The sequence below is a fragment of the uncultured Algibacter sp. genome (genome assembly GCF_947495675.1).
Classification (GTDB): Bacteria; Bacteroidota; Bacteroidia; order Flavobacteriales; family Flavobacteriaceae; genus Algibacter_B.
In genome coordinates this window covers 57,672-115,342 of the sequence record NZ_CANLZX010000003.1, presented here as the reverse complement: position 1 = coordinate 115,342, position 57,671 = coordinate 57,672, and the positions used below count along the sequence as shown (strand labels likewise).

The following is a 57,671-nucleotide window of genomic DNA, read 5'->3' as shown; positions in this document are numbered from 1 at the left end:
TTACGCTGATGCTGCTGCAGATATTGAGTTTAAATTCCCATTTGGTTTTAAAGAGCTAGAAGGGATTCACTCAAGAACCGATTTCGATTTAAAAGCACATGAAGAGCATTCTGGAAAGAAATTACAATATTTTGACCATGAAGAAAATGCAAGCTATACACCGTATGTTTTAGAAACATCTATTGGTTTAGATCGTATGTTTTTAGCAGTTTTTTCAAACTCTTTACAAGAAGAAGAACTTGAGAACGGAACAACAAGAACCGTTTTAAAATTACCAAGTGTACTGGCTCCAGTTAAAGCAGCTATTTTGCCATTAGTTAAAAAAGATGGATTACCTGAAATTGCGAAACAGATAGTTGAAGAGTTAAAGTGGGATTTTAATGTTATTTATGATGAAAAGGATGCCGTAGGGCGTCGTTATAGAAGACAGGATGCTAACGGAACACCTTTCTGTATTACTGTAGATCATGACTCAAAAGAAGATGGTACAGTAACTATTCGTCATAGAGATTCTATGGAGCAAGAGCGTGTTAAAATTGAAGATTTACGTAATATAATTAAGCAAGAAGTCGATGTGCGTTCTTGGTTGATGAAGATGTAATAATAATTTCCTGCATAAACAGGAATCTTACCATATAAAAAAACCAAGCATTTAGCTTGGTTTTTAGTTTTTTATAGAATTTATATTAAAAACGGTAACCAACAGTTATACCAACTTTTCCAATAATTTCATAATCATATCGGTCGTTATTAAAAAGGTTTCTTCCAAGACCTAAACTTAATTCGCCAACAAATCCGCTACTAGTAACCCATTTTCCTCCCAAACCAATACCTAAAGCAAAATCGGTAATAGATTCTTTGGTTGTTGTATTGGAGCCAATTAGGTAATTGTATTCTTTTGTGGAATTCAGCATTCCAAATCCTTCTAAAAAAAAGCCTGCAGCATATTTTTTACCAAAATAAAAACGATAATAAGGAGAAATGTAATAATTAACATCGTCGTTAATGTCGTCGTCAAACGGCAGAAATACGTTTACACCAAATGCAGATTCTTCGTTAATTGTGCGCTCGTAAGTGAGATCGAAAGCACCAAGCACCAAATACAGTCCGTTGATTTTTACTTCATTAAAGTTTTTAGAGACATCTTTGTTTTCTGTTTTTTCTTGAGAAAACATAGATGCTGAGAATAACGTAGTAACTAGTAATACTAAATAAATTTTTTTCATTGATTTTTGATTAATAAGTTGAAAGGAATATTCGTCAATAAGTGTGCCGAGGATAAGTATTTGATTAATATATTTTAATTTTATTATATGTGCACCTGTCTGTCAATCTGTTGGTCTAGTGAAATAAGGGATTCTGTGCGTTGAACACCCTTTATTGTTTGTATTTTTTCATGAAGTAAACGCATAAGGTGTGCATTGTCTTTGCTTAAAAGTTTAATAAAAAGGCTATAGTTTCCGGTAGTGTAATGGCATTCTAAAACTTCTGGCACACGTTTTAAGGAACTAACAACATCGTCTGTATTAGCAGCTTTGTCTAAGTATATTCCAACAAATGCTAATGTTTTATAGCCTAAAACTTCATGATTAATAATAAATTTAGAGCCAGAAATAAGTTTCGTTTTTTCGAGTTTACGTAAGCGTTGATGTATAGCTGCTCCAGAAATACCAACATTTCTAGCTATTTCTAAAATAGGTGTTCTGGCATCTTTTGTTAAAGCACGTAGTATTTTTTTATCAATACCATCAATAGTTATGGTTTTTGCTTTTTGTTTCATGTTATTTTAAACTAAAACATAAAAGTAACTATTAGTTTTTTAATTGAAACCATAATTTGTATTTAGGGTTATTTATGTAAGCTCAAACTAACTAAGGTAAATACTAATTATTTAAAGGGTTGTACCCCAAATAAGGCACTTCTTTTTCATGAAAAACAATACCGAATTCCTTTAATTCTTTTAAAATAGGTTCATAAACCTCTTTGGAGATAGGAATTTGAACACCAGGTGTTTTTATAGTCCCATTTAATATGGCAAGTGTAGCTATAGCAACAGGTAAACCAACAGTTTTTGCCATGGCTGTATAGGTTTGGTCTTCGCCAAGAACAACCAAATTGGCATCTATTTGATGTTTTTTGCCATTCAATTCGTAACCAAATTTATGGTACATAACTATCATGTCTTTATCGGTTTTAGAGAGTGTCCAGCTATCCATTAATATTTTTTGTAGAATTTGTGCTGGCGATGCTTTCTTGAGTCCTACAGGTTTATTAGGGTTAAAAATATCCAGTTCTACAAGTTTATCCCAAACTACATCGTCTTGATCAATTTTTAGTTGATGTCTTAGTTTTAATTCAACAGAATCCGATGGACTGTAAGGTAAAAATGCATTAATAAAATCACGATAGCTCATGTTTTCACTATCATCGATAATGTAGCTGTCATCAGTCATACCTAAAGTCACGAAAATGTTCCAAGCACGACTAAAACCTACACGACGCATTGTACCACGGTAAAGTGTTTTAATGTTTTCTAATCCATATACATTTTGATATTTTAAAGAGTCTCTGTTTGCATAGACTTCAAAACGACCAAAATTATCAATTTCTAAAAATTCAGTACGCCTAAATAAACGGTTGTATGGAATGTATTTATAAGCACCTTCTTGTAGAAATTTTGCAGCACCACCTTGTCCAGCAACTACAACATTTCTGGGGTTCCAAGTAAATTTGTAGTTCCAGAGATTATTATCACTCTCAGGAGCCACTAAACCTCCTGTAAAAGATTCAAACAAAATAATATTACCTCCTTTATCTCTAATTTTATCTAAAACTTGCATAGCACTCATGTGGTCTATACCTGGGTCTACACCTATTTCATTCATTAAAATGAGGTTGTTAGCAATAACATCATCATTTAAGGCTTGCATTTCAGGGCTAACATATGATGCTGTTACCATATGTTTTTTGTGTGTAATACAATCTTTGGCAACTTCAATATGAAATCGTGCAGGAAGCATAGACACCACAATATCTGCTTTTTTTATAGCATTGGTTCTTGATACTACATCAAAAACATCTAAAATTATAGCCTTAGCATTTTTATGGTTACCAATTAAGTTATTGGTATGTTCAATATTTAAATCGCCTACAGTTAAAAATAAATTTTCTGAAATAGATTTTTCTAAAAGATATTTTAATAAATATGAAGTAGATTTTCCAGAACCAATGATTAAAATATTTCGCATATTGATTTATGTTAAGTAATTTTGTAATAACTAGTAAAATGCTGAAAACACATTCAATTTTACGAAATTATTAAATATTAAAAGTATTTATTGAGAATAATTTATATAAAAATGAATAAAACAATTTTAATTACGGCTTCTTTGTTAGGGGTTTTAAGTGTTATTTTTGGCGCTTTTGGTGCTCATGCTTTAAAGGAATTAATTCCTTTTGAATCTCAACAAACTTTTGAAACCGGTGTACGTTATCAAATGTATCATGCGCTTTTACTATTATTTGTTGCTAGTAGTTCAGTAATAAAACCAAAAACAAAAAAAATAATATATTATTTAGTTTTAGTTGGGGTTGTTCTTTTTTCGGGTTCAATTTATGGCTTAGCTGCAAATGAGTTATCTAGCTTTAATTTTAAAACGATTGGTTTTATAACTCCAATTGGTGGTTTGTCGTTAATATTAGCATGGATTTTTATGTTTGTCGATGTCTTGAAGATTTCATCTAAAAATATAAGCAATAAGCGTGTACTTTAAATATTTGTTTTAATTTAGTATAATAATCAATTTTACATAATTTATGGGAAATTACGGTCAATTTACGAAAACGATTTCGTTAGAAAAATATGGTATCAAAAATGCAATAGTAAATTATCAATTATCACCAGATGAACTTCATGATATTACGATAGCAAAAGGACTAGGTACCGAGGCATCTTCTGGTGCTTTAGCAGTTAATACAGGTGAATTTACAGGACGTTCTCCTAAAGATAGGTTTATAGTTAAAGATGATATTACAAAAGATCGTGTTTGGTGGGGAAATGTAAATATTCCTTTTGAACCTGAAAACTTTGATAAATTATATAATAAGGTAGTTGATTATTTATCTGAGAAAGAACTTTATGTTAGAGATAGTTATGCTTGTGCAGATAAAAATTATAAGCTTAATATTCGTGTAATTAATGAATATCCGTGGAGTAACCAGTTTGCGTATAACATGTTTTTGCGCCCAACAGAAGATGAGCTAGAAGACTTTAAACCAGAGTGGGTTATAGTTAATGCTCCAAGTTTTATGGCTGTTGCCGATGAAGATGGAACCAGACAACATAACTTTGCTATTTTAAATTTCACTAAAAAGATAGCATTAATTGGCGGCACAGGTTATACTGGCGAAATTAAAAAAGGTATTTTTTCTGCCTTAAACTTTATACTTCCAGTTTTTAAAAATACCATGCCTATGCATTGTAGTGCTAATGTTGGTAAAGATGGAGATACAGCCATATTCTTTGGCTTGTCTGGAACAGGAAAAACAACACTTTCAACAGATCCAAATAGAAGTTTAATAGGTGATGATGAGCATGGATGGACAAACGAAAACACGGTGTTTAATTTTGAGGGTGGTTGTTATGCTAAAGTGATTAACCTATCAAGAGATAACGAACCCGAAATATATGATGCTATTAAAAAAGGTGCCATTCTTGAAAATGTTATTTTAAATGATAAAGGTGAGGTGGATTTTGAAGACACATCCATTACTCAAAATACAAGAGTAAGTTACCCAATAGATCATATAGAAAACATTCAAACACCATCTATTGGTAAAAACCCTAAAAACATTTTCTTTTTAACAGCCGATGCTTTTGGTGTTATTCCACCTATTTCAAAGTTAACTCCTAGCCAAGCGGCTTATCATTTTATATCTGGTTATACAGCAAAAGTTGCAGGAACAGAAGCAGGCGTTAAAGAGCCTATGCCTTCTTTCTCGGCTTGTTTTGGTGCACCTTTTATGCCTTTGCATCCTTCTAAATATGCAGAAATGTTAAGTAAAAAAATGATTGATGCAGGAGTAAATGTATGGCTGGTAAATACAGGTTGGACAGGAGGTCCTTATGGTGTTGGTACTAGAATGAAACTTAAGTATACGCGAGCTATGATTAATGCTGTTTTAGATGGCCACTTAGGGCTTTATAATTATGACGACTATCATATTCATTCTGTATTTGGTGTTGCACAACCTAGATCGTGTCCTGGTGTGCCAACAAGCGTATTAAGTCCAAGAGCAACATGGAATGATGATGAAGCTTATTATAAAATGGCTTTTAAATTAACTAATGCGTTTAGAGAAAATTTTAAAAAGTATGAAGCCCATTGTAGTGAGGAAATAAGACGTGGTGGGCCACAACGCTATGGTTTTTAAAGCAAATAGATTTAGTTCTCTTAATAAAGCAGCACCTATTAATGGTTAATATATTAAATGTAAAAAGGGATGATTTTTTAAATCATCCCTTTTTTTATATCATTAAACAAAGCCTTATTTTCCTTTGTTAGCTTTTTCAATATATTTTTGTAAAGCCATAGTCATTGAAGGTGTTTCAGGTGTTGGTGCAGCAATATCTACACGTAATCCTTTTTCTTCAACAGCTTTAATAGTGGTATTTCCAAAAACAGCTATTCTAGTTTCATTTTGTTTAAAATCTGGAAAGTTTTGAAATAACGATTCAATTCCCGAAGGGCTAAAAAACACTAAAACATCGTAAGAAACATTAGCTAAGTCAGATAAATCGCTAACTACTGTTTTATAAAATGTAGCTTGTTTCCAGTTTACACCTAATGCATCAAGTGTTTCTGGTACTGCAGGTTTTACTTTATCTGTATTTGGTAATAAGAATTTTTCGTCTTTATACTTTTTAATTAAAGGTGATAATTCTGTAAACGTACGTTTGCCAACATAAATTTTACGTTTTCTATACACCACATATTTTTGAAGATAGTAAGCTACTGCTTCAGACTGGCAGAAGTATTTCATTGAGTCTGGAACTTTAAATCGCATTTCTTCGGCAATTCTAAAAAAGTGATCTACAGCGTTTCTACTTGTTAAAATAATAGCAGTATAATCACTTAAATCAATTTTTTGGTGTCTAATTTCTTTAGCAGACACGCCTTCAACATGAATAAATGGTCTAAAATCGATTTTTACACGTTGCTTTTCTTGTAAATCGAAGTAGGGCGAGTTCTCTATTTTAGGTTCTGGTTGAGATACTAAAATGGTTTTCACTTTCATAAGCGCAAGTCGTTTATACTTTTAATCTGAAATAAACACCTTATATAAAATGACATAGGGTGCGATTTCGAGAGCGCAAAGATACAAAATAAAATAAAATAAGTTGTGTTTTATTAAACTTTGATGTGTTTTAAATGAACTAATTAAACCAATAATGTTAATAATTAATAATACGGAAATTATACCGTAAATTAAAGGTAATGTGGGCTGGAAGCTATAAAGTAATAACGCATTTACAGGAAGTAATAAAAGCCCTAAATAATTTTTAAAACTAATTTTTTGAAAAACATATTGGTCTATAAGCTTATCTATTTCAAAAAGGCTACCAATTAAGCGCTCAGTAAGTACTTTAATTAGTATAAAAACACCTATGCTAAAGGTTAATTTAAACATAGTATTTCCTGAAATATTTTGGACACTTGCATAATGTTTAAATACAATAAAACAGAATACAGATACTGATAAAATTAAATTAGTAAATAATAAAGCATCAAACTTGTCGAAAAATTTCTGATCTCTAGAATAAATCTTAAGATACTTATCGTTTGCTAGTACCATAATAAAATCATCAAAGCGTCTTGGCGCAGTTAATTTAGCTAGGGCTACTATTACTAATCCTAGAACTAATAAGATGGTAAATATTTCGTTTGAAACTATGTGACGAAGCATGGCATAAAATTATTATAATTTTTAACATTTGGGTGTATTATTAGGAAATATTTAAAATAATTAAACACTGATTAATGTACATTTGCAAAAAATAAAAAGGATTTCAATAAAAAAGAATATGCTTGATTCTGTTGTAATTATACCAACATATAATGAGATTGAAAATATTGAGTCTATAATAAGGGCTGTATTTTCTCAATCTGACGAAATCCATATTCTTATTGTAGATGATAATTCGCCAGATTTAACTGCTTTAAAAGTTAAAGCACTTCAAGAAGAATTTCCAAAAAAATTATTTTTAGAATTAAGAGAAGAAAAATCTGGGTTAGGTACAGCATATATTCATGGTTTTAAATGGTGTTTAGCTAAAAGCTATAATTATATTTTTGAAATGGATGCCGATTTCTCTCATGACCCAAAAGATATTATAAAACTTTACAACGCCTGTCATATAGAAGGTGCAGATATGGCCATAGGTTCAAGATATAAAACGGGTGTAAATGTTGTAAATTGGCCCATGAATAGAGTGCTAATGTCTTATTGGGCATCTAAATACGTCCGATTAATAACAGGTATGAAAATTCATGATACTACTGCTGGTTTTGTATGTTATAAAAGGCGAGTACTTGAAGCGATTGATTTAGATGCTGTAAAGTTTATAGGTTATGCATTTCAAATAGAAATGAAATTTAAAACCTATATTAAAAAATTTAAAATTGTTGAAGTTCCGGTTATATTTACTGATAGAACAAAAGGTGAGTCTAAATTGAGTTCTGGAATAATTTCTGAGGCTATCTTTGGAGTTATTTCAATGAAGTTGAAAAGTTTATTTAAGAAATAAATACCATGAAAAATAAAATTACACTTATAAAAAATGCAAAAATAGTTAATGAAGGAACTATTTTTAGTGGTGATGTGTTAATTGAAGGTGAATATATTAAACAAATAGCCGATTCAATTAGTCCTAAATCTGCCGATGTGTTAGTTTATGATGCCGAAGGTAAATATCTTTTACCAGGAGCCATAGATGATCAAGTGCATTTTAGAGAGCCTGGTTTAACTCATAAAGCAAATATTGAAACCGAATCTAGAGCTGCTATTGCTGGTGGTATTACTTCTTTTATTGAGATGCCAAATACCAACCCGCAAACTACAACTATTGAGAAATTAGAAGAAAAGTTTGAAATAGCCGCAAAAACATCATCTGCAAACTATTCATTTATGTTTGGTGGTACTAATGATAATTTGGATGAAATTTTAAAACTTGAAGCAAATCAGGTTGCAGGATTAAAATTATTTTTAGGTTCTTCTACTGGAAATATGCTGGTTGATGACCCAGAAGTTTTAGAGAAAATATTTGAAAGTACTGATATGGTTATTTCGGTACACTGCGAAGATGAAGCAACGATAAAAGAAAATTTAAAAGCGCATATTGAGGAATTTGGAGATGATATTCCAATTAAATATCACCCTATTATTAGAAGTGAAGAGGCTTGTTATATATCATCATCAAAAGCCATTGAATTAGCAAAGAAAACAGGCGCTAGATTACATGTTTTTCATCTTTCTACTGGAAAAGAAACAAATTTGTTTACAAATAAAATTCCTTTAGCAGAAAAGAAAATTACTGCCGAGGTTTGTATACACCATTTATGGTTTTCTGATGAAGATTATGATAAAAAAGGCACATTAATCAAATGGAATCCTGCCGTTAAAACTAAGGATGATAGAGATCAATTATGGAAAGCTTTATTGGATGATAGAATTGATGTGATTGCAACAGATCATGCACCTCATACTAAAGAAGAAAAGAATAACGTTTATACAAGTGCACCGTCTGGAGGACCTCTGGTACAACATGCGCTACCAGCTATTTTAGAAATGCATCATAAGGGTAAAATTCCTTTAGAGAAAATAGTAGAAAAAATGTGTCATAATCCTGCCATTTTGTTTCAAGTAGAAAAACGTGGCTATATTAAAGAAGGGTATTTTGCAGATTTGGTATTAGTTGATTTAAATAACCCTTGGACAGTAACAAAAGATAATATCTTGTATAAATGTGGTTGGTCTCCTTTTGAAGGCGCTACTTTCAAATCAAGAATAACACATACATTTTTAAATGGTACATTAGTATATCATAACGCTAAATTCACGAATGTAAAGGCAGCAAAACGATTAACTTTTAATAGATGATTTTAAAACGATTTATTTTATGTGTTGGTATATTTTTTATTGCTGTAGCGTGTAATAAATTAAAAGGCCCCAAAAAGCCTAAGAATTTAATTTCTAAGGATAAAATGGTCAATATATTAATAGATGCTAAACTTATTACATCGGCGAATTCAAAAAATAAAACCATTATGCGCGATAGTGGTCTTGATATGAATACGTATGTTTATAAAAAGTATAATATTGATAGTTTACAATTTGCTTTAAGTAACGATTATTACTCGTTTTATATTGAAGACTACGAAGAGATATATACAAAACTAGCCGATAGTTTAGTCGCTCTTAAAGAAGAGCTTAAAACTATTGAAGCTGCAGAATGGAAAGAAAAAACCAAAAGAGAAGCAGATTCTTTAGCAAACCTATTAATTGAAAATAAAGAAAACGAAGAAAATAAAGATTCTTTGTTGGTAAAAGAGACTAATACAATTGATACTTTGCAAAAAGGTGATAAGCTTTATGAAGAAAGTATAAAAGAACTTGAAGGATTATTGGAACCTATTTCTGATAGTGTTTCCCAATAGAACTTATAGTGTCATCTACAGCTTTGAATTTGTAATTTAAAGCTGTTTTTATTTTATCGCTACTGTAATGTGTTTTGGTGGCTAAAGATTTGGCTATATGCTTTGTTAACTGTCTTCTCTTTCCTGTTAATTTGTGTTTTAGCCAATCTAATTTCCAACCAATATTTAATAATTTACTGCTTGCTAGTTTATTAGGAGGGTTCGTTTTTACTGCTTTAGCTAATGCTTGAAGAAAATCTTTGTAAGTCCAATTTTCAGCTACCAAAATAAAGCGTTGGTTAATTATGTTACTATCCATTAATTGCATCATAATTGTGACAACATCATCAACAGATACTAAGCCTACAGTTCCAGATGTATAATATTTTAAGCCATTTTTAGCTTTTTTAAATAAACTCCCAGTACCGTAATGCCAAATTCCTGCACCCAAAATAACACCAGGATTTACAACAACTGCATCTAGTCCTTCTTGTGTACCTCTCCAAACCTCAATTTCTGCTCCATATTTAGTTATGGCGTAAACACTATTATCTTCTTCAGGGTTCCAATTGGTGTCTTCAGTAATAGATTCATTATTTAAAGTTTTGCCTAAAGTAGCAATTGAGCTTACATAACAAAGTTTTTTAATGGAATTAGAAATACTTAAATTAACAATATTGGCTGTGCCTTCAATATTAGTTTTTCGTAAAAGCTGATATTTATCTGGCTCAAAAGAAACAAATGCAGCGCAATGGTAAACTTTTGTTATACCAATAAAAGCATCAGAAAGTGAAGGAATATCTAAAATATCAGACTTTACCCATTCAATAGTATTAAACAAAGTGTTATAATCATTACTGTAGCTAGAAAAAACACTCTTAGTGTTTTCAAGTTTACGTTCAGTTCTGTAAATGGCTCTAACCTTTTTATTTTCAGAAACAAGTCTGTAAAGTAAATGCGCTCCAACTAAACCTGTGCCTCCTGTTACTAAAATCATGCAACTAAATTAAAGAATTATTCATAATCCATAAGTAATTATACCTGTATTTTTATATTTGCATAGTTTTGTAAAAATTTAAGAAAAATGATAAAGAACTTTGTTGAAGAATTAACTTGGAGAGGCATGATACATACAGTTATGCCAGGTGCTGAAGAACATTTAATGGAAAGTATGCGAAGTGCTTATGTTGGGTTTGATCCAACTGCAGATTCTTTACACATAGGAAACCTAGTGCCTATTATGCTTTTGGCGCATTATCAAAGATGTGGACATAAGCCGGTAGCTTTAGTTGGTGGTGCAACAGGTATGATTGGAGACCCATCAGGAAAATCAAATGAGCGTAATTTATTAGATGAAAAAACACTTCGTCATAATCAAGAATCTATAAAAACACAATTAGCACATTTTTTAGATTTTGAAAGTAACGAAGAAAACGCTGCCGAACTTGTGAATAATTACGACTGGATGAAAGACTTTTCGTTTTTAGAATTTATACGCGATGTTGGTAAACATATTACTGTAAACTACATGATGGCTAAAGATTCTGTTAAAAATAGAATTTCTTCTGATGCATCAGAAGGTATGAGTTTTACAGAGTTTACGTATCAAATGGTTCAAGGTTACGATTTTCTTCATCTTTATAGAGAAAGAGATTGCTCCATACAAATGGGAGGTAGTGATCAATGGGGAAATATTACTACAGGAACCGAATTAATTAGAAGAGTTGCTGGCGGAAAAGGCTTTGCTATTACATGTCCATTAATTACAAAATCTGATGGATCAAAATTCGGTAAATCGGAAGGTGGAAATGTTTGGTTAGATGCAAATAGAACATCTCCATATAAATTTTACCAATATTGGCTAAATTCAAGTGATGAAGATGCAGAAAAGTATATCAAGATTTTTACTTTTTTAAATGAAGAAGAAATTAATAATCTTATTTTAGAACACAAAGAAGCACCACATTTAAGAGTATTACAAAAGCGTTTGGCTGAAGAAATTACAGTTATGGTACACTCTAAAGAAGATTTAGATAATGCCATTAAAGCAAGTAATATATTATTTGGAAAATCTACAAGTGAAGATTTAAAAGGCTTAGACGAAAAAACATTTTTAGATGTTTTTGATGGAGTACCCCAAACGCAAATAGCTAAATCTGAAATAGAAAACGGATTAGATATTATAGCTGCTCTAGCTGAAAAAGGAGGGTTTTTAAAATCTAATGGAGAAGCAAGAAGAGCGCTTAAAGAAAACTCAATTTCTGTAAATAAAGAAAAAGTTAAGGAAGATTATAGTATTACAAATAAAGATCTTATAAATAATAAATTTGTGCTCTTACAAAGAGGCAAAAAGAACTATTTTGTATTGCAAATAGTATAAAAAATGATAAAGCCTGAGTTTTTACTCAGGCTTTAAATTTAACCAATTAACTAAAAACTAATTTTTCTTTTTCTTAGCTGTATACTTAGTCGTTGCTTTTTTCAAAAACTTACATTCGTTTTTAAATTTTTATTTAGTGGGTTGTAAATATTTATGGTGTTTACAAAACCATTAGGTTGCATCCTCGAATATCAGAATTATCAAAACGCCCTATAACTTCAAAAGTACCATCACTTTTTACACTACCTAAATCTTGAGTAGCAATAAAAGAACAAGAATTTATATTTGCTAAATCAATAATATTTAAGCCACCTGTTTTACCTGTATTAAGAATTGTTAATGCGTCTTCAGTATCACGAGATAAAACAGACATCCAGGGCGGACAATCAAATAGACCGTTTCCTTTTGAATACGCTTGACTTAAAAGTTCCGTCATACCATATTCACTATGTATTTGGTTTACACCAAAACCTTTTTTTAGTGTATTATGGAGCTCTGTTCTTATTAACTCTTTTCTTCGGCCTTTCATACCGCCAGTTTCCATAATAATAGTATTTTTTAAATTGAATTGATGGTTTTCAACTAAATCTAATAAAGCAAAAGAAACGCCAATTAATAAAACTTTTTTTCCTTCGGAATCTAGTTTTATTAATGTGTCTTTTAATTCTGAAAGATTATTTAAATAAAACCCGCTTTCAGAATATTTAGAGGTTTTAATCATGTTATCTACCATATATATTAAAGAAGAGCCTTCACGTTCTAAATAAGAGGGTAACAACCCCAAAATCACATAATCTTCAATGTTACCATAAAATTTTTCAAACCCTTTGGTAAAACTTTTTTTATAAATATTTAAATCGGTAACATGATGTTTGCTTGTTTCTTTTCCAGAAGTGCCAGAACTTGTAAATGTTCTTTTTATGGTAGTATTAGAGCTTAAAATTTCTCGAGTTTTAAAAAACTGAATAGGTAAAAACGGAATATCTCTTAAAGTGTTTACTTCACTAGGGTGTTTGTATAATAAATCGCAAAAAGACCTATAAACTCTATTGTTTTTAAATTGAAATTTAAACACTTTAAGTGCTAAGTGTTCAAATTCATTGTTATTTTGTATGTTAAAAATTTCATGTTCGGAAATCATGTTACAAAAGTATGTAAAATAAAAAAGCGTTGCTAGAAACAACGCTTTCAAAACATATTTTTAATTATAAATTTACCTAATAATAAGTTTTCTAGATTCACTTACATTGTTTTCGGTAATTTTTAAAATATAAACACCTTTTCTTAAACTTGAAATATTTAATTCTTTACTGTATAAAATGGTGTTAAATACTTGTTTTCCTAATACATCAAAAATTTCAATTTGCTTAACTAAACTAAGTTTTGATGCGATATTAATTATAGGTCTTTCACTATTAACAGGATTAGGATAAATAGATAATCCTTCAATATTTGTTTTCGTAGAGGGATTGTTAGCATAACTTTGAGCAACCATAAATTGGTTTGTAAAGCATGTTAAAGTAACTAATAATAATAAAAAGTAAATTTTTTTCATACACTACGATTTGGTTCTATAAAGTTAATAAAATACATCAAAAGTAATGCCAAAAGAGTGTTAAATATAAAAGTAGTTTGTCGAAAGTTTAAATGATAATCATGGGTTTGTTATCTTAACGTTATTAATTATACTATGGTAATATAATTGTGTTAATAGTTTTATCTTTACTTTTATAAACATATCTAAAATAATGAAAAAAAAGGATATTAAAATATTATTGGTAGATGATGAGCCGGATATATTAGAAATTATTGGTTATAATTTATCTAGTGAAGGATATCAAGTAATTACAGCTGAAAACGGACAAGAAGGTGTTAAGAAAGCTAAAAAAGAACAACCACATTTAATTATATTAGATGTTATGATGCCAGAAATGGATGGTATTGAAGCTTGTGAAGTTTTAAGAAAAAATCCAGATTTAAAAAATACAATTATAACATTTTTAACTGCTAGAGGAGAAGATTATTCTCAAGTTGCTGGTTTTGATGCTGGAGCAGACGATTACATAACAAAGCCAATAAAACCAAAAGTTTTAGTAAGTAAAGTAAAAGCGCTTTTAAGGCGTTTTAAAGAAGAAGATGTAGCAGATACACTAAAAGTTGGTAGTCTTGTTATAAATAGAGATGAGTACAAAATTGTATCAAAAGGAAAAGAAATTATACTACCTAGAAAAGAATTTGAATTATTATCTTTACTAGCATCTAAACCAGGCAAAGTTTTTAAAAGAGATGAAATTCTTGATAATGTTTGGGGTAATGAAGTTATTGTTGGAGGTAGAACAATTGATGTTCATATTAGAAAACTTCGTGAAAAATTAGGTGATAAAAGCTTTAAAACTATTAAAGGCGTAGGCTATAAGTTTGTGGATTAATGCAGGCAAAATTTAAAAAATCATATCGGTTTGCTGTGCGTACAGCATCTTTTATTACATTATACACAACACTCTTAATGAGTGTTTTTTTGTATTACTATCATGTTTTAGAATGGTATTACCCTTTATTGTTTTCTATAAGTATTTTTATATTTTCTTTTATTATTATTCAATTTAGTGTAGAACGATTTATTTATAAACGTGTAAAGCGTATTTATGATGACTTAACACTTTTAGAGTCTGTTAACTTAACAAAAGGTGCTATTACTACAGATATGCAAACCTTAACTCAAGAAATAGATAAGTTTGCTAACGATAAGAAAATAGAAATTGAAACGCTTAAAGTAAGAGAAGCATACAGGAAAGATTTTATAGGTAATGTGTCTCATGAACTAAAGACACCATTATTTACAGTTCAAGGTTATATTCTAACATTGTTGGATGGTGCTATGAACGATAAGAACTTAAGAGAAAAATATCTGTTAAGAGCAAGTAAAGGGATTGAACGATTGGGTTATATTATTAAAGATTTAGATATGATTACCAAATTAGAAGTAGGTGATTTAAGTTTAAATTTCGAGGTTTTTAATATTGTTGAATTAGTAGAAAGTGTATTTGATATGTTGGAAATGAAAGCCAATAAGAGGAAAATAACACTTGTTTTTGATACAGACTACCCTAATCCCATACTGGTAAAAGCAGATAAGGAGCGTATACAACAAGTATTGGTTAATTTAATTGTTAACTCAATAAAGTATGGCAGCGAAAAAGGAACTACAGAAGTTAGTATTGAAAACCTTATAAAAAATAAAGTAATTGTTCGAGTTACAGATAATGGAGAAGGTATAGCCAAAGAACATATTCCGCGTTTATTTGAGCGTTTTTATCGTGTAGATAAAAGTGGTTCTAGAAAAGAAGGAGGATCTGGTCTTGGACTTTCTATAGTAAAGCATATTATTGAAGCACATCAAGAAAAAATATATGTTGAAAGCGAATATGCTGTTGGTAGCGAATTTTCTTTTACACTAGAAAAGGTCGAATAATTCTTTAAAATTAATTTCAAAATCAAAAGATTTTAAGCCTTTGTAGTTTTCTAAGTTTTCAAGTTTATTTAAATTAAATTCCTTTTGGGTGCAACTGGGAACTAGGTTCATTTCAGAAAATCTTTTAGCTAAATATTCTTGTTCAAACTGTCCAGGTGTAGGTATAAAAAAAGCTTTTTTATTTAGTTTAGCCAAATCCATAACAGTAGTATATCCAGATCTAGATAAGAGTAAAGCACTTTCATTAATTGTTTTTTCAAGTTGCTTAGAGGTCATAAAATTATAAACAGTTATGTTTCCTAAAACTTGTATAGATTGTTCTTTTTCCATTACACCTTTCACAAAAACAACTTTACCAGTATATGCTTTTAATTCAGAAAATAATTTTGTTTCAAGCAAGGTGCGTTGTGGTTCTGGTCCAGAAAGTAAAACCATTAAATCATTTTTAATTTCAATTCTTAATTTAGTAAATCTACTTAAAGGACCAATGTATTTTACAGGTAAATCAAAATTAGTGACATGCCCTAATTTTCCGCTTAAATTTAGTTTTTCATCAATATCTGGAACCCAGCATATGTCAAACTTCTTTATAATATTTTGATGCAATTTTGTACTTAGCCAAGTTGTATTACCACTTAAAACATTAAGTTGGTGTGTAATGAAAACCGAAGGCACTTTTTTATGTCTAACCCCTAATCTATTGTCTGAAATAATTCCGGCAAAATCGTTATGCTCTAATATAGAAGCAATAACTTTTTTTTCAGCTTTAATCGCTTTTAAAAGTTTTGGTGAATCTTTTAATAGTTTTAATTTAAATAGTTTACCATTTTTACTGTAAGTAACATTGTAAGAAGGTAATTCTATAGTAGTAAGGTTAGGAAACTCTTTTTTAAGTAAAGCTAAAGCAATACCATCACTTGCAATTATGGGTACAAAACTTTCTGCAATTAACGCATTAATTATTGGTATGCAACGAGTGGCATGTCCAAGTCCCCAATTTAAAGGTGCAACTAAAATTCTTTTTTTCATCAATACATATTAGGGCGTGCCCCAAGGGTCGGGCTTTCCGCTATATCTTTTTTTTGCATTTAATAGAAAAAAAAGATGTTACATTATTCCCTCACACACTTTTTTGCTAAATTCAAAGGTAAGAATATAATGCCTCGAGGATATTTCCTTAATTTTACCAAAAATAAAGTAATAATAAGAAATCGTTAATAAACTTTGGGAAGCAAAAATAAACTCAGAAGATTTAAAGAAAACGAAACATTTTCAAATGTCGTTCAACCATCAAGAGATGAGTTGGTAAACTCTAATTTCAACTTAAAAGGGAATTGGAGAAAAGAAGTTTTTCATAATAATAACCCTTTAGTATTAGAGTTAGGGTGTGGTAAAGGTGAGTATTCCGTTGCGTTGGCTCAAAAATATCCAGATAAAAATTTTATTGGTATAGACATTAAAGGCGCTCGTTTTTGGAGAGGTGCCAAAACGGCCATAGAAGAAAACATACCAAATGTCGCTTTTCTTCGTACACAAATTGAATTGATAGATCACGCCTTTGCAGAAAACGAAGTAGATGAAATCTGGATAACATTTCCAGATCCTCAAATAAAATATAAGCGTACAAAACACCGTATGACTAATGCTACGTTTTTAGAGCGTTATAAAAAAATATTAAAACCAGAAGGTGTTGTAAACTTAAAAACAGATAGTGAGTTTATGCATGGTTATACTTTAGGTTTATTGCATGGAGAAGGACACGAAGTACTCTATGCTAACCATAATGTTTATAAGCAAGAAGGGAGTCCAGAAGAAGTAACTAGTATTCAAACCTTTTATGAATCGCAATATTTAGAACAAAACAAACCAATTACTTATATTAGATTTAAAATTAAATAAGTTTGAACATCACCTTTATATTCTTTCTAGGTTTATTTTTTGCAATGATTGGGGTTATTCCACCAGGGTTGTTAAACATGACAGCAGCAAAAATAAGCTTAAAAGAAGGGCATGTTAGGGGGATTGTGTTTTCTGCTGGTGTTTGTGTTATAGTGTTAACACAAACCTATTTAGCAAGTATTTTTGCAAGATATTTAAGCAAACATCATGAAGTTATAGGGGTATTAAGAAGTGTGGCATTAGTTATTTTTATTTTAATAACTATTTACTTTCTATTTGTAGCTAAATCTGAACCTAAACAGCAAAAAGAGCCCAAAAGGAGAAGTAAACATAGTAGGTTTTTTCAAGGTATGTTTTTATCTGCAATAAATGTTTTTCCAATACCATATCAAGCATATATGACTATTACTTTGGCATCTTTCGGGTGGATGACATTCGAAAAAACCAGTATAATGGCTTACGTTATTGGGGCTACAACAGGCACATTTGTAACACTTTATATGTATATTTTCTTTTTTGATAAAATAAAAGGAAAAGCCTTTACATCTCAAAAGAATATGAACCGAATAATTGGAGGAATTACGGGTGTTATTTCAATAGTGACATTAATAAATATTATTCAAGATTTCTAAAAATAAATACACATCATTGAAAATTCGTTGTCGAATTAAATGTTTTGTACTTATTGTAAACAATAAAACATTAGATAATATACATGAAACCAGAGACTCTTAATTTTTTTGATAAAGTTTATGAAGTCGCAAAGCTTATACCTTTTGGTAGGGTAACAAGTTATGGAGCAATAGCTAGGTACTTAGGCGCCGCCAGAAGCGCAAGAATGGTAGGTTATGCCATGAATGGTTCACATGGTAAAAATGTGCCAGCACATAGAGTTGTAAACCGAAAAGGATTACTTACTGGGAAGCATCATTTTGATGGTACAAACCTCATGCAACAATTATTAGAAAGTGAGGGTGTAGTAGTTATTGAAAACCAAATTCAGAATTTTGACAACATATTTTGGGATCCGTTAAATGAATTGTAATACAGGTATTATTACATAAGAACTAACAAACAAAAATTCAATAGTAAAATCAAATATATACATAGTTAAAACTTCTAATCTCAGGCTTCTGTCTTCAAGCTTTATTACTTATCTTTGCTCTTAGAATGATTCTTAATTAGTTAAATTAACAATCTTATATAAGTGTATTAAACTATACTAAAAAAAACAAATCTCGATATTTGAATCGGGATCTTTTGAAACATATTTCAAATAAAATATGAAACTAGATAAAAAAGACATACTTAAAGCTCTTGAAAGTATTACTGTGCCTGGTGAAGGACAAAATATGGTAGAGAGTGGGGCAGTTAAAAATGTAATTACTTTTGGAGATGAGGTTATTGTTGATATTACCATACAAAATCCAAGTTTACAGGCTAAAAAACGAACTGAGGTCGATATTCTTAAAACCATTCATGAAAAGGTTTATGAGAAAGCTAAAATTACTGTAAACGTAAAAGTTGAGGCTCCAGAAAAACCAAAAGCTAATGTTATTAAAGGAAAACCTATTCCAGGTATCCAAAATATAGTTGCAGTTGCCTCAGGTAAAGGCGGTGTGGGAAAATCTACAGTTACAGCAAATTTAGCGGTAACTTTAGCTAAAATGGGATTTAAAGTAGGTGTTTTAGATGCCGATATTTATGGGCCATCTATTCCTATAATGTTCGATGTAGCTAACGAAAAACCTTTAGCCGTAAATATTGAAGGAAAATCAAAAATGAAGCCTGTTGAAAATTATGGTGTTAAAGTGCTATCAATCGGATTTTTTACACAACCAGATCAAGCAGTAGTTTGGAGAGGACCAATGGCTGCAAAAGCTTTAAACCAAATGATTTTTGATGCACATTGGGGAGAACTTGATTTTTTACTTCTAGATTTACCTCCAGGAACAGGCGATATTCATTTAAGTATCATGCAATCTTTACCAATTACAGGAGCTGTTGTAGTTAGTACACCACAAAACGTAGCTTTAGCCGATGCTAAAAAAGGAGTTGCTATGTTTCAGCAAGAAAGTATTAACGTTCCAGTATTAGGAATTATAGAAAATATGGCATATTTTACACCTGCTGAATTACCAAATAATAAGTATTTTATTTTTGGAGAAGCTGGTGCTAAAAATTTAGCTGAAGATTTAAATGTGCCATTTTTAGGTGAATTACCATTGGTACAAAGTATAAGAGAAGCAGGAGATGTTGGTCGTCCAGCAGCATTGCAAACAGCAACGCCATTAGAACAAGCTTTCGAGAAATTAACTCAAAATGTAGTACAAGAAGTGGTGAGACGAAATGATAATTTGCCACCAACGGAAGCCATTAAAATTACAACCATGGCTGGTTGTGCCGCAGTTAAAAAATAAAATATGACTTCAGAAGAGCTAAAAGCAAATGTTGAAAAAGCCTTAGAGGAAATTCGTCCATTTTTACAAAGTGATGGTGGCGATATTTCATTATTATCAATTGAGAATGATAACCTTGTGAAAGTACAGCTTCAAGGAGCGTGTGTAGGTTGTAGTGTTAATCAAATGACGCTAAAATCAGGTGTAGAAATGACTATTAAAAAGTATGCACCTCAAATAGAACAAGTTATTAATATTGAAGCTTAAAGTAATTCTACTAAACTTTCAATTAAACTATAAATCTAATGCATAAGGAATCCTTAAAATTATATAATTTTAAGGATTCCTTATTTTTCTATATAGTATATCAAATTCACAGACAAAAAGTATTAAAATAAGTAAGCTTACGTTAAATTTGTGGCACGAATTATGACACGCATTTAGCATAAGTATAAAATTAAGTAATGGAAGACGTAAATATAAAAATAACAGATAGAGACGGTGTAACTCACGATATTGTAGCGCCAACAGATATGGCCATGAATCTTATGGAAGTTGTGAGGTCTTACGAGCTAGCGCCCGAAGGTACTATTGGTGTATGTGGAGGTATGGCTATGTGTGCTTCATGCCAATGCTATGTATTAAGTGAAACAGAATTACCAGAAATGAGTGATGATGAAGAAGCTATGCTATCTGAAGCTTTTGATGTTAAAGATAATAGTCGTTTAGGTTGTCAAATACAAATAACCCCACAAATGGAAGGCTTAGAGGTTGAATTGGCACCAGAAAGTTAGTATTTGTTTTTGAATGTTCTAATAATTTAATCTCAAATATATTGAGAATTATTAAGGGCTTTTTAAATAGACTAAGAAAGAATAGTTAAGTATAAATTCCTTTTAAATTTAACAGCAATAAATATTTGTAGATAATGTTATAAGTGTCTTTAAATCAAATGTTTATGAAACCAAATTTCCTGGGTTTACTTACTAATTACCACCATACCAAAAATATTTTTTTTATTTCTCCATTTTTAAACTTCACCCAACATAAAGCAGAAAATCCCTCTTTAAAATAAACTTCGCTAATTTTTCTAAAAGCATTATAATTAATCCAATTTACATTTGTATGTGGTATAATTATCCAATCTTTTTTATTAGGAATATAAAATTTGCAATCTTTAAAATTGTCTAAATAATTTTGGTTAATATAAAACCCAGCAATGCTATTTGTATTTAAAGTTTTTAATTTAATATCTTGATTAGTAAAAGGCAAAAAAAGTTGAGCTTTAAAATATACTTGTTGTGAGATGTCTTTAGGTTTTAATTCAAGTTTCTCTAAGTAAGGTTTACAAGCCTCAGAGTAGAGTAGAGGCAGTTGTTTTTCTTTTAATTTATGGAGTTTTTCTATTAAAGAATCTTTTCTATTTGGACCAATAAAATGTTCTATTTCAGAATTTCCGATTGTCTCATCAAATAAGTAAAACTTATAAATGATTTCTAAATGAATAGGTTTGTTGTTTCTTAAAAGTAAACAATCTAATTCTCCTAAAGTAGTTTTACCTTTTTGAATTTGAATATTTTCACTTAAAATAGTTATGTCCTTTTGTTGACTTAACTCAAAAGATACAAGTCGCTCAACATACTTTCCTAGTCGTAAATTATCATTAATATCAATTTCAATGCTATTAGGTGTAGAGATAACTTCAAATTGTTGCAAATTAAAAACATCATTATTTTTCCATAAACAAGGTGTTAGTGTAAAACCTATATATCTTTTTTGCAGCATCAATTCTTATGCAGTTTTATAATCTGCCAATTTTACAGGGCCTTCAAGTAAAATTCTAACAATCTGTAATGTACCATCATCAGTAGTTGCAATTTGCCATTTAATAAGTGAAATGGTACCATTCTCAATTTCTATGCCTGTAATACTTCTAGGATGTACACAACTACCATCGTTAAAAAAAGCAATATCTCCTGGCTCAGGAAAACGTGGTCTGTGAGTATGACCAACAATAGTCATTAAATTATTGTTTTCGGTAATCCATTTTTTTGTTCTTCGTTCTACTTTTATAAGTTCTTTATAGTTTTTTGCTGGACTTGTAGGGTCTGCAATTCCCATAACATTTAATGGTTTCCATAGTAATCTAACCATTAATCTACTCCATTTCCAAAATAAAAAATTCCACCAATCGGCTTGGTGCCCATGGGTTAAAAATAATTCTTGTCCAGTCATACAATGTTTTAAAACAATGCCTTCATGGTATTTAATGTCTTTAAACAACTCTACATCTTCACCAATTTTTGGATCAAAATATGTAGATAAATGCTTCTTTACATAATCAGGATTTCTATAAACCATATCATGATTTCCCCATATCATGTGTAAGCGATTGCTTTTGTGAAATTTTTTCAAAAGCATATATACATTTTTATGAGCGTTTAAAATTGACTCAAACGAGAGGTTTTCCCAAAGCTCATCTCCATCTCCAATTTCGCAATACTGAAAACCTTCGGTGTAATAATGTTTTAAGGCATGAAAATAAATATTTCTATTGTTTGCAAAATCATCAGCAAAACTATTGTCGCCTCTATGACAATCGCTAAACAAAATAAACTTACTATCATCGTCAAAATCAATGATTTTTGCAGTTTTATAGGCGTTATCTAATCTTTTTTTGGATGAAAACATTTAGTAAATGTAAAAAAGTGTTTTTATTCAAAACGCTTTTTTTTTAAATTAATTTTCGAGTTTTTTAATAGCCAAAGGTAAAAGTCTATCTACAAATTTGGCATAAGCTAATTCTGAAGGATGAAGCCCATCACTAGCAACAAGATTAGGGTTTGTTAAACCTTGTCTTGTTATATCTGTTATATATACAAAGCTAATATTGTTTTGTAAGCAATAATTTTGAGCAAAATTATTGTAACGATCTAAGTCTTGTGATATACTTGTGCGGCCTTTTCCAAAAGGCGTAAAAGCATAATCGGGAATAGAAATAACAATAACATTATTTTTTTTTGAATTCGCTTTTTTAATAGCCGTATTTACTAATTGCGGAAACTCAGATTGGTAAATAGAAAAGGGTTTTCCTTGGTATTGATTGTTTACACCAATTAATAAGGTTACTAAATTATAATCTTCAGTTAGTTCATTGGTACTTATGGCGTCAATTAAGTTTGTAGTAGTCCAACCGGTTTTAGCAATTACTTGGAGTTCTATGTCTTCTAAAAATTCAATTCTGGGTATTAAACGGCTTTTTAATTGTTCTGGAAAACGGCAAGTTTGGCAAACACTTTGGCCAATGGTATAGCTATCACCTAAAGCTAGAAGTTTGATTGATTTTATTTCAGGATTATTATATTCTAGCTCGTTTTCTTCCTCTTCAATAATAATTTCTAAAACTTTTTCAGGTATAATTTCATCTGGGTTTTTAGTGCAGGCAAATAGCATAAACACAACCAAACTTAAGCATAGCCTAGTAGATATAAATTTCATTTTTTTATTTTAAAGATACGATTTTGCCTTTTAAAACTAAAACTGTTAATATTCTAACTATAAAATATATGTTGTTAAGTCTACAGAAAAAGTTTAATTGTCTTTATACAAACAAAAAAAGCCCCTTAAAGGAGCTTTTTTAATTTTTAATTAGTTTTCTTATTTTTTGTACAATGGATCTAAGCCAATAGTACCTACTAAGCGATTTAAATACTCTGGTGATTTTACACTCTCGTATAATTTTTTAGTAGTATCTAAACGTGCATTTATTTGTAAATCATCTACTAAAATATCATTGTTTGGATTGTTTATAAATGATTCCAAATAGTCAATTTGAGCATTATAGTAAGCAATATCTTTTTGTTGTTTTAATGCTAATCTTTCTTTGTACCAATCAGAATTAACTACATAATCTCTATCAAAATATTTTCTTAATTCTGGATCGCTAATATCTTTTCCTTCATAATTCCCATAAGCCATAATGTTTAATAGGATTTTTAATGGAGGGATAGCAGCTTCAATACTTCCGTCTTCAAAATAGTTTAAAGCCACTTTTTGTTGAGCTTCAACTATGTTATTAATACCATCAACAAAATCTTCTAAATTTTGTAATTCTGGTTTTAACATACGTTTGTTAAAAACCGCAGTAGGCTCATCAAATATTCTATTTAAACAAAGTAAAGAGAATTTTTTAGTAATTCTGTATCCTAAACGACTTGCTAAAACTTTTTCGCCTTTATGCTCAAAGTCTTCAAGTTTTTCTAAAGATCCGTTTACAATTAAATTTTTAGGGTCTCTATCTTCTGGCGCCATTCTAGCCCAAATCTCTGGAATTAATAGACTAACATCATGGTCTATTTTGTTTTCTGCACCAACATAACCTGCTGCAGTACTAAACCCGTTAGATTCTGTTAAGATGTGAGATAATAAGGCGTTGTTTAAATCTGTTGTAGGAGTCAGCATGTTAAACGGAGCCTTAGTTAAAGCACCTTCTGAACCTGCACCTGTAGTTGATGGTGATTTACCTGTTAAGCTACAAATAAAATCCATGAATAATTCTGGTGTTTCTTGGTAGTGAATTGGACTGTAAACAGCTAAAGGTCTAATACCAGCTTCTCTGTCTGCAGGATTATTTCTTCTACCAGGTAACACAGCATTTACAGTATGAATTACTGGATCTTCAGGTTTAATTCTTCTACATAAACGCACTCCCATATCAGAGATATAAGTAGCTTCGGTTTCATTGTAAAATTTATTTGGCTCTAAATAACGAGGATTTTTGGTTGGCTCGCCATCTACAATTCTAGGGTGAGATGGTAAAACAAACTGTATATCATCATCACCAGAATCAATTATTTCTTTTATAAAATCTTGTACTGGTTGTGTATATTTATCGTAATTGATAGTATCTTCATAAATAGCAATTGCATCTTTCTTAGTTAACATTTCGTAGTTAGTTAAGAATCGCCCATCAGAAATAATATCTAATTCTGCAAGCTTATCATATCCTCTAACAATCGCTTCATCTGGTCTCTGGAATAAATGTGCTTCGCAATTTGCTAATACTTTTACACTTTTGTTAGTGTATTCTGGATTTAAATTTTTGAAACGTTCTTTTGGAAGTGTAATTGAAGCTGTAATATCATCTTCAGTTTGAATTTTTTCACAAGCCGAAAAGTCTGAACGTAACTTATTAAGCATCCAGTTTCCTTCTTGATTAAACCCGATACGAACATAACTACCAACAACAGGTGTGTTATTATAAATTAAAGATGTGCCTTTTGCTCCATTAATAAATTCTACAGACATCATGTCTTTCCAGTTAAGGTTAGCACCATGTGCTTGTCTGAATAATCGTTTTACAAATAATACTAAAGAACGAATATGAACAGGGATATTATTTAACCATTCGTTAAATTCATCTGAGTTTTCATCATTAGGAGTTAATAATTTTACAACAGAACCTAAAGTTCTTTTTTCACTTAATAATGATCTTGATTTTGGTCTGTTAGGGTCTTTAACTTTCCATCTAGTAGAATAATTAAATTCAATAACTTCGTCTGCTTTCTTAAAATCTTCATCAATGTTATGAATGTTAAATGGACTATATGTAATAGCATTTTGCATTGATTTAGAAATCTCTGATTTACCACCACCAGAAACTGTACAAGGTTTATGGCAAAATACACCTTCAGGATAAGTTTCTACAATACGCCATAAGTTTATAGACTTGTGTTTTTCTAATCTTAGTTTGTTACCAGATGGGTGTATATAAGTTTTAAATGGAGATAAAGTAAGTTTTTGTTCTTCACCTTTATAATCCCATGTAATGCTATTGGTAGCTGTATTAAAATAAGACGATTCTGGTATGTAAACTATGTTTGGGTATTTTTTATCGATTGCATAATTTTCTGGTTTAACCTCTATTCTATCACCAATAAGGTTTTTAACGTCTTCAATTGTGTGATTAAGCCCATAATATTCTGCATAATCGTTACCGTTTACAGTTTCACCCATTACACGTCTAGCATATGCTATTGCCCCACCAGCGTGTTCTTCTTCGGCTAAACCAAAGAGGTTTGCAGAATAACTAATTTGAGTTTTTATTTCTTTTTTAGAATAACCATAGTAGTTGTCTGCAATTAATGTAACAACTACACCGCTTTCATCTCTACAAGTAATTTTAAATGCACCACCTTCATTATAAAGTTCATTTTCATCTTTCCAACACATACCATCTTTTTTCTGGCGGTCTGTGGCATCTTTATAATTAGGAAGCCCTACATCTTTCTTTTTAAGCTTTAATAATTGAGGAGCAAGAACAATACAACCTGTATGGCCTGTCCAATGTTCTGGATCTAAGGCAGCATCATTATGAGCTAAATTAGGGTTTCCAGCATTTCCGAAAATAGATTCAACAAAATCTAAATTACTTACTAAGGTACCAGGAGCAAAAAAGCGAACTTCTAATGATTTTTTTGAATTTACACCTTTTACTTCTGGACACACAGTTGGTCTAAGAAGCATAGAGACCATAGTTGTAGCCTTCTCTTCTTGATTCGAAGTAAACGGAAGTGTGTTTAAGTCGTTAGATGGGTTAAAAGCAGCATTTAAAAAATGCGCTAAAACGACTCTAGGGACTTCTTTTTTATCTAAAGGAACAGGAAGTGGCCCTTCAACAATATGAAAAGTGCCTTTAGTTGTTCTTTTATCATGTAAAGGATTGTTTAAAATACCTTGTTTAAGACGGTTAGTGGTTACTAAATCGCTTTTAAATAAGTTACCATCTGGTGGCAAACTAGCTTCTCTAGCTTGGCCCTTTTTAGAAAGTATTAATGTGTTATTTGGTAATTTAAACGATTTATCAATGGATACGTCTTTTAAATAAGTATCAATAAAATTCTGGATTCTTGAGTCTGCTGGCGATAAATGATTAGCTAAAAGTCTTGATTTTTCTCTAAGACTCATTATTAATGGTCTTGTTGTTTTTTCAAATTCTGGGTCACAAAACTTTTCAGTACTATCTTCTTTATCCTTAAATATAGGTTGCCCAATTGACGCAAGCTGTAAGTTGATGAATTGAACAATGTCTTTTCTTGATTCTTCCATGGTTTTCTAAATTGATTATCAGTTGTGTTTTACACAAAAATACATTACAAATTTACAGATGAGAATATGTAAAAAACCTGTCAAATGTCAGTCTTTTAATTATTTTTAAAGAAAACGTTTGCGTAAAAACCACTTATTTATAAGTATTTAAGTCTGTTATATCTAGTCCCGTAATAAGTAAATGGGTGTCATCAGTAACATCAATAAAAGGTAATATATTTTCTTAATTATTTATTGGTATGGCACCAAACTGCCAATTCATTGCCAGAAGGGTCAATAAAATGAAACCTGCTGCCACCAGGAAAAGAGAAAGTGTCTATAGAAATTATACCTTTAGCTTCTATTATAGATTTTTTAATCAAATCAAGATTTTCATGATACAGAACAACCAAAGCGCCATTAATAATTTGATTATCTGTTTTTTCAAACCCACCTTCAAGACCGCTTTCAGAAAAAGCAATATATGTATCTCCGTAATCTGTAAAAACCCAACCAAAACAATTTGAATAAAATTGCTTTGTTTTTTCAAGATTATGAGCTTTAAGCTCTACGTAGTTTATGGGTGTACTATTCATACTATTTAAAAGCGTTTAAGCCAGTAATATCTAAACCGGTTATTAGTAAATGAATATCATGAGTTCCTTCGTAAGTTACCACGCTTTCAAGATTCATCATATGTCTCATAATAGAATATTCTCCACTAATACCCATACCACCAAGCATTTGTCTAGCATTGCGAGCAATTTTTAATGCCATGTCCACATTATTGCGTTTTGCCATAGATATCTGTGCTGAAGTTGCAGTACCATTTTCGCGCATTACACCAAGTCTCCAAGCTAAAAGTTGCGCTTTTGTAATTTCGGTAATCATTTCAGCAAGCTTTTTTTGTTGCAATTGAAATTGACCAATAGGTTTTCCAAATTGCATACGTTCTTTACTATATCGTAAAGCTGTATCATAGCAATCCATAGCAGCGCCAATAGCACCCCAGGCAATACCAAAACGTGCAGAATCTAAACAGCCAAGCGGTGCGCCAAGACCAGATTTGTTTGGTAATAAATTTTCTTTGGGTATTTTTACATTATCAAAAATAAGTTCGCCGGTAGCCGATGCTCGTAACGACCATTTGTTATGTGTTTCAGGGGTTGTAAACCCTTCCATACCTCGTTCTACAATTAACCCATGAATACGCCCGCTTTCATCTTTAGCCCATACAACTGCAATTTTACAAAAAGGCGCATTGCTAATCCACATTTTTGCGCCATTTAAAAGATAATGGTCTCCCATGTCTTTAAAATTTGTAGTCATTCCTCCAGGATTACTGCCATGGTTTGGTTCTGTTAGGCCAAAAGACCCCATCCATTCGCCACTAGCTAGTTTAGGTAAATATTTTTTACGTTGAGTTTCGTTGCCATATTTCCAAATAGGATACATAACTAATGATGATTGTACTGAAGCTGTAGAGCGTACACCAGAATCGCCACGTTCTATTTCTTGCATTATTAAACCATAACTAATTTGATCTAAGCCAGCGCCGCCATATTCCATTGGTATATAGGGGCCAAAAGCACCAATGTCTGCTAGACCTTTTATAATCTGTTTTGGAAATTCTGCCTTTTGGGCATATTCTTCAATTATAGGTGAGACGTCTCGTTTTACCCATTCTCGAGCAGCATTTCTAACTAATTTATGTTCCTCGGTTAGTAACTCATCTAAGTTGTAATAGTCTGGTGCTTCAAATAAATCTGGTCGCATAAAGAATGAATTGAAAAGTGAATTAGACAAAATAATTAATAAATAGACAGTTTTATTGCCAAATCATCATTTTTGTCCTTCAAATTTAAATAATCTTTATTGAATTGATTACATTTTTAAGTAGAAATCTTTGGTTAAATTAACGTAATCCTTGGTGTATTGGTGTCTTTCTGTTTCAATAATTAAAGAGTGCATATTTATTTCGCTTTCGCGGAAAGAGAATTCTAAGAGTGCACGTTTAATTTCAGATGTTGGGTTGCCTTTTACATGTAAAATTCTATTAGGGAATAAGTTGAATTTTGAAGCTGTTTGAATAAAAGTTGATGATTCTTTAAACGGAATTACTACTGAAAATATACCATCATTTGATAGTAATTTAGAAACACTTTCAAGCAAGTGATTAAATGGCATAGCGTCTTGAAATCTAGCCAAGTCGCGTTGTGTATTATCTGTTTTATAATCTTCTGTATAAAAAGGCGGATTGCAAATAATTAAATCATAAGTATCATCTAATTCTTCAACAAATTCATTTAATGAAGCATGGTAGCAAAACAATCTGTCTCCCCAAGGTGATTGTTCAAAATTTTCAACACATTGTTCGTATGTTTTGTCATCAATTTCAATAGCATCAATAAGTTCTGCATGGCAGCGTTGTGCTAGCATTAGCGATAAAACTCCGGTTCCAGCTCCAATATCTAAAATTGAAAAAGGACTATTTTTAAGGGAAGCCCACGCACCTAATAAAACAGCATCGGTGCCAATTTTCATGGCACATTGGTCTTGGTTTATGGTAAATTCTTTAAACTTAAAGGGTTTTGTAGACACAATTATTCTTCTAAATATAAATCAATTAACCCTTCAGGGGTTTCCACAATAATGGTTTTATTGTCTCTATCAACTTTTACAATAAATTCATCATTCATAGGAATTAAAATTTCAATACCATCTCGATCAATTTCAAAAAGGGACTGTGCTGTAGAGTCATTAATGGCTTTTATGACACCAACCTCTCCAAAGTTTTTATCTTCAATGATAAAGCCTATTACCTCATGAAAGTAAAATTTGTTGCCCTCAAGCTTAGGTAGTAAATCTAGAGGTAAGTATAAATTACTTTTCATAATAGCATCGGCATCTGCTTCGGTATCAACATCTTCAAACTTGATACGTAACAATTCAGATTTGTGTAATTGGGAGTGTTCTATAAAAAAGGGTAAAAGATTGTTTCTTAGTTCTACAAAAATAGCATCTAAGTTTTCGTAAATTTCTGGCTGGTCGGTATCTAGTTTAGCTAAAACCTCGCCTTTAAAACTATATTTTTTTACAATTTTTCCTAAGTAAAAACAATCTTCTTTTTTCATAGAAAAGCCATTTGTTATTTCCGCGAAGGTGGAAATTTTAATTATTTAAATATAATGAGATTCCCATTTTCATGGGAATTATTTAATCAAATTTTTTTTACAAGTTTCATTAAATAAAAAACTCCGATATTTCTATCGGAGTTTAAAAGTATAAAAAATTTTGTTTTTTATTCTTCTTCGTTTGAAGTTTCAGCTTCAGCAGCAGGAGCTTCTTCAGTTGCTTCCTCTTCTACAACAGGAGCAGCAGCAGCAATTCTTGCTTCGTTAACCGCTTTTTCAGCAGCTAAAGCATCAGCTTTTGCTTTTGCTTCAACATCAGATAAACCGTCAGCTTTTGCTTGAATTTTAGCTTCTTTTTCTTCTAACCAAGCAGTAAATTTAGCTTCTGCTTGCTCTTCAGTTAAAGCACCTTTTCTAACACCACCTGCAAGATGATTTTTTAATAAAGCACCTTTGTAAGACAATAAAGTCTTAGCAGTATCAGTTGGTTGTGCACCATTCTGTAACCATTGTACAGCACCATCAACATTTAATTCTACAGTTGCTGGGTTTGTGTTTGGGTTGTAAGCACCTAATTTTTCTAGGTATTTACCATCTCTTTTTGAACGTGCATCAGCTGCTACGATCCAGTAATAAGGTTTTCCTTTTTTACCGTGTCTTTGTAATCTAATTTTTACTGGCATAATAATTAATTATTTGAGGTTCTCGACCTCTGTTATTAATAAGGGCGCAAAGATACTATATTTTTTTAAAAAACAGAGTTTTATTTAAAAACGAACTTAAAATAATAAGCAAACGGGTTCTGGAACTTTTAAGTCGCTTAAAAATGTGAGTTTTCCTGAAGTTTTGTCAACACTAAATACAGCTATATTTTCAGTTTTCATATTAGCTACTAGTAGAAACTTACCTGTTGGGTCTAAAGTGAAATTACGTGGCCAATCACCATGAACAGATATGCTTTGTGTTTTGTTGAGTTTTCCGTTTTTGGTATTACGCTCAAAAACAGCAATAGTATTTTCTCCTCGATTAGAGCCGTAAACAAAACGTTCGTCTTTAGAAAGGTGAATGTCTGCGCATTTGTTAAATGCAGTAAAATCTGGATCTAGAGTGTTGTCTTCGTCAATTTGTTTAAACCCTTTTTTTGTTCTTTTAATTGAGGTAATAGTGGCTCCATATTCGTTAATTACATAAATAAACTTACCATCTTTTGTTAGTTTAAAATGACGTGGACCAGGATTTCCTTTAGTTTTTATAATAGCTTCAGAGTTTAATTTATAGTCATGTCCATCAAGTATGTATTGATACATCGCATTTCTTCCTAAATCTGCCGTAAATAATTCATCATTAAAAAACAAAGAAGAATGTGCATGCGATTTTGTTTCAGTACTATTTTGATTAAAAACTTGAGTGGCCTCTGCTAAACTTCCATCTTTGTTTATTGGATAGATTGCTATGGTGCCTCCTCCATAGTTTGATACTGAAATTTTTGTACCATCTGTATTTATAGAGATATGGCAAGGGCCTTTGCCATTACTACTAACACGGGTTAATAATACTAAACTTCCATCCTCTTTTATTTTGTAGGAAGAAATGAACCCGCTTTCACTACCGTTTGTAGAATATAAAAATTTTTTATCTGGAGCATAGGTTAAAAATGAAGGATTATCAATTGGAATGGCGAGTTGGAGGTCGCTTAATTGTCCTGTTGAGGTGTTAAAATTTACTTTGTAAATCCCCTTACTATTTCCTTTGGTATAGGTGCCTATATACAGTTGTGATATTTGCGAATAGCTGTTAAAACAAAATATAAATGCTATTAGGTAGATGAATGATTTCATGTGATTGTTAATTATTAAAAAATCTAATTTATGATAAATTATCTTATAGAGGTTTGAAATGTTTATGAGCCCTATATTTTTTTTGTTTACAACTGTTTATAACTTCATTTTAAAAAAGTGAGTTTTCTATGTATTTTTATATGCTCGTTATTTTCGAATAACGATTAAATATTTCGCCAAATAAACATCATATATGTATTTAATTTTCGATACCGAAACTACCGGATTACCAAAGCGTTGGGATGCACCAATAACGGATACTGATAATTGGCCACGGTGTATTCAAATAGCATGGCAACTACACGATAGTATGGGTAACTGTATTGAAAGTCAGGATTATTTGGTGCAGCCAGAAGGGTTTAATATACCTTATGATGCCGAAAAAATTCATGGTATTTCTACAGAGTTGGCTCAAGAGCAAGGTGTGCCTTTAGCAGAAGTTTTAGAAAAATTTAATGAAGCCTTAGGTAAAACTAAGTTTGTTGTTGGGCAAAATGTAAAGTTCGATTTAAACATAATGGGTGCCGAATTTGTGCGTGGCGATGTAGAGAACCCGTTACAAGAATTACCTGTTTTAGATACATGTACAGAACATACAGCTAGTTTATGTGAGATTCCTGGTGGACGTTATGGTAAATTTAAGTTGCCAACCTTAACGGAGTTACATGAGTTTTTGTTTAATGTGCCTTTTTCTGAGGCGCATAATGCAACTGCCGATGTGGAAGCAACTACACGTTGTTTTTTAGAGCTAATACGTTTAGGTGAATATACTAAAGAGCAACTTGATGTTCAGCCAGATTATTTCGAGGATTTTAAAAAGAAAAATCCCGAAACTATTCAGTTAATTGGTTTAAAACACATAAATTTAAAAAAAGAAAGTGCTAAAATTGCAGCACGTTTACAAAAAGCAGAATCAAGCGTTTCTTCTGCAGATATAAAACAAAATGCATCTAATTTAGCAGATGTTGATTTTGTTCACCTGCATAATCATTCACAGTTCTCGGTTTTGCAATCTACCATGGGAGTTGCAGATATTGTTGCTGCCGCTGGTGAGTATAACATGTCTGCAGTAGCCTTAACAGATCATGCAAACATGATGGGGGCATTTCACTTTGTTAATGCAGTTAATAAGTTTAACGGTGGTGTAAAAGCAAAAATTGCCGAAGCAAAAGAAAAAGGTGAGACTACCAATGCTAAGTTAATAAAACCAATTATAGGTTGCGAGTTTTTTGTGTGTGAAAATCATTTAGATAAAACCAGAAAAGATAATGGTTATCAAATCGTATTACTTGCAAAAAACAAAAATGGGTATCATAATTTAGCAAAACTGTCATCGCATGCCTTTGTAGATGGATTTTATTATCTACCAAGAATTGATAAAAAATTAATCCAGCAGTATAAAGAAGATTTAATTGTACTAACTGGTAATTTATATGGTGAAGTTCCGAGTAAGGTTTTAAATGTTGGAGAAAATCAAGCGGAAGAAGCTTTACTTTGGTGGAAAGAAGAATTTGGAGACGATTTGTATGTTGAATTAATGCGCCATAATCAAGAGGATGAAAATCGTGTAAACCCCACTTTAATTAAACTCGCAAAAAAGCACGATGTAAAGTTAGTAGCATCAAATAATACGTACTATAGAAAGCAGGAAGATGCTAACGCACACGATATTTTATTATGTGTGAAAGACGGTGAAAAGCAAGCGACGCCTATAGGAAGAGGTCGTGGCTATCGATACGGGTTACCAAATCAAGAGTATTATTTTAAGTCTGCCGAGGCCATGAAAAAGTTGTTTCAGGATGTTCCCGAAGCAATTATTAATGTGCAAGAAGTTGTAGATAAAATAGAAGCATATCAACTAGCTCGTGATGTGTTATTACCAGCGTTTGATATTCCAGATGAATTTAAACATGACGAAGATATAGCCGATGGAGGAAAACGAGGTGAAAATGCGTATTTAAGGCACTTAGTTTATGAAGGTGCAAAAAAACGCTACGGTGAAAAACTATCAGAAGAGGTAACAGAACGACTCGATTTTGAATTAAGTGTTATTGAAAATACAGGGTATCCTGGATATTTTTTAATTGTAGAAGATTTTATTCGAGAAGCAAGAAATATGGATGTTTCGGTAGGTCCGGGGCGTGGTTCTGCTGCGGGATCTGTGGCAGCATATTGTTTGTGGATTACTAATATAGACCCTTTAAAATACGACTTGCTTTTTGAGCGTTTCTTAAATCCAGATCGTATTAGTATGCCAGATATTGATATAGATTTTGATGATGAAGGTCGAAGTCGTGTTATGGATTATGTAATCGAAAAATATGGAAGCAACCAAGTTGCTCAAATTATTACTTATGGTACAATGGCTGCTAAATCGTCAATTCGAGATACAGCACGTGTGTTAGATTTACCTTTATTTGATGCCGATAGAATTGCAAAATTAATTCCTACAATGTCTAAACTCGGAAAGATTTTTGGGTTAGATGAAAAGGAATTAGGAAAGAAATTTAGAGCCGAAGATTTAGAAAAAGTCAATGAACTTTTAAATATAGCTGATGGGTCAGATTTACAAGCCGAAACCGTAAACCTAGCCAGAACGCTTGAAGGCTCCGTTAGAAATACAGGAATTCATGCTTGTGGTGTAATTATAACACCAGATGACATTACCAAGTTTGTGCCAGTTTCTTTAGCCAAAGATTCTGATTTGTATGTCACACAGTTTGATAACTCGGTGGTAGAAGATGCAGGGCTTCTTAAAATGGATTTTTTAGGATTAAAGACGCTTACGTTAATTAAAGACACCGTTAAAATTGTAAAAGCAAAACATGATATTTTATTAGATCCTGAGAGTTTTCCTCTAGATGATGAAGAAACGTATGCTTTATTCCAACGTGGAGAAACCGTCGGGGTATTTCAATATGAATCTCCTGGAATGCAAAAACACTTACGTGATTTAAAACCCACAGTTTTTGAAGATTTAATTGCTATGAATGCCTTGTATAGACCTGGACCAATGGAATATATACCAAGTTTTGTTCGGAGAAAACATGGTGATGAAGATATCGAGTACGATTTACCAGCCATGGAAGAGTACTTAAAAGAAACTTACGGTATTACAGTTTATCAAGAGCAAGTGATGTTGTTGTCCCAAAGTCTTGCAGGATTCACCAAAGGTGAGGCCGATGTACTTCGTAAGGCGATGGGTAAAAAGCAAATTGCTGTTCTCGATAAAATGAAGCCTAAATTTATAAAGCAAGCAAGTGAAAAAGGACATGATGCTAAAATTTTAGAGAAAGTTTGGAAAGACTGGGAAGCCTTTGCTAGTTATGCTTTTAATAAATCACATTCCACATGTTATGCATGGATTGCTTACCAAACCGCATACTTAAAAGCACATTATCCTGCAGAATATATGGCAGCGGTTTTATCGAATAATATGAACGATATTAAGCAAGTTACCTTCTTTATGGAAGAATGTAAACGCATGAAATTAGACGTTTTAGGGCCAGATATTAACGAGTCGTTTTACAAGTTTTCGGTAAATAAAGATAATGCGGTACGTTTTGGGATGGGGGCTATAAAAGGTGTTGGACATGGAGCTGTTATGACCATTGTTGAAAATCGAAAAGAAGATGGGCATTATAAATCTATTTTTGATTTTGCAAAACGTATTGATTTGCGAGCTGCTAACAAAAAAGCGTTTGAAAATCTAGCATTAGCTGGAGGTTTTGATGGTTTGGGAGATACGCATCGCGCACAATATTTCCATGATGATGGCGACGGAATTACCTTTTTAGAGAAGGCAATTAAATTTGCCCAAAAGCATAAAGAAAATGAGAATTCTGCTCAGATAGATATGTTTGGAGAACAGAGTAGTGTACAGTTTTCTGAACCCGAAGTGCCCCCGTGTGAAGAGTGGGGCACAATGGAGAAATTAAGTAAAGAACGCGAAGTTGTTGGAGTTTATATTTCTGGTCATCCTTTAGATGATTTTAAAACCGAAATGAAAACGTTTTGTAATGCTACCGTTGGCATGTTTAATACTTTAGAGCCTTATGTTAATCGCGAATTAGTTTTTGGAGGCGTGGTAACCGATGTGCAGCATCGAGTAAGTAAACAAGGTAAAGGTTGGGCGCTTTTTACAATTGAAGATTATACAGATAGTTACGAGTTTAGAATATTTGGAGAGGAGTATTTAAAATTTAGACACTTCTTGCTTAAAAATAGTTTTGTGTTTGTAAAATCGTTTGTTAGAGAAGGTTGGGTAAATAAAGATACTGGAAAGAAAAGTGATCCTAGATTGCAGTTTAATAGTTTTCAGTTATTGCATGATGTTATGGAAAATTATGCAAAAAAATTGTCTATTCAAGTTGATATTAAAGATTTAGACGAGCAAAAAATAACCGCTTTAAAAGAATTAATACATATGCATCCAGGTAATCAGGCTTTAAATTTCTTGGTTTATGATATGAAGGAGAAAATAAAATTAAGCATGTCTAGTAGAAGGCAAAAAGTAAAAGTATGCCAAGAGCTTTTAAGTGAGTTGGAAGCTCAAGATGTAAGATTTAAACTAAATTAAAGTTGCTCATTGCGCAAAGGATAGAAGTGATATCCTTTTTATGGAGTTTAAGGGTTGGTTTATATATTTTTTATATAAAATAACTTGTTTTGCAAGGTTTTAAATTAGTTGCCAAGGTGCTTCACAAAAAGATAAAGCGGATAGCCTATTTTATGCGCCAAAAAAATTAGGATAAACCTAGCTAATATCATCATAGGCAAAACAAATTGTTGGTTTGTAAGCTTTCGAGTTTTTTTTGACTAAATTTGTGTTGTTAAAACGAATTAAGAACATATTAAAATATAAATATTATGGCATTAGAGATAACAGATGCAACGTTTGAAGAAACGGTATTAAAGAGTGATAAACCTGTTTTGGTTGATTTTTGGGCTGCTTGGTGTGGACCTTGTAGAATGGTTGGGCCAATTATTGAGCAAATAAGTGATGAATATGATGGTAAAGCTGTTGTAGGAAAGGTTGATGTTGATGCTAACCAAGAATTTGCTGCTAAATACGGTGTGCGTAACATACCTACAGTTTTAGTTTTTCAAAACGGAGAGGTAGTTGGACGTCAAGTTGGTGTAGCTCCCAAAAATGCTTACACAGATGCTATTGATGGGCTTTTGTAGTAGATATAAAAAAAGAAAATTGAAAAGGTTTGCCGTAATGGTGAACCTTTTTTTATTTTAGATGCAAATTAAAATTTGAGAAGCAAAAACTATAATGCTCTCAACTATATAAAAATAATTAAATCACCGAAAAATTTAAAATAATATGAGTGAATATAAAAAAATTCAAGACGCTATTGATAGTAAGTTAATTGAACAACGTAAAGTGTTTTTATGGGGTCAAGTTGATGATGATTCTGCAAAACATGTTATAGATAGATTAATGTATTTAGATGCTTTAGGAACTTTTGATATTACACTTTATATTAACAGTCCTGGTGGTTATGTAACCTCTGGATTTGCTATATATGATTGTATTAAATCGTTAAATAGTCAAGTATCTACAGTTTGTACTGGCTTTGCAGCTTCTATGGGGTCATTAATATTATCTGCAGGTACAAAAGGAAAGCGATTTATAAAGCCACACGCTCGTGTTATGATACACCAACCAAGTGGCGGTGCGAGAGGGCAGGCAAGTGATATTGAAATTACTGCTAAAGAGATTATAATTACTAAAGAGTTAAGCGCACAAATATTAGCAGATAATTGCGGACAAACATTTGAAAAAGTGATGAAAGATTTTAACCGCGACCATTGGATGGGTGCACAGGATTCTGTGGCCTATGGTATAGTAGATGCTGTTATCTAGTATAGCATTTATAGAAGTCTGTTAGCCTATTATTTTTAAAAGAATGAATTTACAAAACGAACTTAATAAAGCAGGAGGTTTTAAAAATCTTGAGCTACTTGCTAAGCAAGTAGTTGAAGGTTTTATAGCTGGTATGCATAAAAGTCCGTTTCATGGTTTTTCTGCTGAATTTGCAGAACATAAAATTTATAATCAAGGCGAAAGTACAAGACATATAGATTGGAAGCTATTTGCTAAAACCGATAAGCTTTACACAAAGCGATACGATGATGAAACGAATTTGAGATGTCATATAATTTTGGATAATAGTAGTTCCATGCATTACCCAAAATTAGATACGTTTTCAATTAATAGCTTAAATAAAGTTGCTTTTTCTGCATTAGCTGCAGTAGCTTTAATGCATATTTTAAAAAAACAGCGTGATGCTGTGGGATTAAGTATTTATAGTGATAACTATGATTATTATGCCCCAGAAAAGGGGAGTGAGCGCCATCATCAAATGTTATTAAATCATCTAAGTGAAGCTGTAATTTCAAAATCACATAATAAACAAACAGAGACTTATAAATATTTGCATGAAATAGCAGAAAAGGTTCATAGACGATCTTTAATATTTTTATTTACAGATATGTTTCAAACATCTGAAGATGATGTTAAGCTATTTGAGGCCTTAAGACATTTAAAATACAATAAGCATGAAGTCATTTTATTTCATGTATTTGATAAAAAAAAGGAGTTAAATTTTGAGTTTGATAATAAACCAAAAAGGTTTATAGATGTTGAAACAGGTGAGTATATTAATTTATATGCAGATACTGTCAAGGATAGTTACAATAAAACTGTTAATACGTACTTTGAAGCTTTGCGTTTAAAATGCGCACAATACAAAATAAAATATGTTGAAGCAGACATAAATAAAAATTTCGATAACATCCTCACAACCTACATGATAGAGCGCCAAAAATTTATTTGATGAAAAATTTCTTTAAAAAAGACAAAAAAAGATTTGAGATATAAAAAAAGGCGTGTATATTTGCAACCGCAATAATGCAACGGTCTGGTAGTTCAGTTGGTTAGAATGTCGCCCTGTCACGGCGAAGGTCGCGGGTTCGAGTCCCGTCCAGACCGCAAAAAATTGCAAAAGAAAGCTCTGAGAAATTAGGGCTTTTTTTGGTAATTATAACGATGTTGTGTTGATCACGCCAAAAGCGTGATGTAGTTTACCAATTTAGTTGGTATTCCAATGGAAAGCTTTCCTTTTTTCTGTGAAGAAGATAGGGATGCTTTTTTGTTTTAGATGCTTTTTTACTTCATAAAAGTTTAAATATTAAACGTTAAATCTTTGAATTATAAAGTCTAGTTATTATAGCATTTTAGCCATTTCTGTAAAATCGAAATTTTCTAATATTAATGTTTTGTAGGAATATCGTACCTTAACAAGAATTAATTTTAAGATTATATATAAATGTTGTAGTGTATAATTAATGTATAATGGCACTTACTTTATAGTACTAAATTAAATTTATTCATAGAAATAAAGGTTATATGAATCTGTATATTACTATTCTTCTGGAGTTTTTACTTATATCTTCAAGTATTATCTTATTGTTTAAGTATAGAGCTAAAATAGGTTTAGCACCACTTTACATACTTTTAGGTTCTGTACAATATTTACAAGCAAATGCTGGGAGTTCTTTTAAATTTGAATTATTTGATAATTATGATATTTATCCAGGTTCTATAATATTATTTAGTGCGGTATTATTTGCCATATTGTTAATTTACATTAAAGAAGGTGTGGCAAGTGCAAGAGCTCTAATTATTGGAATTATAGTATCAAATATTGTTATGACATTGATGTTTGAAATTATATATATTCAAACGCAAATAGGTCATGTTATTAGTAATTCCCCATCAGGCTCTGATGGTTATTTTAATCAAAATTTTAAGTATTTTTTACTTGGTACAAGTATATTACTAGTAGATTTTTTATTTATTATTATTCTTTATCAATATTTATTATCTAAAATTAAAAAAATATCTTTTTTTTTAGTTCTATTTATTTCACTTTTTACAGTATTGATATTTGATGCTTTTGTTTTTAATTTCTTTTTGTATTATGGTACAGAAGTGTTTAAAACATCATTAATTAGTCATCTTTTTGGTAAAACTATAGCGGCATTTGTATATGCTATAATACTCTATATGTATTTAAAATATATTGATAAAGAAAAATCAAAATCAACAACATTTATCGCTAATCAAGATAGAGATGTATTATCAATTATAAAATATAAACAACGATATTTAAATCTAAAAATTGAAAAAGAACAGGTTGAGTATAAGTTAACAGGCCAATTAAGACGAAATTTAAATCAAATTTCCGATGGGTTTATATCTTTAGATAGTAATTGGTGTTATATATACGTTAATAATAGAGCTGCGGAATTTATTGGAAAATCACCTGATGATTTAATAGGTAAGAATATTTGGGAAGTGTTTCCAGAAGGTGTTAATCTTCCTATTTATAAAGAATATCATAGAGCTTTTGAAATACAAGAAACTGTTTATTTTGAAGATTATTACAAACCTCTAGATAAATGGTTTGAAAACCGAGTTTACCCATCTAAAGAAGGATTAACTATTTATTTTACAGATATAACAGAAAGTAAAAAAGGTGCTATTAAAAGCCAGTTGTTGCTTTCATTAATTGAAACTAGTGATAATTTTGTTGGATTAGCAACATTAGAAGGTAAGCCTCTTTATTTAAATTCAAGTGGTAGGCAGTTAGTAGGTATAAAAGAAGAAGAATTAACAGGTTCTATTACAGATTTTTTTCCTGAAAAATATAAAGATAAAGTAATAAAGGAGCAAATGCCGAGAATTTATAAAGATATAAAATGGAAGGGTGAAATTGAATTTAATCATTTTGAGTCTGGTAAATTATTACCTGTAGAAATGTCTGGTTTTTTAATTCGAGATAACAATTCAAATGAGCCAATGGCATTAGGGGTTGTGGCTTCTGATATTTCTGAACGTAAGAAAGCGGAATTGGAACTTAAAAAATACAGAAATAACCTTGAAGAACTTGTAAAATTAAGAACAGCAGAGTTAGAAAAAGAAAAAGTAAAAGCACAATCTGCAGATTTAATGAAGTCTGCTTTTTTAGCAAGCATGTCTCATGAGCTAAGAACACCAATGAATTCTATAATTGGATTTACAGGAATATTATTAAAAGAGTTTGCAGGACCATTAAACAAAGAACAAAAAAAACAATTAGGAATGGTTAAAAATAGTAGCCAACACCTTTTAGGATTAATTAATGATATACTAGATTTTTCTAAAATTGAAGCTGGAAAATTAAAAGTGTCCTTGCATCCATTTAATTACTTAATAACTTTAGAAAAAACTATAGATTTTTTAATGCCTCAAGCAGTTAAAAAAGGACTTGTTGTTAATTCTGAAATAACCGAATTTGATATAACTTTAAATAGTGATGAAAGAAGAGTAGAGCAAATATTAATCAATTTAATATCAAACGCAATTAAATTTTCTAGCGAAGGAATCATATTGGTAAAAGTTGATGTAACAGATAATTTTGTAGTAACTCAAGTAATTGATCAAGGTATAGGTATTAGAAAAAAAGATATTGATAAATTATTTGAACCATTTATTCAAATAGATGTTGGGTTAAATGAAAACCAAGAAGGTACTGGACTTGGCTTAACTATTAGTAAAAATTTAGTTGAAAAGTTAGGTGGTGAAATTAAAGTGGAAAGTATAATTGGGAAAGGAACTAATTTTACATTTACACTTCCTAAATAAATTGCAAAGATTAAATGATACTTGTATTGACAGTAAACTTGTTTAAATTTAAAGTATATTATTATATTTTTAAAGCTACACAAACCTTGCTGTTTCATAAAGAAAAAGATAATGAGTAAAAAAACTATTTTAATAGTAGATGATACTTTTGAAAACTTATACCTGTTAAGAGTTATACTCGAAGAAGCGGGTTACATAGTTATTGAAGCAAAAAATGGTAGTGATGGATTAAAAGAACTGTACAAAAACAATAAAGTAGAATTAATTATTTCAGACATATTAATGCCAATTATGGATGGCTATCTATTTTGTCAAGCATGTAAAAAAGAGAAATTATTTGCTGATATTCCTTTTGTTTTTTACACATCTACTTATACAGAAGAATTAGATGAAGATTTCGCTTTAAAACTAGGAGCCACAAAATTTTTAAGAAAACCAATAGAGCACGATAAATTACTTTATACTGTAAATAATATATTTGGTAATTTAGAAAAAAACAAAACACAAATTGAAAACTCAAAAATTTCTCAGGATGAAGTTTTAAAGCTTTACAGCGAACGTTTAATAAATAAATTAGAGCAAAAAAGTTTAGATTTAGGTAATGAAGTTGCAGAACGTAAGAAAGCAGAGCAATTATTAATTCAAAAAAATGAAATATTAGATTTAATAGCTGTTAATACGCCTTTAAAAAAAATATTTAAAAAGTTACTTTTAAATTATGAAGCAGTTCATCCTAATTATTTTGGTTCTATTAGTATTCTTGAAGAAGACGGAATTCACCTTAATCTAGTATCCGCACCGTCAATGCCTAAGCCTTATAATTTAGCTTTAAAGCGTTTTGCAATTGGTAAAAATGTAGGGTCTTGTGGTACTGCGGCATTTACCAAAAAACCAGTTATTGTCTCGGATATAAGTAATCATGATTCTTGGAAGGATTATAAGGCTTTGGCTTCAGATTTTAATTTAAAATCATGTTGGTCAATACCAATTTTATCTAAAAACAATACTGTTTTAGGTACTTTTGCAATTTATAGTAAATCGGTAAGCAAACCAACTTTAGAAGAGATTAGGGAGCTTAATTTTGCTGTTAGTTTAGCTAACATCACCATAGAAAGATTTAGGGCAATTGAAGAAATAAAAAAAGAAAAAGAGTTTTCTTCAGGACTTTTAAAATCTATGCATGAAGGCTTATATGCTATAAATTTAGAGTCTGAAATAATTAGTGTAAACCCATCATTTTGTAAAATGACAGGTTTTACAGAAAAAGAATTACTTGGTTTAAAACGCCCTTACCCATTTTCACCTCCAGAGTTAAAAGAAAAAAATGATGAACGTTTTAAGTTATTAACTCAAAACAAAAATAAATCTAATTACGAAAACACTTATATGCATAAAAGTGGTAAGCGTTTTCCGGTACAGGTTATAGTATCAAGTATACTCGATGAAAAAGGAGCAAAAATTGCAAATTTTGCAACCATACAGGATATTACCGAGCGTAAAGCAGCCGAAATAGAATTAAAATTAGAAAAAGAATTTTCTGAAACACTAATTACTTCATTAAATGAAGGATTATCTGTAGTAGATACAAATGGGATTCATATAAAAGTTAATTCTGCTTTATGTGAAATGACAGGTTTTACAGAAAAAGAATTAGTAGGTATTAAGGCTCCTTTTCCTTATTGGCCACCAGAAGAGTATGATTCAATTTATAAAGCTTTTAATGATCCTTTAAATAGTTTAGATAAAAATAGACGAGCTATATTAATGAGGAAAAACGGAGAGCGTTTCCCTGTAATGCTATCAAGTTCCATTATAAGAAACAATAAGGGTAAAGTTTTAGCATATTTTACTATAATTACAGATATTACGTATAGAGTACAAACAGAAAGTTTTTTAAAAAAAAGTGTTAAAATATCAGAACAACGTAAAAATATTATCATTGAATTAGCTAACCTCATTGGAGAGGATTTTTATTCATCTTTAAAAAAAATAGCGACAACATCGGCTAATGCACTAAATGTTGCTTTGGTGACTATTTGGGAATTTAAAAATGATAATACTGAATTGTTAAGTAGAATTCATTTTAATAAACTAAATAATGAATTTGAAACAGAAAAGGTATTAGTTAAAAAAGATGAATTTCCAGAATATTTTGATGCATTAAAAAATGAAACCAGTTTAAATATTTCAGATGTATTAGTTAATCCAATAACTAAAGCATTTTCTGAAAAGAAATATACAGCTGCTAAAATATTAGCAAGAATAGATGTTTTGGTATATGGTAGAAATGGTAATTATGGTGTAATTAGTTTTGAATGTATAACTCCAAATAGGGTTTTTACATCAGAAGAAGAAAGCTTTGCAACATCAATAGCTAGTATTGTGGCTTTAATGGTAGAAAGTAAAGAGCGTACATTGGCAGAGGTTAATATGAAAGAAACGAATGAATTACTTGTAAAAGCCAATACAGAATTAACAGAATTACGAAACCAATTAGAACGAGAAAATGTTTACTTAAGAAACGAATTAGACTTAGTTTTTAACTATGAAGAAATGGTTTATGGTAGTGAAGAATTTAGTGATGTTTTAACCGAGGTAGAAAAAGTTGCACCAACAAATGCTACGGTATTGTTATTAGGCGAATCTGGCACAGGAAAAGAACTTTTAGCAAGGGCAATACATAATAATAGTCTTAGAAATAGTAAGCCGTTAATTAAGGTGAATTGTTCAGCTATACCTAGAGAACTTATAGAAAGTGAATTGTTTGGGCATAAAAAAGGGTCGTTTACAGGTGCTTTTAGCGACAAAGTTGGGAAATTTGAATTAGCTGATGGTGGTACTTTATTTTTAGATGAAATTGGCGAACTACCATTAGATATGCAACCTAAAATTTTAAGATTTTTACAAGAAGGAGAAATAGAGGTAGTAGGAGGAACAGGATTAAAAAAACTAAATGTAAGAGTCATTGCTGCAACTAATAGAAATCTTATAGAGGAAATTGAAAAAAAACAATTTAGAGAAGATTTATATTTTCGTCTTAATGTATTCCCTATTATTGTGCCTTCGTTAAGAAAAAGAAGAGATGATATTCCCTTATTAGTAGAGCATTTTGTCGATAAGTTTAACAAAGCATATGACAAGAATATTAAATATATCTCTGATGATTCTATGATGCAACTTAAATCTTATGATTGGCCAGGAAATATAAGGGAGTTAGAGAATTTAATTGAAAGATCTGCTATTTTATCTAATGATGAAACCCTGTTAATTCCGGGGTTTGAATCTGAAATTCAAAAATCTAAACTAGCGATTAATGATAAAAATTTAACGCTTGCAACAATACAGCGCAATCACATTTATCAAGTTCTTGAAAAATGCAATTGGAAAATTAGCGGGCCAAATGGAGCATCTACCATGCTTGATTTAAAACCTAGTACTCTAAGGGATAAAATGAAAAAACTAGGTATTAGTAAACCGTAAATTAATAACGGTATACCGTTATTATTAAAAACAGGAAGAAAAATACACGGCATACCGTGTTTTTTCTTCCTGTTTTGTTTTTGCTTGAATTCATAATACGCTTATAGTAAGTATTTTAAGTTGTTATTTAATATTGCGGCACGCCAATTGTCATATAATTCTTCAAATAGTTAGAATGAAGAAGGAGATTATATTTGATAATGTTAAATTTTGGTTAGACCAACATATTATCTATTGCAGTTTTAATAGCAAATTTGATAAAAGAATTCTTGAAATAGAAATTGAACAACTCTTTGTAGAGGTTATAACTGCATTTTCACTTGATAATTACAAACCTATATTAATTGATTTAACTAATTTAAGTTATTCTAAAGCTTATAGTTTATACAAGTTTATATCACGTAATACTAATATAAAAGCGCATGTAATTTCAAAGTCTTTTTTGGTTAGATCATTAAATGTAAAATTGTTATTTAAACTATATAGTATTGGAGATGATGGTGTTATTCCTATTCAAATAAGCACTAATTATAATAGAGCTATAGCGTATAGTCAAAAACAATATTCAGAATTCAATTCAATTTAATTTAAACATGTATGAATGAAGGGGTGATAATTTATGAAAATGCCATGTTTTGGACAGATAGTTCTGGGATACTTTATTGTAAATTTAATAATAAGGATTCTAAATCTACACTAGATTATAAAACAGCAAAGCGCTATATAGATGCTATAATTAATTTGTGTAACGGTAAAGCTATGCCATTTTTAATAGATGTTAGAGACGCTAAGGGTACCTTTTCGATTGCAGCTGCCAAATTAATAGCAAAAAACATTGAACTAGTGAAACTTAGAATTTCTGAGGCATTTGTAATTAATAGTATTGGTATTACATTATTAATTACTAGTTATAAAAGAATATTTAATCCTATTACACCATTTGCAGTTTTTAGGGAATTAGATACCGCTAAAGCTTATAGTTTAGATACAAAAGACAAGTTTTATGGAAGCATTCAAGTATAATATATTAGACAGTCTAGAAGGTGACTTAAAAGATGTTGTAAGTGATAATTCTATAATTACAATTACAGATTCATTAGGTAGAATCAAATATGCTAATAAAGAATTTTGCGAAATATTAGAATGTGAAGCTAATAGCTTAATTGGAGAAACCCATAAGTTATTTAAATCACATCTTCATACAGATAAGAAGTATAAAGATTTGTGGAGTACTATTAGAATGAATAATAAATGGCATGGTGTTTTAAGTGGTAAATCTACTAGTGGAAATCAATTTTGGTTAGATACTACAATTATACCTGTAACTAACAAGCTAGAAAATACTACAACCCACATAGCAATATATAAAGACATAACAGAATCGCATATACAAACAACACAATTAACAGAACGTAATATTGAATACTCAAGGTATAAATCAATTTATCAATCTAATAATGTGGGTGTTATAGTTGTTACAGATAACCAAGGGAGTATTATAGAGTGGAACAAAGCAGCAGAATTAGCTTTTGGGTATTTAAAAAAAGAAATTTTAGGGTATCCGTTATCTGTTTTAATATCTTATAGGTCTAAAAAAAGAAATATTAAAGAATTAGTAAGGGCAATAGATAAAATTAAATATAAGAACAAAACTGGTACAATAGAAATGTATTGTGTTCGTAAAAATGAAAAAGAATTCCCTGTTGAATTTACTTTAAATACAATAAATACAGAAAATAATAATATCTATTGTGCCACGATAATTGATATAACAAAACGTAAAAAGTTAGAAGATAAATTAAAACAACAAACGAATGCTTTAGAAATATATTTAAATCGTGTTAAGCATGATATTGTTGCACCTTTTGCATCAGCAGAGGGATTACTTGAACTTTTAAAAGATGAAGAAGTAAGCGAAAGAGTTAATACTTTATCAGATATGTTGATTAAAACAATACAAGTTGGTAAAACTCTGGTTAACAATTTAAATCATGAACCAATAATTGCAAACAGGACAAATGCATTGCAAATTATTGATTTTAATATTATAATCAATCAAGTTTTAGAGTTGCTTTCTGGATCAAAAAACTTTGAGTTATTTAAAATTAATAAAGACATTATTAATTATCATCACTATAATTCTAACCCAGAATGGATAATGTCCATATTCCAAAACCTAATTCAAAATGCTTTAAAATATTCTAAAGAACTATCTAATGGATATACTCCAAAAATAGATATATCTGTTAAATCTTTACAAAAACAGGTGATTATAAAAGTTATTGATAATGGGGCAGGAATAAGTGAAAATTGTATTGATAATGTTTTTAATTTGAACTACCGAGCTTCTAAAGATGATGCGCCAGGAGATGGATTGGGATTATATATTGTAAAAAATATTGTAGAAAATTTAGAAGGAACCATTAGTGTTAAAAGCGAAATAAATAAAGGAGCTAGTTTTGAAATTATATTACCAAACCTAAATTAAAAGCCACCAAATTATGAAAGTAAATATTATGTTAATCGATAACAATGTAATTGACTTATTTGTTAGTCAAAAAAATATCGAAAAATTAGAAATTGATTCAAGTATAAAAACTTTTAATAATGGATTTTCTGCTATTAGTTTTTTAGAAAAAATTAATACAGAAAACAATCAACAATCTATGTTTATTCCAGATTTTATTTTATTGGATATAAATATGCCTAAAATGAATGGGTTTCAATTTTTGAGTGCATTCAAAAAACTAGATATATCAAAAGAAAGAAACATCAAGATTTTTATGTTATCTGCATCAAACAATATAAAATTTATTGAGAATGCTAAAAGCGAAAGATTTTGTAGCGGTTATATAGAAAAGCCTATAAATGTCAAAAAATTAAATAACATGTTTAAAAGTTTTAAACCCTTTTTAAAAGAGTTTGATTATCATGATAATGATGTCAATATTGTGTAATCAATAAAACATTTTACAACTTCTTTTAATATAAAAGAGACTTTAAATAGTTGTTGATTAAAAGTATTAAGTAATTAATAGCGAGGGGGTTTGGTGAGACTTACTCCTTTTTTAAGCATTCTGTTTTCATCTTTGAAAATTAGAGTGCTTTTTTTATTTAATAAGGTTGGAAAAAAAATAAAAAAGTTTGCTATGTAATCTTTAAAACTCGCGTTTGCCAAACTCACTATCAATAAATTTAGACTTGTTTTTTACCGAATTAAAGTTGTAAGATAGGTTTATAGAAATCATATCCACCTCATACACATAATTAGTGGTGGTATAAAATTGATTTGGTCTAGACGTTGTAATACGCTGCTCATTAGTTTTAAGCATGCCCATATCAATATTTTGCCATTGCATTGTAGCTGTTAAACGATCATCAAGAAATGTTTTTCTAAAGGTTAAATTAGGCGAATAAAATCTTGAATCTTCTCCCATTGCTGTATTTCTATCGGATAGATAATTAAATGTAAACTGTAGAGAAGCATTGTTCCAAAATGAATAAGTTGAATTTAAATTTAAAGAGTAAATAGTGGATTTACTATCAATATTGTAGGTTCTTGAAATACCATCTCTATGATTAAAATTTAAAACACCATCAATGGCATAATTATAAACATTAGCTCCAATTATATTAGACCAGTTTTTTGTTGGTTTAATAGTAGCCCCAACTTCTAAACCAATAGCATTACTTTTACCAACATTAGAATAAACACGGTTAATTATACTATCAATTACAACGCCTGTAGATTCATAGGCTAATGTGTTTACACGATTAATAACATTGTTTACATGCCTAAAATATGCGGTTGCATATATTGAGTTACCGCCCTTAATTTTTTTTGTAACCCCTATTTCAGCTAAGTCAATAAATTCTGGCAATAAAGTATTGTCTCCTTGTTCAAACACTTCAGAATGCTCACGTTCTGCAAAGCTATTCATTTTTAATGTTGTTGTGCGTTCAACCCTTTTGCTATAAGCTGCTTTAATATTTGTTTTATTATTTAAAGCATATTGAATAGATGCTGAAGGGAATAATTTTACAAAATCATATGTATAAATATTAGGGTTAGTTTCGCTTTTTAGGGCTTCTGTATACGTTCTGTCCATAGATTCTAGTCGTACTCCTGCAGCATAATCCCATTTGCTTTTTTTGCCAGTTAATTGTACATAACCAGAGTGAATAATACGTTCTAATTCAATATCACTTGAGAATTCTGTTACTAAATTTCCGTCACGCTCATAAACAAATTCACCTGTATGGTCTATGTCACGATATTGGTATCCCGTTTCAATAGTGCCAAATGTAAATGGTTTCCATTTGTAATCTATATTAAAGCGTGTTCCATAAAGCGGATTATCATTGGTGTTATATTCTTTTTGGTAAATAATACTATTATCAGGATGCCCTAAGTTGTCATTTTCAGTTGGCCCACCTAAAAAAGTATATTCATATAGAATAGATGTCGATAATTTTGAGTTGTCATTAAATACATGAGCATAATCAAAACTACCTAAAGCAAAATCGCCTTTTCGTACCCTTAAATTATGGTTATAATATTCAAATGTATATAACCTATTATCACTACCAATTGGAGATACAGCATGGTTATCATAATATACAATATCTGCAAGTCTCTCTTTTGTGTGCTTTCCGGCGAAAAAGCCTAAAGAGAATTCATCTTTTTTATTAGGTGTGAAATCAATATTAAAACGGCCATTATAACTTATATCATCAAAACTACGTTCACCATCAGATGGTAAGAAGGTAGTTTTGTTTTCGGCTTCATTTATAATAAACATTTCGCCTTCTCGACGTCCTGTTTTATCATTACGTTGGTAGCTAGCACCTAAAGAGATGTTCCATTTGTCGTTTCGTTTATTTACCGTAGCATCAATACCATATCGCTGTGCTGCAACTTTTGTATCATAAGGTTCGATAGATGGGAAACCACCACGAATATTTACTTGTGCAAATGTGCCGTTGGTAGCTCCTTTTTTTGTTTTTATATTTAATATGCCACCTTTCCCTTCTGGGTCGTATTTTGCTGATGGAGCCGTAATAAGTTCAACTGTTTCTAAAGCATTTGCTGGTAATTGTGCTAAAATAGCACTAGCATCTCCTTGCGTTGGTTTGCCATTAATTAAAACAGTAAAGCCTTTACTTCCTCTAACACTTATTTTACCTTGACCATCAACTGTGACAGACGGTAAATTTTTAATAACATCAACAGCATTGCCGCCTTCGCTATTTTGGTATTTTTTAGTATCGAATACTTGACGATCAATTTTATGTACTACCGCAGAGCGATCTGCTTTAACAAGAACTTCGTTTAGTTGGCTTCCTAAGTTTAGTTTTAAAGTACCCAAATAAATGGTTTGTCCTTTTTTATTAATCTCAATTGTTTTTGTTTTTAAAGTTGTATACCCCATAAAAGAGGCTTCTAAATAGTAGGTTCCTGTTTTAATGTCATCTAAATTAAAAACACCGTCTTTATTTGTAACAACACCAGTTACTAATTTTCCGCCTGAATTATATAAAGCGGTAGTTGCGAATTCTATAGGCTCATTACTATCACTATCAATAACTTTTCCTGTAATTTGGCTATGGGTTAATTGGGTTCCTGCAAAAAGGAATAATAAAATTATAATTAAATATTTCATTAAATAGTTTGATTTAGTTTGTGAAATTAATGCTTAAATTACAGTAAGCAAAAGTAAATTTATTAATACTAATCTACCTTAAAAAGGCTAAAAATAAAAAAAAGGATAGGTTAAAAAATAAATAATAAATGCTAATAGTTATTTTGTAAATTGCGTAGATATAAAAAAAACAAGTGTTATTAAAATGGTTACTTTAAAACAATTAGCAAAAGAATTAAACGTTTCAATCTCAACAGTTTCAAAAGCATTAAATAATAGTGTAGAAATTGGTGAAGATACAGCCCGTCGTGTTAAAGAGCTTGCAGAATTGTATAATTATAAACCTAACAAAGTAGCACTAAGTTTAAAAAATAATAAAACTAAAACGATTGGAGTTATTATACCAAATATTCTAAATAGGTTTTTAGCAAAAGTTTTATTTGGAATTGAAAGAGAAGCCACAAAACAAGGGTATAATATAATTACATATATATCTAATGAATCTTTAGATAAGGAAAAAGCAAGCTTGCAACTTTTAGCAAATGGAAGTGTTGATGGTTTTATATTATCAGTAGCTGAAGAATCTCAAATGAAAAATGAGGTTGAGCATTTTAAAAGAACAATTAAACAAGGGTTGCCTATTGTAATGTTTGATAGGGTAGCGCATGATGTATTATGTGATAAGGTAATAGTAGATGATTTTGATGCGACATACAACGCCACAAAAAGTTTGATAGAAGAAGGTAGAAAGAAAATTGTATTTATAAGTAATATTAATGATATAAGTGTAGGTAAGTTAAGAGAGCGTGGTTATAATAAAGCAATTTTAGAAACAGGAAGCCTTGAGCCTTTTGTTTTAAAGATTAAAAAGAAAGATGACCACCAAAAAAAGATAAAATCATTATTTAAGAAAAATAAAAATATTGATGGTATTATAGCTGCAGATAGCTCTTCAGGTATTATAGCATTAAATACAGCAGTTAATTTTGGTTTTAAAGTTCCAAAAGATATATCTGTAATTGCATTTGCTAGTAAATCAGAATCTAATCATACACTTCCTCGATTAACGACAATTAGGCAACATGCCAAAATAATTGGTGCAAATGCAGCCGAATTGCTTATAAACAGAATACAAAACACGGGTTTAGATAAAGATGTAAAAACAAAAATAGTAAAGACAAGTTTAATCAAAAGTAAATCTACTTTATAGTCTTAATCCTACATATCTGATAAAATGTGCATTTCATCGATAAAATAACATGCATTTCGTCGATTATTTTACACTTTGTCGAAAAAAATATGCATTAAATCACTTGTTGCTATATTTTAGCATCTCCTAATTAAGCGACTTTAATATTCCCTAAGTTTAATTAAGAAAAATTAATCCACTTTGACTTTTTTAAGTCATTTCCCTCATTAAAAATTTTACAAATCGTACTGCATTTTGTGTATTCGATTTTAAGTTAATTATCCATTTTTTCCCTTAGCTACGATTTTTTTTAAAAATCTTAGTTCGACAATTCTATTTCAAAAGAATAGAGAAAAAAATTTGAAACCTTAAAATTTGAATACATATGAAATTCCTTAAAATTACTTTAATAGCAACATTATTTTTTGCTTCAATCACATCATGTACTAAACAAGATTTAACAGAAGACGACATACAAGTTGCTCCAAATACTGAAATACCAGCTCCAGGAACAGGTGGTGGTATTGATGACTAATTTTTTAAAGTTTAAAAAAACGTACCCTTCACTATTATAGTGAAGGGTTTTTTTGTTTATATATTGAAAAATTATAAATACATTTGATGAAATAGCTAACATTTTTTTTTTGAAATCTTTATTTTATATAATTGTATTTTTTCTTTTCTATTTTTCTTGCTTTGGGCAAAAACAAACTAGACTTGAAGTTGTTGATTCAATTAATCAATATGTATTAAAAAATAAAACTCAAGATTCTTTAACAATTGCTAATGCTTATTTTAAAATTGGTGAATTATATAGATATAGTTTTTTAGCGGATAGCTCATATCTATATTATCATAAAGCAGAAAAATATTACGAAAAATTAGACAAAAAACTTCATTTAGCTCGTACACTTTACGGAATTGCTGTAATTCAAAAAAATGAAAAAGATTTAACAGGAAGTGAGTTAACATCTATACAAGCCATTACATTATTAGAATCTTTAGATGAAACTGATGATGTGATGAAATATAAATCATTTGTTTACAATAATTTAGGCTTGGTATTTGGACAATTAGAGCAATATGAGGAGTCTATAAACTATTATAAAAAGTCTTTAAATTTAAAGAAAAGCTTAAAAGGTAATAATGTTAGTACAATTGATAATTCTAAAAATAACTTAGCATTATCATATAAAAATAATGGTAAGTATGATTTAGCAGTTGATACTTATAAAGAAATATTAGCCAATAAAAATTTGATAAAAGAAAGACCTGATATTTATGCTTTAGTATTAGATAATTATGCACATACTTTATTTCTAGACAAAAAACATGATCAACTACCAGAATTATATTTTAAAGCTTTAAAAATAACAGATAGTGTAAACCCAAATGGTTACAACTCAATAGTTATAAACCAACATTTGGCAGAATATTTTGATAGTAAAAACAATAAGAAATCAGCAAAATATTATGCTTATAAAGCCAAAAATATTTCAGAACAATATCATAATGACGATTTGTTAAAATCTTTATTATTACTATCAAATATTGAAGATGGAGAAAAATCTGCAGAACACTTAAAAGCTTACGTTAAACTAAATGATAGTTTGCAAAAAAGTGAGCGTTCTATCAGAAATAAATTTGCGAGAATTCGTTTTGAAACTAAACAAATCGAACAAGAAAACATTCAAATAGCAAAAGAACGCTTGTGGTTATTAATCATTTCTATCATAGTTATTTTAGCGTCATTTTTGTTATATCTTGTTATTTCTCAAAGGAATAAGAATAAAGAATTACAGTTTACACAAAAACAGCAAGAAACTAATGAAGAAATTTATAACCTTATGCTGTCTCAAAACGAAAGTATTGAGGAGGCAAGAACATTAGAGAAAAAAAGAATTTCTGAAGAATTGCATGATGGAATATTAGGGCGTTTATTTGGTACAAGATTAAGTTTAGATAGCTTAAACATGAGCAACAGTAATGATGCTATTAAAACAAGAGAACAATACATTGAAGAACTTAAAACAATTGAAGAAGATATTAGAAAAGTATCACATGAATTAAACACAGATTTTGTTTCTGGTTCTGGTTTTATTGATATTATTAAGACATTAGTCGAAACTCAAACATTAGCATACAAACTTAATTATGAATTAACTCAAGACGATGATATAAATTGGGACTCAATAACTAATAAAAAGAAAATTCACATATATAGAATTATTCAAGAAACACTTCAAAATATTTATAAGCATGCAAATGCTACCAAAGTATATATTAGTTTTAATTTAAAAAATAATGTAATTTGCTTAACAGTAAAAGACAATGGTATTGGATTTGATGTTAATAAAGCTAAGTCTGGAATAGGATTAAAAAACATGAATTCAAGAATTAAAGAAATAAATGGAACAATACAAATTAGTTCTCAAAAAAATGAAGGCACAGAAGTAATCATAGAAGTGCCAATACCATAACTCCAAATTATGACTGAAATAATTAAAATACTTATGATTGATGATCACCCTATGATTATTGAGGGGTATCAAAACACATTATTATTCACAAAAAAAGACAATCAAGAATTAGTAATTGATATTGCTAATAATTGTGATGAAGCTTTGGCATACATGGATAAATCAGTTCAATTAGAAAGGCCATATAATGTTCTTTTTGTTGACATAAGTTTGCCTCCATCATCTAATGGTTTAATGAGTTCAGGAGAAGATTTAGCAGAGTATGCTAGAAAGGTTTTACCAAATGCTAAAATCATTATTTTAACCATGTTTAATGAGTCATTTAGAATTCATAATATTATTAAAACTATAGATCCAGAAGGATTTATGATTAAAAGTGATTTAACATCTAAAGAATTAGCAAGTGCTTTTCAAGCAGTCCTTAATAATCCACCATTTTATAGCGGTACTGTTAATAGTCATATAAGAAAAGCTATTACAAGTGATATAGTAATTGATGATAAGAATAGAAAAATACTTTATTTATTATCTCAAGGTGTTAAAACAAAAAATTTAGCCACTCATTTAGATATATCATTAAGTGCCATAGAAAAAAGAAAAAAACAGCTTAGAGAAATATTTGAAGTAAGTGATGGGCAAGATGAAACATTGCTTTCTGAAGCTAGAAAAAAAGGATTTGTATAGCTAAAAGATTACATAAAATAAAAAAAAGTGATTTTTATTTAAAAATCACTTTTTTTTTATACCATTAAAACCTTTACTATAACTGAATTGTACAGTTACCCCGTAAAATTGTTACGGGTTTCCCGCAGTTTGAAGATAATAGTTCTAAGTATATTTGTACTATCAACACTTCAAAAATTAATTAATCCCTCAATTTTTTTGTTGATAATAGCAATTTACACAAACCCTATGGAGGTGAGAGACCCATAGGGTTTCTTCTTTTTAAAACTGAAATAATATGTTTCGGTAATCCCATAAAGTGCCAATAAATAATCCAAGGTAAATTATAGCAACAACAAACTTTATAAAGGTAGATGTTAAAAACCCTATAAATGAACCAAATGCTGCCTTAGTAGCTGTTTTTGTGTCGTTTTTATTAATCAATTCTCCAATTAATGCACCAATAAAGGGCCCAATAATAATACCTCCAGGAATTGGAGCTATTAATCCAACAATAAGTCCTATTGTGGTTCCTATCATGCCATACTTACTACCACCAAAACGTTTTGTACCAATGGCTGGAATTATATAATCTAAAATCCAAATAAACATTGCTATTGCGAATGTTATAATTAGAAAAGATTTATCCATAGGTATAGCATCTGTGAAATGAAGTACTAAAAGTCCAATCCAACTAGTAAGAGGCCCTGGTAAAACAGGTAAAAAGCTGCCAACTATACCTAAAAGCATAATAAACGCAGCAATAATAATTAAAATAATATCCATAAAATTGTTTAAGTTATATACTAATTAGACTAAAAACCATGCCAAATGTTACATTTTTAAACTAAAAAATTAGTTTAAACTAATTTTTTAGTTATATTTGTTTAACTAAAAGTTTAGTTGAATAAATAGATTTAGATTAATTATGAAACAACTTACAAAAGCAGAAGAAGATATTATGCAAATACTTTGGCGATTAAAAAAAGCCAATGTAAAAGCAATAATTGAAGAATTTCCAGAGCCTAAACCTGCATATAATACAGTATCAACAATTGTAAGAATTCTAGAAAATAAAGGTTTTGTTAATTATGAAAAAGAAGGGAAAGGCCATGTGTATTTTCCGTTAATGCAAAAACAAGACTATAGCAATCAATCCATCAATAAATTGGTTGATAATTATTTTCAAGGCTCTTTTAAGAGTATGGTTTCGTTTTTTGTGAAGAAAAACGATATGAATATTAAAGACTTAGAGTCTGTGCTAAAAGAAATTAATAAAAAAGAGTCTTAGTTATGTTACATTATATTATACAGGTTATTGCTTTTCAGTTATTCTTTTTAATTATTTATGATGCATTCTTAAAAAAGGAAACCTTCTTTAACTGGAACAGAGTTTATTTATTAGTAACTGCTTTGTTTTCGTTAATAATTCCATTTATTAAAATAAGTAGTTTTAAGCACATTATTTCACAAGATTACGTTATTAAATTACCCGAAATTATTATTGGAAACAATAACCCGACAGAAATAACTCCAATAGAATTATCGCCAATACTATTGAATAATAGTACATCTTGGTCTTGGGAGTTATTATTTTATTTTGGTGCTATAATAGCCACTCTTTTATTCATCTTTAAATTAGTGAAATTACTATTCTTGTTTTACAGAAACCCAAAACAGAAAGTAAGTAATTTTCTTATTATTAGCTTATTGAAAAGCAATATGGCATTTTCGTTTTTTAATTTTATTTTTTTAGGAGATAACCTATCAAGCGACGAAAGAGAAGCCATTTTAAAACATGAAATGGTACATGTAAAGGAAAAGCACACACTAGATTTGTTGTTTTTTGAGCTATTACGAATCTTATTTTGGTTTAATCCTTTAGTGTATATGTATCAAAACAGAATGATGACCCTTCATGAGTTTATTGCAGATGATGAAGCGGTAAAAAATCATAGTAAAAAACATTACTATCAAAACTTATTATCTCAAGTTTTCGAGACTAAAAATATTACATTCATCAATCCATTTTTTAAAAAATCATTAATCAAAAAACGAATCATTATGTTACAAAAATCAAAATCAAAACAAATTAATTTATTTAAGTATGCGCTTTTAATTCCATTAGTTTTTGGAATGTTAATTTATACCTCATGTATTGAAGCTACTAATGTTAAAAAGGATGGTGTTAGCATTACTAAAGATATAGATAAAGAATCACCTTTAATTAAGAAGATTAAATCTGTAAAGCATCAAATACAAGTTCAAGGTAACTTAAATGAAAATGAAGAAAAAGGGCTAAATTTATTATTAAAGATTACTAAGGGAGAAAATTTCGATCAAGGCTTGGTAAATCAAGTAAGAGATTATACTTCACAACAGGCAGATTCAGAATTAGTTAAGATGATATCTGAAGTTTTTGAGCAAATTCAAATGCAAGGAAATGTAAGTGATGAAGAAAATAAGGAACTTAAAGGCTTACTTGTTTTAACTAGTGAAGGTGGATTTAATGATCCGTTTTTTGCAGATGTAATAAAGTATGTTGATATCCCATTTGCAGTAATAGAACAGCCACCAGTTTTTCCAGGATGTGAAAATTTATCTGCAAATGAGC

Annotated in this window: 52 protein-coding genes and 1 tRNA gene (2 of these 53 cut by a window edge); 32 read left to right on the top strand and 21 right to left on the bottom strand. The window is 30.3% G+C overall.

The genetic code is table 11. The features are described 5' to 3' along the window. Positions 1–601, top strand: the final stretch of a protein-coding gene (locus tag Q0842_RS03115; RefSeq protein WP_298494227.1) for a glycine--tRNA ligase. The gene continues 941 nt to the left of window position 1, outside the view; the window shows 601 of its 1,542 coding nt (coding positions 942–1,542); its start codon lies off the left edge, out of view; it ends in the stop codon at positions 599–601. 85 nt (positions 602–686) lie between these two features. Here the strand turns inward: Q0842_RS03115 and Q0842_RS03110 are convergent, their stop codons facing one another. From Q0842_RS03110 to Q0842_RS03100, 3 genes are all read right to left on the bottom strand, one after another. Next, on the bottom strand, positions 687–1,226 hold the full coding sequence (locus Q0842_RS03110) for a DUF3575 domain-containing protein (RefSeq protein ID WP_298494225.1): 540 nt from the start codon (positions 1,224–1,226) through the stop codon (positions 687–689). A gap of 83 nt (positions 1,227–1,309) precedes the next feature. After that, positions 1,310–1,780, bottom strand: coding sequence for an Lrp/AsnC ligand binding domain-containing protein (locus tag Q0842_RS03105; protein WP_298494223.1), 471 nt, complete (start codon positions 1,778–1,780; stop codon positions 1,310–1,312). A 103-nt stretch (positions 1,781–1,883) separates the two neighbouring features. Continuing rightward, positions 1,884–3,248, bottom strand: a complete 1,365-nt coding sequence (locus Q0842_RS03100; protein ID WP_298494221.1) for a saccharopine dehydrogenase family protein — start codon at positions 3,246–3,248, stop codon at positions 1,884–1,886. 111 nt (positions 3,249–3,359) lie between these two features. On the opposite strand from Q0842_RS03100, the gene Q0842_RS03095 reads away from it, so the two are divergent. Next, positions 3,360–3,773: a DUF423 domain-containing protein gene (locus Q0842_RS03095; protein WP_298494219.1), complete on the top strand. Its 414-nt coding sequence runs from the start codon at positions 3,360–3,362 to the stop codon at positions 3,771–3,773. 43 nt (positions 3,774–3,816) lie between these two features. Beyond that, positions 3,817–5,433: a phosphoenolpyruvate carboxykinase (ATP) gene (pckA, locus tag Q0842_RS03090; RefSeq protein WP_298494217.1), complete on the top strand. Its 1,617-nt coding sequence runs from the start codon at positions 3,817–3,819 to the stop codon at positions 5,431–5,433. A gap of 114 nt (positions 5,434–5,547) precedes the next feature. Here pckA and Q0842_RS03085 read toward each other — a convergent pair whose 3' ends face one another. Then, positions 5,548–6,297, bottom strand: a complete 750-nt coding sequence (locus Q0842_RS03085) for a uroporphyrinogen-III synthase (RefSeq protein WP_298494215.1) — start codon at positions 6,295–6,297, stop codon at positions 5,548–5,550. 21 nt (positions 6,298–6,318) lie between these two features. Next, the gene (locus Q0842_RS03080) at positions 6,319–6,966 is read right to left on the bottom strand and encodes a DUF4271 domain-containing protein (RefSeq protein WP_298494213.1); all 648 of its coding nucleotides are present in this window, start codon (positions 6,964–6,966) and stop codon (positions 6,319–6,321) included. 118 nt (positions 6,967–7,084) lie between these two features. Here Q0842_RS03080 and Q0842_RS03075 point away from each other — a divergent pair, with 118 nt between their 5' ends. The 3 genes from Q0842_RS03075 to Q0842_RS03065 are packed head-to-tail and all read left to right on the top strand — an operon-like array spanning position 7,085 to position 9,716. Next, positions 7,085–7,807, top strand: a complete 723-nt coding sequence (locus Q0842_RS03075) for a polyprenol monophosphomannose synthase (RefSeq protein WP_298494211.1) — start codon at positions 7,085–7,087, stop codon at positions 7,805–7,807. Positions 7,808–7,812: 5 nt separating this feature from the next. Further along, positions 7,813–9,159, top strand: a complete 1,347-nt coding sequence (locus Q0842_RS03070; protein WP_298494209.1) for a dihydroorotase — start codon at positions 7,813–7,815, stop codon at positions 9,157–9,159. Further along, on the top strand, positions 9,156–9,716 hold the full coding sequence (locus Q0842_RS03065; protein ID WP_298494207.1) for a DUF4296 domain-containing protein: 561 nt from the start codon (positions 9,156–9,158) through the stop codon (positions 9,714–9,716). The genes Q0842_RS03070 and Q0842_RS03065 overlap by 4 nt, the downstream gene beginning before the upstream one ends. On the opposite strand, the gene Q0842_RS03060 is transcribed toward Q0842_RS03065, so the two are convergent. Beyond that, the gene (locus Q0842_RS03060; protein WP_298494205.1) at positions 9,691–10,692 is read right to left on the bottom strand and encodes an NAD-dependent epimerase/dehydratase family protein; all 1,002 of its coding nucleotides are present in this window, start codon (positions 10,690–10,692) and stop codon (positions 9,691–9,693) included. The two genes, Q0842_RS03065 and Q0842_RS03060, sit on opposite strands and share 26 nt — an antisense overlap. A gap of 87 nt (positions 10,693–10,779) precedes the next feature. Here Q0842_RS03060 and tyrS point away from each other — a divergent pair, with 87 nt between their 5' ends. Next, a complete protein-coding gene (gene tyrS / locus Q0842_RS03055; RefSeq protein ID WP_298494203.1) occupies positions 10,780–12,075 on the top strand; it encodes a tyrosine--tRNA ligase in 1,296 nt (431 codons plus the stop codon). Positions 12,076–12,235: 160 nt separating this feature from the next. On the opposite strand, the gene Q0842_RS03050 is transcribed toward tyrS, so the two are convergent. After that, the gene (locus tag Q0842_RS03050) at positions 12,236–13,216 is read right to left on the bottom strand and encodes an acyl transferase (protein WP_298494201.1); all 981 of its coding nucleotides are present in this window, start codon (positions 13,214–13,216) and stop codon (positions 12,236–12,238) included. 72 nt (positions 13,217–13,288) lie between these two features. Further along, positions 13,289–13,630 carry a T9SS type A sorting domain-containing protein gene (locus Q0842_RS03045; protein ID WP_298494199.1) on the bottom strand — a complete coding sequence of 114 codons (342 nt, stop codon included), beginning with the start codon at positions 13,628–13,630 and terminating at the stop codon, positions 13,289–13,291. A gap of 193 nt (positions 13,631–13,823) precedes the next feature. On the opposite strand from Q0842_RS03045, the gene Q0842_RS03040 reads away from it, so the two are divergent. Together Q0842_RS03040 and Q0842_RS03035 are read left to right on the top strand one after the other, a co-directional pair. Then, positions 13,824–14,504 (top strand): response regulator transcription factor, encoded by a 681-nt coding sequence (locus Q0842_RS03040; protein ID WP_298494197.1) that lies wholly within the window; start codon positions 13,824–13,826, stop codon positions 14,502–14,504. Beyond that, positions 14,504–15,547 carry an ATP-binding protein gene (locus tag Q0842_RS03035; RefSeq protein ID WP_298494195.1) on the top strand — a complete coding sequence of 348 codons (1,044 nt, stop codon included), beginning with the start codon at positions 14,504–14,506 and terminating at the stop codon, positions 15,545–15,547. Before Q0842_RS03040 ends, Q0842_RS03035 begins: the two co-directional genes overlap by 1 nt. Here the strand turns inward: Q0842_RS03035 and Q0842_RS03030 are convergent. Continuing rightward, entirely contained in the window at positions 15,530–16,576 is a 1,047-nt protein-coding gene (locus tag Q0842_RS03030) for a glycosyltransferase (protein ID WP_298494193.1), read from the bottom strand. The genes Q0842_RS03035 and Q0842_RS03030 overlap by 18 nt on opposite strands. Positions 16,577–16,771: 195 nt before the next feature. On the opposite strand from Q0842_RS03030, the gene trmB reads away from it, so the two are divergent. From trmB to Q0842_RS03000, 6 genes are all read left to right on the top strand, one after another. Then, positions 16,772–17,446, top strand: coding sequence for a tRNA (guanosine(46)-N7)-methyltransferase TrmB (gene trmB, locus Q0842_RS03025; RefSeq protein ID WP_298494191.1), 675 nt, complete (start codon positions 16,772–16,774; stop codon positions 17,444–17,446). 2 nt (positions 17,447–17,448) lie between these two features. Next, on the top strand, positions 17,449–18,078 hold the full coding sequence (locus Q0842_RS03020; RefSeq protein WP_298494189.1) for a LysE family transporter: 630 nt from the start codon (positions 17,449–17,451) through the stop codon (positions 18,076–18,078). A gap of 83 nt (positions 18,079–18,161) precedes the next feature. After that, positions 18,162–18,491, top strand: a complete 330-nt coding sequence (locus tag Q0842_RS03015) for an MGMT family protein (protein WP_298494187.1) — start codon at positions 18,162–18,164, stop codon at positions 18,489–18,491. A 238-nt stretch (positions 18,492–18,729) separates the two neighbouring features. Continuing rightward, entirely contained in the window at positions 18,730–19,866 is a 1,137-nt protein-coding gene (locus Q0842_RS03010) for an Mrp/NBP35 family ATP-binding protein (protein WP_298494185.1), read from the top strand. A 3-nt stretch (positions 19,867–19,869) separates the two neighbouring features. After that, the gene (locus Q0842_RS03005; RefSeq protein WP_298494183.1) at positions 19,870–20,112 is read left to right on the top strand and encodes a NifU family protein; all 243 of its coding nucleotides are present in this window, start codon (positions 19,870–19,872) and stop codon (positions 20,110–20,112) included. 197 nt (positions 20,113–20,309) lie between these two features. Beyond that, a complete protein-coding gene (locus Q0842_RS03000; RefSeq protein WP_298494181.1) occupies positions 20,310–20,639 on the top strand; it encodes a 2Fe-2S iron-sulfur cluster-binding protein in 330 nt (109 codons plus the stop codon). Between the two features lie 196 nt (positions 20,640–20,835). On the opposite strand, the gene Q0842_RS02995 is transcribed toward Q0842_RS03000, so the two are convergent. The 10 genes from Q0842_RS02995 to Q0842_RS02950 all read right to left on the bottom strand — a co-directional run bounded on the left by Q0842_RS02995 (position 20,836) and on the right by Q0842_RS02950 (position 31,903). Beyond that, the gene (locus tag Q0842_RS02995; RefSeq protein WP_298494178.1) at positions 20,836–21,630 is read right to left on the bottom strand and encodes a DUF1853 family protein; all 795 of its coding nucleotides are present in this window, start codon (positions 21,628–21,630) and stop codon (positions 20,836–20,838) included. 6 nt (positions 21,631–21,636) lie between these two features. Next, a complete protein-coding gene (locus tag Q0842_RS02990) occupies positions 21,637–22,536 on the bottom strand; it encodes a metallophosphoesterase family protein (RefSeq protein ID WP_298494176.1) in 900 nt (299 codons plus the stop codon). 48 nt (positions 22,537–22,584) lie between these two features. Then, positions 22,585–23,343 (bottom strand): SGNH/GDSL hydrolase family protein, encoded by a 759-nt coding sequence (locus Q0842_RS02985; RefSeq protein WP_298494174.1) that lies wholly within the window; start codon positions 23,341–23,343, stop codon positions 22,585–22,587. A 159-nt stretch (positions 23,344–23,502) separates the two neighbouring features. After that, complete coding sequence (locus Q0842_RS02980) at positions 23,503–26,952, bottom strand: hypothetical protein (RefSeq protein WP_298494172.1); 3,450 nt, start codon at positions 26,950–26,952, stop codon at positions 23,503–23,505. A 227-nt stretch (positions 26,953–27,179) separates the two neighbouring features. Next, positions 27,180–27,527, bottom strand: coding sequence for a VOC family protein (locus Q0842_RS02975; RefSeq protein WP_298494170.1), 348 nt, complete (start codon positions 27,525–27,527; stop codon positions 27,180–27,182). Between the two features lies 1 nt (position 27,528). Further along, positions 27,529–28,707: an acyl-CoA dehydrogenase family protein gene (locus Q0842_RS02970; RefSeq protein WP_298494168.1), complete on the bottom strand. Its 1,179-nt coding sequence runs from the start codon at positions 28,705–28,707 to the stop codon at positions 27,529–27,531. Positions 28,708–28,815: 108 nt separating this feature from the next. Next, entirely contained in the window at positions 28,816–29,532 is a 717-nt protein-coding gene (locus Q0842_RS02965) for a methyltransferase (protein WP_298494166.1), read from the bottom strand. Positions 29,533–29,534: 2 nt separating this feature from the next. Continuing rightward, on the bottom strand, positions 29,535–30,065 hold the full coding sequence (rimM, locus tag Q0842_RS02960; RefSeq protein WP_298494164.1) for a ribosome maturation factor RimM: 531 nt from the start codon (positions 30,063–30,065) through the stop codon (positions 29,535–29,537). A 167-nt stretch (positions 30,066–30,232) separates the two neighbouring features. Next, positions 30,233–30,748 (bottom strand): 30S ribosomal protein S16, encoded by a 516-nt coding sequence (locus tag Q0842_RS02955; RefSeq protein ID WP_298494162.1) that lies wholly within the window; start codon positions 30,746–30,748, stop codon positions 30,233–30,235. A 96-nt stretch (positions 30,749–30,844) separates the two neighbouring features. Next, positions 30,845–31,903: a lactonase family protein gene (locus tag Q0842_RS02950; protein ID WP_298494160.1), complete on the bottom strand. Its 1,059-nt coding sequence runs from the start codon at positions 31,901–31,903 to the stop codon at positions 30,845–30,847. A gap of 193 nt (positions 31,904–32,096) precedes the next feature. Here Q0842_RS02950 and dnaE point away from each other — a divergent pair, with 193 nt between their 5' ends. The 11 genes from dnaE to Q0842_RS02895 all read left to right on the top strand — a co-directional run bounded on the left by dnaE (position 32,097) and on the right by Q0842_RS02895 (position 48,040). After that, positions 32,097–36,482 carry a DNA polymerase III subunit alpha gene (gene dnaE, locus Q0842_RS02945; protein ID WP_298494158.1) on the top strand — a complete coding sequence of 1,462 codons (4,386 nt, stop codon included), beginning with the start codon at positions 32,097–32,099 and terminating at the stop codon, positions 36,480–36,482. 290 nt (positions 36,483–36,772) lie between these two features. Continuing rightward, positions 36,773–37,090, top strand: a complete 318-nt coding sequence (trxA, locus tag Q0842_RS02940) for a thioredoxin (RefSeq protein ID WP_298237715.1) — start codon at positions 36,773–36,775, stop codon at positions 37,088–37,090. Positions 37,091–37,235: 145 nt separating this feature from the next. Beyond that, positions 37,236–37,778: a ClpP family protease gene (locus Q0842_RS02935; RefSeq protein ID WP_298494156.1), complete on the top strand. Its 543-nt coding sequence runs from the start codon at positions 37,236–37,238 to the stop codon at positions 37,776–37,778. Positions 37,779–37,821: 43 nt separating this feature from the next. Beyond that, the gene (locus Q0842_RS02930) at positions 37,822–38,751 is read left to right on the top strand and encodes a DUF58 domain-containing protein (RefSeq protein ID WP_298494154.1); all 930 of its coding nucleotides are present in this window, start codon (positions 37,822–37,824) and stop codon (positions 38,749–38,751) included. An 81-nt stretch (positions 38,752–38,832) separates the two neighbouring features. Continuing rightward, a tRNA-Asp gene (locus Q0842_RS02925) sits at positions 38,833–38,906 on the top strand. Between the two features lie 417 nt (positions 38,907–39,323). Continuing rightward, on the top strand, positions 39,324–41,603 hold the full coding sequence (locus Q0842_RS02920; RefSeq protein ID WP_298494152.1) for an ATP-binding protein: 2,280 nt from the start codon (positions 39,324–39,326) through the stop codon (positions 41,601–41,603). Positions 41,604–41,714: 111 nt separating this feature from the next. Further along, a complete protein-coding gene (locus tag Q0842_RS02915; RefSeq protein WP_298494150.1) occupies positions 41,715–45,083 on the top strand; it encodes a sigma 54-interacting transcriptional regulator in 3,369 nt (1,122 codons plus the stop codon). A gap of 175 nt (positions 45,084–45,258) precedes the next feature. Next, positions 45,259–45,669, top strand: coding sequence for a hypothetical protein (locus Q0842_RS02910; protein WP_298494148.1), 411 nt, complete (start codon positions 45,259–45,261; stop codon positions 45,667–45,669). Between the two features lie 11 nt (positions 45,670–45,680). Beyond that, on the top strand, positions 45,681–46,106 hold the full coding sequence (locus Q0842_RS02905) for a hypothetical protein (protein WP_298494146.1): 426 nt from the start codon (positions 45,681–45,683) through the stop codon (positions 46,104–46,106). Continuing rightward, positions 46,087–47,571 carry a PAS domain-containing sensor histidine kinase gene (locus Q0842_RS02900; protein ID WP_298494144.1) on the top strand — a complete coding sequence of 495 codons (1,485 nt, stop codon included), beginning with the start codon at positions 46,087–46,089 and terminating at the stop codon, positions 47,569–47,571. The genes Q0842_RS02905 and Q0842_RS02900 overlap by 20 nt, the downstream gene beginning before the upstream one ends. A gap of 13 nt (positions 47,572–47,584) precedes the next feature. Beyond that, on the top strand, positions 47,585–48,040 hold the full coding sequence (locus tag Q0842_RS02895) for a response regulator (RefSeq protein WP_298494142.1): 456 nt from the start codon (positions 47,585–47,587) through the stop codon (positions 48,038–48,040). Positions 48,041–48,241: 201 nt separating this feature from the next. On the opposite strand, the gene Q0842_RS02890 is transcribed toward Q0842_RS02895, so the two are convergent. After that, positions 48,242–50,746, bottom strand: coding sequence for an outer membrane beta-barrel protein (locus tag Q0842_RS02890; RefSeq protein ID WP_298494140.1), 2,505 nt, complete (start codon positions 50,744–50,746; stop codon positions 48,242–48,244). A 184-nt stretch (positions 50,747–50,930) separates the two neighbouring features. On the opposite strand from Q0842_RS02890, the gene Q0842_RS02885 reads away from it, so the two are divergent. The 4 genes from Q0842_RS02885 (at position 50,931) to Q0842_RS02870 (ending at position 55,078) form a co-directional block, all read left to right on the top strand. Then, complete coding sequence (locus Q0842_RS02885) at positions 50,931–51,935, top strand: LacI family DNA-binding transcriptional regulator (RefSeq protein ID WP_298494138.1); 1,005 nt, start codon at positions 50,931–50,933, stop codon at positions 51,933–51,935. A gap of 364 nt (positions 51,936–52,299) precedes the next feature. Then, on the top strand, positions 52,300–52,449 hold the full coding sequence (locus Q0842_RS02880) for a hypothetical protein (RefSeq protein WP_298494136.1): 150 nt from the start codon (positions 52,300–52,302) through the stop codon (positions 52,447–52,449). 109 nt (positions 52,450–52,558) lie between these two features. After that, entirely contained in the window at positions 52,559–54,394 is a 1,836-nt protein-coding gene (locus Q0842_RS02875; RefSeq protein ID WP_298494134.1) for a sensor histidine kinase, read from the top strand. 9 nt (positions 54,395–54,403) lie between these two features. Continuing rightward, a complete protein-coding gene (locus tag Q0842_RS02870; protein WP_298494132.1) occupies positions 54,404–55,078 on the top strand; it encodes a response regulator in 675 nt (224 codons plus the stop codon). 261 nt (positions 55,079–55,339) lie between these two features. Here Q0842_RS02870 and Q0842_RS02865 read toward each other — a convergent pair whose 3' ends face one another. Further along, complete coding sequence (locus Q0842_RS02865) at positions 55,340–55,843, bottom strand: DUF456 domain-containing protein (protein ID WP_298494130.1); 504 nt, start codon at positions 55,841–55,843, stop codon at positions 55,340–55,342. A 142-nt stretch (positions 55,844–55,985) separates the two neighbouring features. On the opposite strand from Q0842_RS02865, the gene Q0842_RS02860 reads away from it, so the two are divergent. Both Q0842_RS02860 and Q0842_RS02855 read left to right on the top strand, forming a co-directional pair. Beyond that, complete coding sequence (locus Q0842_RS02860) at positions 55,986–56,348, top strand: BlaI/MecI/CopY family transcriptional regulator (RefSeq protein WP_298494128.1); 363 nt, start codon at positions 55,986–55,988, stop codon at positions 56,346–56,348. Positions 56,349–56,350: 2 nt separating this feature from the next. Further along, positions 56,351–57,671 carry the 5' portion of a M56 family metallopeptidase gene (locus Q0842_RS02855; RefSeq protein WP_298494126.1) on the top strand. The gene runs 287 nt beyond the window's last position, so the window shows 1,321 of its 1,608 coding nt (coding positions 1–1,321); its start codon is at positions 56,351–56,353; the stop codon falls past the right edge of the window.

Coding starts and splice junctions, on each gene's coding strand:
- Q0842_RS03110 (WP_298494225.1), bottom strand. CDS start 1,226: ATGAAAAAAATTTATTTAGTATTACTAGTTACTACGTTATTCTCAGCA.
- Q0842_RS03105 (WP_298494223.1), bottom strand. CDS start 1,780: ATGAAACAAAAAGCAAAAACCATAACTATTGATGGTATTGATAAAAAA.
- Q0842_RS03100 (WP_298494221.1), bottom strand. CDS start 3,248: ATGCGAAATATTTTAATCATTGGTTCTGGAAAATCTACTTCATATTTA.
- Q0842_RS03095 (WP_298494219.1), top strand. CDS start 3,360: ATGAATAAAACAATTTTAATTACGGCTTCTTTGTTAGGGGTTTTAAGT.
- pckA (WP_298494217.1), top strand. CDS start 3,817: ATGGGAAATTACGGTCAATTTACGAAAACGATTTCGTTAGAAAAATAT.
- Q0842_RS03085 (WP_298494215.1), bottom strand. CDS start 6,297: ATGAAAGTGAAAACCATTTTAGTATCTCAACCAGAACCTAAAATAGAG.
- Q0842_RS03080 (WP_298494213.1), bottom strand. CDS start 6,966: ATGCTTCGTCACATAGTTTCAAACGAAATATTTACCATCTTATTAGTT.
- Q0842_RS03075 (WP_298494211.1), top strand. CDS start 7,085: ATGCTTGATTCTGTTGTAATTATACCAACATATAATGAGATTGAAAAT.
- Q0842_RS03070 (WP_298494209.1), top strand. CDS start 7,813: ATGAAAAATAAAATTACACTTATAAAAAATGCAAAAATAGTTAATGAA.
- Q0842_RS03065 (WP_298494207.1), top strand. CDS start 9,156: ATGATTTTAAAACGATTTATTTTATGTGTTGGTATATTTTTTATTGCT.
- Q0842_RS03060 (WP_298494205.1), bottom strand. CDS start 10,692: ATGATTTTAGTAACAGGAGGCACAGGTTTAGTTGGAGCGCATTTACTT.
- tyrS (WP_298494203.1), top strand. CDS start 10,780: ATGATAAAGAACTTTGTTGAAGAATTAACTTGGAGAGGCATGATACAT.
- Q0842_RS03050 (WP_298494201.1), bottom strand. CDS start 13,216: ATGATTTCCGAACATGAAATTTTTAACATACAAAATAACAATGAATTT.
- Q0842_RS03045 (WP_298494199.1), bottom strand. CDS start 13,630: ATGAAAAAAATTTACTTTTTATTATTATTAGTTACTTTAACATGCTTT.
- Q0842_RS03040 (WP_298494197.1), top strand. CDS start 13,824: ATGAAAAAAAAGGATATTAAAATATTATTGGTAGATGATGAGCCGGAT.
- Q0842_RS03035 (WP_298494195.1), top strand. CDS start 14,504: ATGCAGGCAAAATTTAAAAAATCATATCGGTTTGCTGTGCGTACAGCA.
- Q0842_RS03030 (WP_298494193.1), bottom strand. CDS start 16,576: ATGAAAAAAAGAATTTTAGTTGCACCTTTAAATTGGGGACTTGGACAT.
- Q0842_RS03015 (WP_298494187.1), top strand. CDS start 18,162: ATGAAACCAGAGACTCTTAATTTTTTTGATAAAGTTTATGAAGTCGCA.
- Q0842_RS03010 (WP_298494185.1), top strand. CDS start 18,730: ATGAAACTAGATAAAAAAGACATACTTAAAGCTCTTGAAAGTATTACT.
- Q0842_RS03005 (WP_298494183.1), top strand. CDS start 19,870: ATGACTTCAGAAGAGCTAAAAGCAAATGTTGAAAAAGCCTTAGAGGAA.
- Q0842_RS03000 (WP_298494181.1), top strand. CDS start 20,310: ATGGAAGACGTAAATATAAAAATAACAGATAGAGACGGTGTAACTCAC.
- Q0842_RS02995 (WP_298494178.1), bottom strand. CDS start 21,630: ATGCTGCAAAAAAGATATATAGGTTTTACACTAACACCTTGTTTATGG.
- Q0842_RS02990 (WP_298494176.1), bottom strand. CDS start 22,536: ATGTTTTCATCCAAAAAAAGATTAGATAACGCCTATAAAACTGCAAAA.
- Q0842_RS02985 (WP_298494174.1), bottom strand. CDS start 23,343: ATGAAATTTATATCTACTAGGCTATGCTTAAGTTTGGTTGTGTTTATG.
- Q0842_RS02980 (WP_298494172.1), bottom strand. CDS start 26,952: ATGGAAGAATCAAGAAAAGACATTGTTCAATTCATCAACTTACAGCTT.
- Q0842_RS02975 (WP_298494170.1), bottom strand. CDS start 27,527: ATGAATAGTACACCCATAAACTACGTAGAGCTTAAAGCTCATAATCTT.
- Q0842_RS02970 (WP_298494168.1), bottom strand. CDS start 28,707: ATGCGACCAGATTTATTTGAAGCACCAGACTATTACAACTTAGATGAG.
- rimM (WP_298494164.1), bottom strand. CDS start 30,065: ATGAAAAAAGAAGATTGTTTTTACTTAGGAAAAATTGTAAAAAAATAT.
- Q0842_RS02955 (WP_298494162.1), bottom strand. CDS start 30,748: ATGCCAGTAAAAATTAGATTACAAAGACACGGTAAAAAAGGAAAACCT.
- Q0842_RS02950 (WP_298494160.1), bottom strand. CDS start 31,903: ATGAAATCATTCATCTACCTAATAGCATTTATATTTTGTTTTAACAGC.
- dnaE (WP_298494158.1), top strand. CDS start 32,097: ATGTATTTAATTTTCGATACCGAAACTACCGGATTACCAAAGCGTTGG.
- trxA (WP_298237715.1), top strand. CDS start 36,773: ATGGCATTAGAGATAACAGATGCAACGTTTGAAGAAACGGTATTAAAG.
- Q0842_RS02935 (WP_298494156.1), top strand. CDS start 37,236: ATGAGTGAATATAAAAAAATTCAAGACGCTATTGATAGTAAGTTAATT.
- Q0842_RS02930 (WP_298494154.1), top strand. CDS start 37,822: ATGAATTTACAAAACGAACTTAATAAAGCAGGAGGTTTTAAAAATCTT.
- Q0842_RS02920 (WP_298494152.1), top strand. CDS start 39,324: ATGAATCTGTATATTACTATTCTTCTGGAGTTTTTACTTATATCTTCA.
- Q0842_RS02915 (WP_298494150.1), top strand. CDS start 41,715: ATGAGTAAAAAAACTATTTTAATAGTAGATGATACTTTTGAAAACTTA.
- Q0842_RS02910 (WP_298494148.1), top strand. CDS start 45,259: ATGAAGAAGGAGATTATATTTGATAATGTTAAATTTTGGTTAGACCAA.
- Q0842_RS02905 (WP_298494146.1), top strand. CDS start 45,681: ATGAATGAAGGGGTGATAATTTATGAAAATGCCATGTTTTGGACAGAT.
- Q0842_RS02900 (WP_298494144.1), top strand. CDS start 46,087: ATGGAAGCATTCAAGTATAATATATTAGACAGTCTAGAAGGTGACTTA.
- Q0842_RS02895 (WP_298494142.1), top strand. CDS start 47,585: ATGAAAGTAAATATTATGTTAATCGATAACAATGTAATTGACTTATTT.
- Q0842_RS02890 (WP_298494140.1), bottom strand. CDS start 50,746: ATGAAATATTTAATTATAATTTTATTATTCCTTTTTGCAGGAACCCAA.
- Q0842_RS02885 (WP_298494138.1), top strand. CDS start 50,931: ATGGTTACTTTAAAACAATTAGCAAAAGAATTAAACGTTTCAATCTCA.
- Q0842_RS02880 (WP_298494136.1), top strand. CDS start 52,300: ATGAAATTCCTTAAAATTACTTTAATAGCAACATTATTTTTTGCTTCA.
- Q0842_RS02870 (WP_298494132.1), top strand. CDS start 54,404: ATGACTGAAATAATTAAAATACTTATGATTGATGATCACCCTATGATT.
- Q0842_RS02865 (WP_298494130.1), bottom strand. CDS start 55,843: ATGGATATTATTTTAATTATTATTGCTGCGTTTATTATGCTTTTAGGT.
- Q0842_RS02860 (WP_298494128.1), top strand. CDS start 55,986: ATGAAACAACTTACAAAAGCAGAAGAAGATATTATGCAAATACTTTGG.